The sequence below is a fragment of the Sulfurisphaera sp. genome (assembly GCF_059755235.1).
The window spans coordinates 225,386-281,851 of record NZ_DBPRYF010000046.1 but is presented as its reverse complement, the minus strand read 5'-3'; the positions used below and the strand labels follow the sequence as shown (position 1 = coordinate 281,851).

Here is a 56,466-nt window from a genome sequence, read left to right as displayed (position 1 = left end):
TTGGATCAAATTCAAGAAGAATTTGGAGCTGAATTTGATTGGTTAATTAAAGTATTGAGGAAGCTTCAAACAAAAAGAATTGTTTACCTATATCACGATCCTAAGCTCGGTTTTAGAATAGGATTTACGCAAAAAGTAAAGGACATAATATCTAATTGTTAATATCTACTACTACTTTTCGGTTTGTTTTTAGTATCCTGACGTTATTTTAATTTACTTTATACAAACCGATTATTACTATTTACCTTGTTTAGTGACAGAGAGTAGTAGTAGTAATATATATTAGTATTTTGTATTAAGTTTAAACTAGGTGTAGTGTATTGTCTGAATCTACGAAGTCTTCCAAGATCTCAGAAGATGAGATGAATAAAGTGTTAGCAAAAGCTGAGAAAGAGGCAGAAAAGAAAGATCATAAGAAGCAGTGGATAGAAAAGATGATAAAAAGTGCAAAAACTTATTACAAGTTGTGTCCTTATTTTGATAAGAAGTCTTCTCAGTGTTTCTTAGCATTGGGTGAAAAATGTACAAGAGAAGGCAGATATGAAAATTGCCCTATATTCCTAGGTTATTTGGATCAAAAATATAATGAGATTACACAAAAGAAAAAATTACTTCCGATGGACTTTTTAGATCTAGCTCAAATGGTTTAGTGGGATCAGATAAGTGCCCAGGAAGAAAAAAAGTGAAGAGCAGCAACAAGGAGAAACTAGAACTCAGAAAAAGAAATCTACAAAGAAAGAAAAATATGTGGATCCCAATGAACTAATAGAAGAATATTTAGATGAGGTCATCAATTCATTAGGTTTAGCTTACTTGAACTTGGAAAGAGACGAATATAAGGAGTTAATAAAAGAGCCTTTTGCTGGTGCTGTAGGCCAAGTAAAGACTAAACCAAAAGTTAGGACAATTATAAACAGACTTCAAGCAAATAGAGACTCTCTTATGGAATTTATTGCAATGAAATTACTTAGAATAAAGGAAGTAAGTAAACTTACTGATGACCAATTGGAATTCGTTGTTTATAACGTCAAAACTGCAATTAAGGATCTGGCACCCACACTTTATGAAGAGTTGGTTAAAAGGAACAGAAACGATCTGATAGATTTCCTAAGAGCAACCTGGGCTAGATTTGGAATAAATTCTCCGATAGAGTGTCCTAAGTGTAAATTTAATGCAATTATGCCTGATTTTTCCTGTTATGTTTGCAAATATGTTATATCAATGAAACAACTTAAAGAGCAAATTCATATAATAGAATTACTTACTGAATATGCTAAAACTGATAAAGACGGTTTTAAGGAAATATTGTCTTCTGGTTATTTTTATTATTCATGGGAGGGTATTTCACCCCCCAGTAAAATGCCTAAAAATAATCCATTAGTTTTTGAGATCGTCCTTAATAAGGAGGAGAAAGAGAAGTTAAAATCCTCTTACAGCGTTGACAATAATCCCCCTCGTCAATGAAAGCATTACAATACTTACATTTTTTCTTTTCGAATAGTTTTATTGAGGTGTAAAATGTATGGAAAAGCTCATAATTATCATTCAGATAGGAATTAGCCCACGAATATATTTTGGCGAATGTTTCATCTTTCCAGTTCATTTTAATCTCTGCAAAACCTTTTAATTCTAAAACTGATGTAGAGAAGAAAGGTATAATAAATACTTTATCATTAAATGTAACTAGAGGAGAAGAGAAGCTCAAATAGTTTGAGTCTTTTACAGATATGCTATATATCATATATGATAATAGAAAATCAGAAGTAAATGGTAAAATTTTCTTCTTGGGAATTGTTGTACTTTCAATAATTAATTTCCATAGTATATCATTTATATTATTAGTATCACTAGTATCTATTTCAACTTCATTAACTTCTAATTTGCATTTATAGCATGCTTTTTCTATTATAAATTTCATTAAGTCTGCTATTGGTTTAAACTGATTGTCTGTAATTATAACCGCTTTATCATTAAAGTTTATTTGTTTAGTCTCATAAAGCTCTTTCCTTACCCTTTTTACAATTTCGTCTCTTGCACAATAGTCACAGAGTTTTCTTCCCCCTATTACTGTGATCGCTTCTCTCTTATTGCATCGCTGGCAAAGAGTCATTTGTATTCTACTAATTTTTCTTTTATCCTCTTAAATTGATCACATGAAAATATGACAGAAAAATTTATATATAAGCGATTCTAATGCAAAACCAGAAACGGTGGTTAATTATGGCAAATGCACCAGTTCTCTTACTAAAAGAGGGTACTCAAAGATCATCTGGGAAAGACGCGTTAAAGAACAACATTCTTGCAGCAGTTACTTTATCTGAGATGTTAAAGAGCAGTTTAGGTCCTAGAGGACTAGATAAAATGCTAATTGATAGTTTTGGAGACGTAACAATAACAAATGATGGTGCAACAATTGTAAAAGATATGGAAATTCAACATCCAGCAGCAAAGCTTCTCGTTGAAGCTGCAAAAGCACAGGATGCAGAGGTCGGAGATGGAACTACTTCAGCTGTAGTATTAGCAGGCCTTTTGCTAGATAAAGCTGATGATTTACTTGACCAAAACATTCATCCAACTATTATAATTGAAGGTTATAAGAAAGCTCTAAGCAAGTCACTAGAGCTAATTGACCAAATGGCTACTAAAATAGATGTTTCAAACTTAAACTCTCCTGCAACAAAGGATCAGTTAAAGAAAATTGTCTACACTACAATGTCAAGCAAATTTGTTGCTGGCGGAGAAGAGATGGACAAGATAATGAACATGGTAATTGATGCAGTTTCTATTGTAGCCGAACCCTTACCAGAGGGCGGATACAGTGTTCCTCTTGATCTAATAAAGATTGATAAGAAGAAAGGAGGAAGCATAGAAGATAGCATGTTAGTTCACGGTCTAGTACTCGATAAAGAAGTTGTTCACCCTGGAATGCCAAGAAGAGTTGAAAAAGCAAAGATTGCAGTATTAGATGCTGCACTTGAGGTAGAGAAACCTGAAATTTCAGCAAAAATAAGTATAACTAGTCCAGACCAAATAAAGGCATTCTTAGATGAAGAGTCAAAGTATCTAAAAGAAATGGTAGACAAACTTGCCTCAATTGGTGCAAACGTAGTCATATGCCAGAAAGGCATTGATGATATTGCACAGCACTTCTTAGCAAAGAAAGGAATACTTGCAGTAAGAAGAGTAAAGAGAAGTGACATTGAGAAGCTAGAGAAAGCATTAGGTGCAAGAATAATAAGTAGCATTAAAGATGCAACACCCGAAGATTTGGGTTATGCTGAGCTTGTAGAAGAAAGAAGAGTAGGAAATGATAAGATGGTATTCATTGAAGGGGCAAAGAATCCAAAGGCTGTAAACATCCTCTTGAGAGGCTCAAACGATATGGCATTAGATGAAGCTGAAAGAAGCATTAATGACGCATTACACGCATTAAGGAATGTGTTATTAAAGCCAATGATTGTTGCAGGTGGTGGTGCAGTAGAGACTGAGCTAGCATTAAGACTTAGAGAGTATGCTAGATCAGTAGGCGGAAAAGAGCAATTAGCAATAGAGAAGTTTGCAGAGGCATTAGAAGAGATCCCAATGATATTAGCTGAAACTGCTGGAATGGAGCCAATACAAACATTAATGGACTTGAGAGCTAAGCATGCTAAAGGATTAGTAAATGCTGGAATCAACGTAATGGATGCTAAGATTGCAGATGATATGTTAGCACTTAATGTATTAGAGCCAGTAAGAGTGAAATCTCAAGTATTAAAGAGTGCTGTTGAAGCAGCAACTGCAATATTAAAGATTGATGATTTAATATCTGCTGCTCCATTAAAGAGTGGTGCAGGAGGAAAAGGTGGAGAAAAGAAGGGAGAAGAAGGAGGAGAGTCTAGCACCCCATCATTAGAGTAATAATTTTTTATTTTTATTTAAACATCATTACTTGATTTCTTTCTTCTGACGAATCATATCCGTCAAGTTCATCAAGTATCTTTTTTGCTGCATCTTTTACTTTTTGGCTCGAATAACTATCATAAACTGTTTTAAGTAATTTTTTAGTTAAATCTACTCCAATTATGAAAAATAAGTTTGTAAAGTCTGGACTTAATAAGAAGTCTGCTAATTTCTCCGGGTTTCCACCATAAGAAGAGAACCCGTACTTAGATTCAGCTTTAGCGAGAAGTTTTTGAGCTTCATCTAATCGCCTCATATCTAGGCTTACGGGGGTTAATATCTTACTTACTACATGCCTTAGAAAATCTGGTTCGCTCAATTACTTCGCCTAAAATATAATTATTATGCTGGCATATAAAAGCTGTAATTTTAAGTCCTATGTTTCAAAAATATTTATAAGTATTGAACACTTGTTATAAGTTAGATAGTGAGGGTTTAAATAATGGCGTCCGTTAAGAAGAAGAAAAAAGCTGGAGAGAAAGAGGAGGACTCGAGTAATAAAATTGAGAACAAGCTCAAGGTATTATATTCTGATAAAGAAGTTGTTGTTATGACTGCTCCTAATGAAGAGGAATTAAAACAAATACTCCTAGATTTACTGAAAGAAAAACCTATGAATTTAAAAGAATTACATTCATATCTTTCTGGGATAGCTAGCGAAGATAAAATAAGGAAAGCTCTTTCTGATCTTGCAGAGAAAAATATGGTCACTATGCTAGAAGACGGTAGATACGCGAAGTTAGGTTAAATTTTTGAATGGGCAATCTCTCCATTGTGTTTCACATAGCCTTGCTTGTGACTCTGTTAATATTCTCCTTAAAACTTTACAATATGCTACTAATCCTTTTTCTGTCTTAATTAATTGAAAATAGGTACATTCGCTATCTAGTACTTTTTCCAAAATGTTTATTTTAGGGTAAAAATTGACTTCTTCACCTGTTTCTTCAGACGTCGTAAAGGTCTCTATGCCTTCCTTTTTTTCTTCTGAATCAACAAAGAATCTACAACTTTTAAAATCCTTAAAGCATCTATTTGGACTCGTTACCACATCGGACGGAGTATCAAGCATGGGGGAAGTACAATAACCAGATTTATAGTAAGGGCATACGTTACGTTTCTGCAACTTCTCTCACTATTACGTGTACTCCAAGTAAGTCATCATCCTCATTTTCGGTCGGTAATGTTACCTTATTAATAACTATCTGGTCTGCTTCTTTTATCTTCTCTAGCACTTCAGCCATTTTCTTATCGTCCATTTTTCTTTCTCCTTTTAAATCTTCTACTATTAATACTTCTGCTCTCTTCATAGTTTACCACTTGTCAAGGGAAAAAGATATAAAGATAGTGGCTTATGCTCTGTTGTGAATCCTATAAAAGAGGCTAAAGTTGAGTTTGCAAAGTTACTTTCTGATAGACTAGGTATAACAGAAGATAAAGTATATGAGAATATTGAATATCCTCCAAAGGAACAGATGGGAGATCTTTCATTACCTTTGCCAACTATTACAAAGGATAAGGAGAAGCTTAGCATTTCAGACTTCCCTTCTGGGAAACTTATAAAAGATATTAAGAAAACTGGCATATATGTTAATGCAATTTTAAATGAGAGAGAGTTATTCCTTCTTATTTTTTCAAACTTATCTGAAGATTATGGAATAGAAAAAATAGATTCTCCAAAGAGAATTGTAGTTGAGCACACTAGTGCAAATCCTATTCATCCACTACATGTAGGGCATTTAAGAAATGCAATACTTGGTGATACGATAGCAAGAATGTTAAGGGCTAGAGGACATCAAGTAAATACAAGGTTTTACGTTAATGATGCAGGTAGACAAGTAGCAATACTAACTTTAGGTTATACTTTACTTGGAGAACCAGAACCACCTAAAGATGTAAAAATTGATCAATGGATAGGTGCAATTTACGCAATTACTAACATTCTTATAGAAATAAATCAGTTAAAAAAAGAACTTCATCCAGAAAAGGAAGAAGAATATAGAGAAAAAATACAAAAACTGGACGAGTTAGTTTCTTTAGCTGGAAAACAGAGAGAAAAATACCCTGAAATTTTCGATAAACTTGCAGACGAGATAGTAAAAATCGAAGATGTAGAAGCTAAAATCCAAGATATCATAAGGAACTATGAAGGTAGGAGGGATGAGAGGATTGTTAATACTATCAGAAAATTAGTGAATTGGACACTAGAAGGTTTTAAGGAGAGTCTTAAAGCTCTTGATATAAGTTTTGATAATTTTGATTATGAAAGTGATCTTTTATGGAGTAAAAGAGTCGACAGTATACTTAAGTTAGCACTTTCTTCTGAGTTTGCGAAACAGCATAAAGGTACGTTAGCTTTATCATTAGATGTCAATCCGGAGGTCAGGGAGAAACTAAATATACCATTGGGCTTAGAGCTTCCGCCCTTAGTTCTTGTAAGATCAGATGGCACTTCTTTATACACAACTAGAGATATGGCATATACTTTGTTTAAGTTTGAAACTTTCTCTGCTGATAAAGTTATAAACGTTATAGCCGAACAGCAGTCAGTTCCTCAGATGCAATTAAGGGCTTCTCTCTATCTTTTAGGGTTCAAGAATATTGCAGAAAACTTAGTTCATTACTCTTACGGAATGGTCAACTTGCAAGGTATAAAAATGAGTGGTAGGCTAGGAAGATTTGTTTCATTGGACGAAATAATTGATGAAGTGAAAGAGGTTGCTGAGAATAAAATAAAGGAAAAAGGAGGAAATCTAAACACCTTAATGGATATAGTTAACTCTGCTATTAGATATGTTATCCTTTCTGTATCTGCAAACAAACCGGTTTCATTTAATATAAAGAACGTTGTAGATTTTGAACAAAATAGTGGACCCTATTTACAGTATACATACGCAAGGGCATATAACATATTAAGCAAGAGTACTGAGCCCCTTGACGTAAATAAGGTTGATTTCAATGATATTGTAGATGATAAAAGAAAGTTGTTATTGCTTATTGCAAAATTCCCTGAGATCTCATCAAAAGCCATAGATGAACTAAGGCCAGAAGATTTACTTGGTTTTCTAAGAAACACATCTGATACTTTTAATAGATGGTATAATTTTGAAAGGGTTTTACAAGAGCCAGATGAGGGTAAAAGAATGCTGAGGCTACATATAGTAAAAGGGGTAGAAAGAGTGCTATATAATGGTTTAAGCTTGGTTGGGATAAAACCATTGCAAAGAATGTGAAAATAGCGGACCCGCCGGGATTTGAACCCGGGATCGCTGGCTCCGCAGGCCAGCGCTCTATCCTGGCTGAGCTACGGGTCCACATAATATTCTTTACCTCGATAATTATAAAGTATACTAATCCTTGACAAAATATATTTTGGTATTACCAAGTTCTTTATATGGAGTGTTAATATATTTTTATGTTAAATCTTTAATGATAACAAATGCAAAAAGCTGATATTAGCATTCTCTCTCTATCGAAATTAAAGGTTCTTAAAAGAGGAGGTAAGGTCGAAGACTTTAAGGCTGATAAGATCCTTTCTAAATTAGGTTCTGTTCCAACAGAAGTAATTGATGGTATACTTAATGATGTATCGCAAAATGCTAAAGATAATGCTATTGACACAAGGACAATTGCGGATATAGTAGAAAGGAATCTAATTGAGAACTCTCTTGATCACCCCGAGCTAATGGATTTGGCTAAGAAGTACGTTTTGGCTAGAATATATAATCATGTTTATGGTAAAGGTAAGTGGAATTCCTTTGATGAAAGAGATCTTTTACTATCTTACAATGCGTTAAAAGTTCTTGAAGCAAGGTACTTGCTAAAAGACCCTAATACGCTTAGATACATAGAGACTCCACAGATGATGTTTAAGAGAGTAGCAAAGTTCTTATCATCAGTAGATCTCTCCTATGGCAAGTCTGAAAATGAAGTTAAACAGTTAGAGAATAATTTCTACAAAATAATGAGTGAATTAAAGTTTCTGCCAAATACACCAACACTAATGAATAGTGCAACTAGGCTTGGGATTCTATCAGCTTGTTTTGTGATTCCAGTTAGAGACTCTATGATCACTCCAACTGGAGAAGGAATATATGATGCTTTAAGGGCTATGGCAGTTGTTCATCAGCAGGGTGGTGGTACTGGTTTTGACTTCTCGGAGCTAAGACCTAAAGGTGATATTGTTGCTTCAACAGCTGGAGTAGCTTCCGGTCCCGTTTCCTTTATGAGAATATTCGATGTTTCCACTGATGTTGTTAAGCAGGGGGGGAAAAGAAGAGGAGCAAATATGGGTGTAATGCACGTATGGCATCCAGATATTGAAGATTTCATAAAAGCTAAGACTGGGCAACTAAAGGATACTCAATTACAGAACTTTAACATTTCTGTTGGTGCTTATGACTACTTCATGCAAGCTGTAGAGAGGAGTGACGTTGTACCTCTAGTAAACCCTAGAAAGACTAGAATTCCAGGTAAGGATTGGGAGTATTATATAACAAAAGCAAGAGATTATATTACAGAAGACTGGGTACAAGAAGTTATCCTTTCAGAGTTAGAGGAACATAATGGTGTAGTTTCACTAGATGAGAGTAAGATCATCACGGTAGATGAGGCTTTAGTAATTGCTGAGAAAGAAGGAGCAATTTCACAATGGGTTAATGCTAGAAAACTCTTTGACGAGATAATTAGAGGTGCTTGGGATAGCGGTGACCCTGGTTTACTTTTTATAGACACGATAAATAGAAGACATCCAACATGGTACTTAGGGAAGATTAACTCAACAAACCCATGTGGTGAAGAGCCACTATTGCCTTGGGAGAGCTGTAATTTAGGTTCAATTAACTTAGAAAAGTTTGTAATAGAGAAAGATGGTAAAGTACAGATTGATTGGGATGGTTTAGCAGAAACAATCAAATATGCCATCAGACTACTAGATAACGTAATTGATGCAAACCGCTATCCATTAAAACAAATTGAAGAAGCTACAAAGAGGACTAGAAAGACTGGTCTAGGTGTTATGGGTCTAGCAAGGATGTTGATCAAACTGGGAATAGCATATGACAGTATTGACGCTGCGTATTTATCTTATCAGTTGGCAAAGTTCATTTATTATCATGCATTCAAAGAGTCAATTGAGATTGCTAAAGAGAAAGGTTCATTCCCCGCTTATGACTCCAAACTGTACAAAGACATCTGGGAGAGTGCAAAGAGTTTTGATGAAATTTTGAATATAGTTGGAGCAAGTGAAAAACCATCTGACTATGTGAAAAAAATAACTTCTACTGTTGATAAACTAGATTTCGACAGACTAAAAGAGGATAGGATTAAATACGGATTAAGAAATGCTACTGTCGTTTCGGTGGCTCCAACTGGAACACTTTCAATCATTGCGGGTACTTCATCTTCTATTGAACCACTCTTTGCCCTTGCGTTTATCAGAAGCGTTGCTGTCGGTAAATTCATGGAGATTGACCCACTCTTCCTTGAGTATTTGAGGAAGTATGAGCTAGACAATCCAGAGGTTGTAAAGAAAATTGCTGAAACTGGTATGATAGGAGATAACCCATTCATGCCAAAGAGTATGAGAAAAGTCTTTAGGACTGCTCATGAAGTTGCACCAGAGTATCATTTATTACATCAAGCAGCATGGCAACAGTGGAACGATTCTGGTACATCAAAGACTATAAACTTGAGGAGCGAAGAGCCACCAGAGACTGTTGAAAAGGTGTATTTACTAGCTTGGAAGCTGGGCGTAAAAGGTGTAACTGTGTACAGAGATAAGTCTAAATCACAGCAAGTAATCTACTTTGGCATAAAGAAGGAAAGAGAAGAGGTAAAGAAAGAAGAGGAGAAGAAAGTTCAACAATTAGTCCCTTCATCATTTAGAATGCAACAAAAATTCGTAGAAGTTAGTGAGACATATTCTGGCGGATGTAAAACCTGTGAACTATGAGATTTTTAGCCTTTTTAGAACTAAAGGATAAGCTATAAGATTTTTATTCTTATTTTTTGATATTTCTATTGTAGTGCGTTTATATGCAATTGGTACTTCCTTGTGAATATTCAGTAAAAGAAATTTTACCAGCTATTAGGGCATTAGTGGCAGAAAAATTGGTACAGGAGAAGAATTTATCTATTTATAAAGCTGCTGATTTAATGGGATTAACCCCTGCTGCGGTAGAAAATTATTTAAAGAAAAGAAGAGGAACTGGAGTTAAAGAATTATTGAAAAATGATAAAGAATTCATGGATTTCTTAGATAGTTTCAGTAACAAGGTTGCTAGGAGGGAAGACTCTTCTTTATCTTCCTATTATTGTATTTTATGTACTGAAGGGAAAAAAGTCCTTAATAAAAATGGTTATAAACTATCGCATTGTATAGTAGAGAACAATCTAGCTACTTATAATCTTTCTCTTGAGGAATGATTCTAAAAGTTTTCTAATTTTTAATCTTATGAAAATTATTCCAAATCTTTTTATTGGTATCTTTATTCTATCGAATTCTGTATTTAACTTTTCACTCTCTGTTCCTTGGGGAGATAATATGTATGCCTCTTCTATTCTAGCAGCTAATATAATATTTGCAATAACTGGTACATTATTTAAATTAGCTAAACCTATAATTAAATTATTATTTTCATACTTAAAGAAAAACGGAATTATTTCGCTCGGATATATTTTATAAATAGAAATTGGAAATTGGATTTTACAGTCTAGTCTCTCTATTCTGTTTTTTAAGTTCCATGCCACTTCATATGGTTTTGCTTCCTTCCAAGAAGAAGTTCTTAGTAGTGCAACTTTACCTCTTGTGGACACACTTATTTTACCTAGTTCGTTTTTAATCTCTAATTTATTATCTCCAACCAACGTATAAGTTTCCTTTAGCGTTATACTAAAAAACTCCGACTTCCCTTCGTACTTTTTACTTTGAGAAATAAAAAATGGATTAAGGTATGTATAAATCGGATTAACATAACCAGTATCTAATATTAATTCATTTTCATAAAACTCCATTCCCTTTTCATTTCTAAGCCTTAATTTTTCATTTATTTCTCCGCTCTCCATTATTATCTTTTTATTTTCTTCAATATCCTCTCTAGGCCAAAAAGAAGGATTGAAGTAGCTCTCTCCTTCCTTACATGGAAGTAAGTCATAAATCATGTTTACTATACTTCTAGTGTTGATCTTCAAGTCCCATCCAATCGCAATGGGTTCATAAATAGGTGATAAAAAGTAAAGCAACTTATCGTTTTTTTCGCCTTTTGTTTCTACTTGCGATCCATCAGGACCTATAATAACTGAATTATAATTCCATGCTATTTCTTTAGGGTTGAGTAATGAGAGGAGTTGAGGTGCTTGATCCAAAGATAGTATTTTTTCGTCTTCTTTAAGTTCAATCTTATCTTCTTGCTTTATCGGGAAATCAGAGGCTACCTTTAGTAATAAATCATCAATTTTCATAAGCGGTCAGGCTCATCATCTTAAAATCCGACAAATGCCTTTTCTTCACCTATCTGTCTCGGGGGTAACTCTTCATCTTAAATATTTCTTTATTAACTCAACTACTTTTCTACTATCTACTCTTCCTCTCACTTTACTCATAACTTTACTCATAACTATATTAAATGCTTTATCTTTCTTAGTTTCAATATCTTTTTTATTTTGCTCAATCACTTCTATTATTATTTTTTCTAACTCCTCATCAGCTAGAGGTGAATACTCTTTTATAATTTCATTTAATGGTCTTTTACTGAGCCCTAGCTCAAGTAATATCTCTTGTACAGCATCTTTTGGAATTTTGTCTTCATAAACGTACCTTATTAGATCTTCTAAGACATCATCAGTTATAACAGATACATCTCCTCCTTTGCTCTTTACATATTTTACTGTAACCTCTAATGTTGATGCTATGAAAGTAGGGGAAACTTTAGGAGAATATTTATTTACAAGTTCGTCGAATAGATCTAATCTTAAACTATTCAGAATGAGGTTAGCTAAGTCCTTGCTTAATCCTAGCTGAAGTAGCTTTTTCATTTTTATTTCTGGCTCTTCTGGTTTGAATTTTTCAGCCAACGCTAATATTCTCTCGTCTATTCTTCTTGGAGGTATATCAGTCTCTGGGTACATTCTTGCAGAACCTGGTTGTGGTCTCATAAACTTAGTTGTTCCATCGTCCAATGCGGCTCTGGTTTCCTTTGGAACTCCATCAAATGCGTATAAAACTCTGTCAAGAATTGTTGTAGTAGCTAGGTCTAACTTCTCCTTAGGTCCGACTATCAGCACAAAAGCATCATTATCATTGATTTCTAAGATTTTCTTCACTTTTTCTACTTCTTCTTTTGTGATTCCATAGTTCGGCAATTCATCTGAATGGAACAGTCCTCCCAATCCAGCTAAAGATCTCACATAATCAGCTACTTCTGTCCCAAATCTTCTATTTGGCATTAATTGCCAGCCAAATATGCCTTTGAAACCTAAGATTTTAAGCCCGTATATATTGCCTCCTTTTTCTAGTTCTTTTTTTACTACTTTACTATTAGTATCTTTTAGTTCTTCTGTTAGATCAATGACTTTAAAAGAGTTTTTAACAGCGTCTTTATTAAGTCCTCTTTTTTCTAGTTCTTCTTTAATTTTTAATAACTCGTATTGTCTTTTGGCTTCATTCTTAATTATTTCTGGAATTAACTCTAGTAATTGAACTCCTTTTATTTCAGTTTTTACTCCACCTTGTATAGAGACATTTAAATCTTGTCTTATAGTCCCTATCCCTCTTTTTACTTTTCCAGTCAGTCTTAATAATTGTCCAATTTTGAGTGCTACTCTTTCAGCTTGTTCTGGAGTTCTTATATCTGGTGCAGTTGAGATTTCAACTAGAGGGATTCCTAGTCTGTCGAGTGTGTAAATTGTCTCACTTGGTGTATCAACAATTTTTCTCGACGCATCTTCTTCTAAGGCAAGTGTTTGTATCCCTATTTTTTGTCCATTATCGTCTATATAACCTCCCATACTTATAATAGCTGTTCTCTGGAAACCAGCGGTGTTAGAACCATCTATTACAATTTTTCTCATTACGTATACTTCGTCTACTAAGGTAGAGTGTAATGCTAAAGATATCGCTGTAGCAATTCCTAAGGCTTCATTATCAATTATGTGTGGAGGTTCTTCATCACATTCTACTAGACACGAGTTCTGTGAAACTCTATAGACATATTTTTTACCTTTTTGCCACTCAAAAAGCGCTGCTATATCAACTTCTCCTAGTTCACTAAATGAGGGTCTAAGGTATCTTTCTAGTTGTGTATGATATTCTTCAGTTAGAATTGTTGGACAATTGCAGAATAATTTACGCTGTGTATTTAACTGTTGGTGAATTTCGAGACCAACTTTTAACCCTAATTTACTGTAGTCTAATTCTGTCATGGAACCACCTGGGGAAGTATTCTGGTATGTGTCTATAGTTAATTTCTCCTGCAAAATTAGTCAGCATTAAATCTCTTATTTTATCTAAATCAGTTTCGTGTGCAAGCACCCACATAAGTTTTACAAGCGCAGTTTCCGGAAGTATGTCCTCTAATGGAGTAACCCCAGCGTCTTGTAATAATCTTCCAGTAGTATAAACGTTCATGTTTACTCTACCAAATAAGCATTGTGAAGTCATTCCTATAAATATACCATCTTTAGTAGCTTTTTTGAATGCCTCAAAGAAGTCTGAGGATGTATGACCTAAACCAGTACCTTCAATTATTATACCTTTAATTCCAGCAGAAGTTAAATAATCAATTATATCTGGTTTTAATCCAGGATAATATTTTAACAAAAATACTCTATCGTCAAATTTAGCGTCTAATTCGTTGTGATCTTTCCTACTTTGATAATCATCCCTAATCATTTTAAGTTCTTTTTCTCTCCAGAACACCTTAGCTAGAGGTATATCATTGATTGATTGGAAAGCATCTCTCCTACTAGTATGCATTTTTCTAACTTTTACTCCTCTGTGTACTAGCGTATAAGTATCAGAACTTTCTCCATGCATATTTACGACTACTTCAGCGAAAGGAGCATTTTTTGCAACTAATATTGATGAGTAAAGATTTATTGGTGAGTCGCTACTTGGTCTATCACTGCTTCTTTGAGATCCAACGAAGACTATTGGACCCGTGATTGATTTGAATGAGAAAGCTAATGCAGATGCTGTATATGCCATCGTGTCTGTACCGTGAGCAACAACAACTCCTAAGTTTCCTTCATCTAATGCTTTCTTTGCACTTTCAGCTATCTTAATCCAATATTCTGGTTTCATATTTTCGCTTAGAATAGAAAATAGAATTTCTGCATCTATTTTTGCAATCTCCTTAATTTCTGGCATGAAATTTATTATTTCTTCTGTTGTTAGGGCTGGTCTTACAGCACCAGTATCATATTCTATTTTGCTTACTATTGTTCCGCCAGTACTAATTATCTTAACTTCACTTTTCTCTATACTTTCGCTTTTTGAAACTTCTGAGGATTTAGTAGGAGTTTTCTTCTCTAATACTTTAAAATTAGAGATCCCATTTATGGAAAATCCAACGTTATATCCATTATCAAGCTTTACTAATATAATATCATCTGTTTTAGAATAACTTGGCATTAATACTCCTTTTATAACCAAGTTATTCTTCTGAAATTCTATAACATCTCCAATATCAACATTATAAGTAGATAAAAAGTCTAATGCCTTTCCTTTATAGCCTTCTAGCATAAAATAAAAGAGATAAAAACAGATAAAAACATTTATCTAGCAGCTGCACGCCTTGATTGTTTTGCTTTTACAACTCTTTTTTCATATTCTATTCTATTCCTTACTCTTGGAACTTCTTTATGCTTTTCTTTTTTAGGCATTTTTGGTGTTGCATTTCTTACTTTTCCAGCTTTTGTGAGCGATCCGTGGGATGGCATGTTACTAAATAATATACGAAGAAAAATTTAAACTTAAATGCTAATAGTTGATTTGATTACTGATGAAAGTATATATCGTTGAACATGCAATAGGCTCATTTGCCTATGATGAGCAGGGAAAGTTGGTAGATTATGTGCTAAGTAGCAAAGATCTAGGCAAAGTTGTTGAGGCATTAATTGAAAATGAAGAAGGAGCCCCTTTGCCTACTGCTGTAGAGTTAATACAGAAATTAAAACCAAGTGAAGTTGTAGTAGAAAATGAAGCTGAAATCCCAAGTTTACAACAATTAGGGGTCAAAGCAACTTATGAAATACATAATTTAGGGAGCAAAATATTCAGACAATCGTTACCTAAAGTTGCTTTGGAGACTAAGTTTTCTTCTTCTGAAAGCGAATTGTATTCATTTCTATATGACGTTTCTTTTGAATACACTAGAAGAAAACTAAGAAGCGCAGCAAGTAAAAGGGACTTATTAGCAATTCAAGCTATTAGAGCTATAGATGATATTGATAAGACTATTAATCTCTTCTCAGAAAGATTAAGAGAATGGTACAGTATACATTTCCCAGAACTTGACAAGTTAATTGAAGATCATCAGATGTATTCTTCCATAGTATCAAAATTCGGTTATAGAGATGAGATAAGTGATGAAGGACTTAATGAACTCGGTGTAAGTAAAGACTTTGCTATAAAGATTTTGGATGCTGCAAAGAAAAGTATTGGTGCAGATATATCGGATGTTGATATTAAAGCAATAAGAATGTTAAGCGATACGATTCTAGATCTTTATAAGATTAGAGCAGATTTGACAGATTATATAGAATCAGTTATGAGAGAGGTAGCTCCTAACATTACAGCGCTAGTAGGCCCAACACTTGGAGCAAGACTTCTGAGCATTGCAGGAAGTTTAGAAGACTTAGCTAAAATGCCTGCTAGCACAATTCAAGTTTTAGGTGCAGAGAAAGCGTTATTTAGGGCTTTGAGAAAAGGAGGAAGACCACCAAAACATGGTGTTATATTCCAATACCCTGCAATTCATAGTTCGCCAAGATGGCAAAGAGGTAAAATTGCTAGAGCTTTAGCTGCTAAGTTGGCAATAGCGGCAAGAGTGGATGCATTCAGTGGAAGATTTATAGGAGATAAGCTAAATGAAGAGTTAAAGAAAAGAATTGAAGAGATCAAGACTAAATATGCTCAGCCCCCACCCAGAAAGGCTCCTGAACAAAAACCAAGAGAAGAAAAGAGAGAGGGAGGAAAAGGTAAAAAAGGAGGAAAAGGTAAAAGAAAAGGTAGGAGATGAAAATTATGTCAGAATTAGTTAAGTTATCAAAAACTGAGTTTGAGAACATTTTCCAATGCGAATTTAATGACGGAACTACAAGACTTTGCACTAAGAATTTAGCACCTGGCTATAATGTATATGGGGAGAGACTTATTAAAGTAGAAGGGGTAGAATATAGGGAATGGAATGCCTTTAGAAGTAAGCTTGGTGGTGCAATTCTTAAAGGATTAAAGCAAAATCCTATAACTAAAGGTACTAAAGTACTTTATTTAGGTGCAGCATCTGGTACTACTCCAAGTCATATCTCTGATATTGTCGAACTTGAAGGAAAAGTATATGGAGTTGAATTCTCTCCCAGAGTTGTTAGGGAGCTATTACTTGTTGCCCAACATAGACCTAATCTTTTCCCAATTGTTGCAGATGCAAGATTCCCCCAGCATTATAGAACATTGATAGAAGACGTCGATGTAGTATATGTTGACATAGCACAACCAAATGAAACCGAAATCGCATTATATAACTCAAGGTACTTCTTGAAAGAAGGAGGTTATATGATGATGGCCATAAAAGCTAGAAGCATAGATGTTACGAAAGAACCTACAGAGATATATGAAGCAGAAGTAAATAAGTTGAAAGAAGCTAACTTTGATGTAATTCAAGTAATTCAGCTAGATCCTTATGATAAAGATCATGCTATGGTGTTAGGAAAATATAAGGGAAAATGAATGATAGATAAAATATTTGAAATTGGTTTAAAGAATTTTTTAAGTTTTTATCCTCAAGAATTTGTAACCATTAGAGAAGCATTAGATGGTAAATTGGAAATTAAATTAAATGGAGGTTTTACACAAGAGCTTAATAAAGAAGAGATAAATAAACTCTCTCACACAATTCCAATCTATTTGTGGTCACTGGTTAAAGTTCCTTTTGTTATTGTAAAGACTTTGACTCCAGGCGAATATTTAGTAAATGGTAGTGATTGGGAAAAGAAAGCGTTGTCTATAATACTTAACAAGGATATTAGCTTAGGATTGCGTGTTGGTGATGTTGAAAAATTAATAAAAGAGTATAAATCTTTAATAATTATAACATTAAGCCCTATGAATATGGGAAATGAGGCGAATGAGTATGGATACTATTGATAGAGTTGCTGAGTTATTAGTAAAGAGATCTTTGGAATATTCTATGATTAACTACCCCGATAAAAGGGAAAAGTCTATCGATTTAATAGCTATAAATAATAATAATAGAATAGTAGTAAAAATTCTAAGGAGTAAAAAAGTCGCAAAAATCAAGTCCGATCTTCAGAACGTAGCAAAAATTGGTATTGGTATTCCTATAATGATAGATGATACCACAGAACAAGAAGTAATAAATGATAAAGGTAACGTTTTCGAAATGAATATAAACACTTTTGAGAAAATCCTAGACGGTGAAAAAGTCTTTCTTTACAAGACCAGAGGAGGAATTTTTGTTAAGATTAACTCAAAAGAACTAAAAAAGAGAAGAGAAGAAATGGGCTTAAGTTTGGGTGAAATTGCACAAACTTTGGGTGTCTCTAGAATATCAATTTATGAATATGAAAAAGAAGACTCTTATGTCTCTATAGATATTGCAGAAAAACTAGTTGAAATTTTCGGAGAAGATATTTTAGGAGATATTCTTAATAATTTTAGAATAAATGAGATAAATTCGGAAGCCGAGAATTCATCAAGTTCAACAACTCAAGGTAAAATAATTAGCAAACTTTCAGAAAAAGGTTTTAGAATCGCTAGTATGAATTTTACTGCAGTCGATATAATAGCGTCAAAGGAGGAAAAAAAGATGTTCTTTTCTATAGAAACGGAAAACCCTTCAAAGTCCTTGATCAAATTTAATGAGGCTAAAAAAATTAGTGAAAAAATGAATTCTGAACTAATAATTGTTGTTAAGGATAATAAAAATAAAAAAACATATGAAAAAGAGGACTTTAATACTATAGTTGAAAACGAAATTATGAACTATGAATTTGATTGAAGTCAAAGAGGGCAAAGCATCAATACTTGTTCCGAATCCGAAAGATTATGAAAAAAATGGTAAATTTGATCCTAGTTGGGCTCCTGTATTTTACAATCCTAGAATGAAATTAAATAGAGATTTAAGTGTACTACTTTTGAGTCACATAAAACCCAAAAGTGTTGTTGATGCACTTTCAGCATCTGGAATTAGAGGCATTAGATATTATGTAGAGATTGGTAATATAGATAAGCTTATATTAAATGATAAAAATCCTATAGCTGTAAAACTAATAAATGAAAATATAAAAAGAAATAATGTAGTAGCGGAAGTAACTAATAGGGATGCAAACTCTCTTCTATATGAAGTAAAAACAGAATACGTAGATATAGACCCTTTTGGCTCTCCGGCTCCTTTTATTTTATCATCAATAAATACAGTAATAAGTAAAGGCTACGTAGCTTTTACTGCAACAGATTTATCAGCTTTGGAGTGCTCTTCTAAGTTTTCAGCAAGAAGAAAGTATGATTTAATCTGTGAAAGGTTATCATTTTCGAAGGAGCTTGGAATTAGAGGACTTATAGCTAAAGTTATAAGAGAGGCTTCCATCATTGAAAAAGCTGTTTATCCAATTTTTTCTCTCTATCACGATTATTATTACAGGGTATTATTTAGAGTAGAAAACGGTGCAAAGAAAGCAGACGAGTTATTGAAAAAACAAAAATATTATTATGAATGCCCTAATTGCGGTTTTAGAGAGATAGATGATGAATTAGGAAAAAAGAAATGTCCTAGATGCAAAAGTGATATGAGAGTTTATGGTCCTGCATGGAGTGGAGAGCTATGGGATAAAGATTTTCTGATGAAGATAAGGGATAATATGAAAAATTTTGATTACTTAGAAAATTATGTAATATTGGAAAAACTCTTAGATACTATATATGAAGAATCTAAATATAAAACTCCTTATTACAGATTAGATTTTATAGCGTCAAAAATTAAGAGTAATATACCTAAAAAAGAAAACTTAATAAAGTGCCTTAATGACGCATCTATTACTCATTTCGATTATAGAGCTATAAAAAGTGATAAAGAAATAGATGAGTTAACTTTGTGTATTAAAAAATCAACTAGCTAATTTGGTATTGGAGAGGAGATATTTAGATAATTGAGGACATGTTGACGGAGATATATAACTTCCATTACCACACTTTTTAAGATTCTTGCATGTATAACATGGAATCTCTATAATTGAGGAGAGAGAGACATAGATGTCTATCCCGTCATCATCTATTGCAAATAATTTTATTATGCTCTTACCATTCTCTTTTACAGATCTTTTGATTACTCTCTTCTTTTCAATAAGTTTTTTAATTATAAGGCTAGCCTCTTTTGTAGAGAGGCCAAGTTCTTTGATAAGATCTTTCTGAGGTAATCCATTATCTCCAGTTTCTTTTATCTTTTGAAAAGCTAGTTCCTCGTATGATGATGTAGATGTTTCCATATAATCACCGTGTTGGCTATATTTATATATTGTAAAACTTGCTTATTTACTTTATTGTCTTTTAAAGTTTTACCTCTATGTCGAAATTTGATATAATCTCCTTATATCTGTTCCTTATAGTAACTTCAGTTATATTTAGCGTATTAGCAATATCTTTTTGTGTTTTCTTTACATCCATAAGTGTACTAACTAAATAAACACTTGCTGCGGCTAATGCGGTATAACCTTTTCCGCTAGTTAATCCATGTTTATGCATTATACTTAGAAGTTCTGAAGCTTTGGTAGAAACATAAGGTGGTAAGTTTAATTTTTCTACAATCTTTGGTATATATTCTGTAGGCTTTATATTAGGCTTGAATTCTAGTGAACTTTTAGCTACTTTCTGTACTCTATCTAAGGCTTTCCATAAATCGCTTGATGTGATACCATAATTATTCTTTATTTCTTGTAACGATTTAGGTATTTTGTTTACTTGACAAGAATAATATAGTACTGCGGCTATTAGAACGTACATATCTATTCTTTTTGCTTTCCCCTCTTCGATTATTCTTCTTACTAGTAATGACGCGGTCTCTTTTACATATTCAGGTAGGTTTAACTTTGCTGCTTCATTATTCAGAACGGACAAATATGTAACTAGTTTTCTATCCTTCGCAGACACTCTTAGTTTATTCTGAATTATCCTTAGCCTTTGTATTTTAGCCTTATCTTTCGCTCTAGAGTAACCTATTCTTGTAGTTAGTCCCCAGTCATGAACTTTCGCAGTCATCGGAGATCCTGTTCTTTCTCTTTCTAATCTGTCTTCTTCTGTGTAAGCTCTCCATTCTGGTCCTTGATCAATTACATAATCATCTAATACATAACCACAACTTGTGCAAATATATGAACCTCTTGAAGCATCGAAAGTTATACTATCGTTACCGCAATTAGGGCATTTCATCTTTTTCCACCTCTTTTTTCTCTAAACTGAACGTATAGTTTTCCTTCTGGCTTTTTGTTAGTTAAAGGTAGAACTAGTACATATGGTTCTTCAGTATTTCCTATAATTTCAAGTATTTTACCTACTTTATTACCTTTCCCATCCACCAAGATTTTATTACTATACTCTTGGGATGCATAATCCACTTTGGGATTTCCTTTTAATAACCATTTATCATTTAACGTATCTTTATAATACTCTCCTATTTCAACAAGTTTAATTTTTGTCACAAGAATACTATCGTAGTTATTATATTAGATACTATTTATAATAATACTCTAGTAAAAGAAGATGAGGTATTATTAAGCTTAGGATTAAGATTATTGGATTAAAAGCTTAAATTCGAAAGTAGAAATAACTATAATAACTTTGGATAATAGTGATATTCAGATGAGCGACTCAATTGAATCTGAAGAGGAGATTCAACAAAAATTATCCAAGGCTTCTGAAGAATTAAGAAAGTTAAGGGAACAAAGAGAAAAAGTAATAGAAGATATAAGAAAACTTAAGGATAAAAAAATAGAAAAAATAACCAAGCTTGGAGAGATAAGAACTCAATTACAACAGTTAAGAGAGGAGTTAAAGGCTAAAAGCGAGGAAATTAAACAGCTTTCTACTCAAAGACAGAGCCTGCTCCAAGTAATTAATGAACTTAAAAAAGAATTCGAACAAGTTAAAAACGTTGATAAAGTAAAAGAAAAACTAGACCCATCACAAATTTTAAGAAAAATTGAACAATTAGAATGGAAACTCCAAACATCTAGTTTGCCACTAGATGAGGAAAAGAAAATTATACTTAGAATAGCTAACCTTGAGAAAAAACTAGAAGTAGCAAAGAAATTGGCTCAAATAAAAGAGAAAACTAATGAGAGCAGAGCTGAATTATTGGCAAAAAGGGTTGAATTATCTACCATTAGACAGCGTATAGTTGAATTAAGAAATCAAATAAGTGAAAAAATAAAAATATATCAACAATTAAAGAGTCAAAGAGATGCTATAGTGAAAGAAATAGAAGCACTTAATAATCAACTTAATGAACTTGCGAACAAAAATAATGATCTTAAAAATAAAATTAACGCAAAAAAAGAGGAGTTAAAGAAATATAGAGAAGATCTCAATAAAATAAGAGAAACACTGAAATCTAGGAATGTTAATGAGGTATATGAACAACAGCTGAAGAATATGGATAAAGAAGTAATAGAGAGTAAGCGTAAGAAGGCTGAAGAGAAGCTAAAGAATAACAAGAGGTTAACTTTTGATGAACTTTTAATACTGTACTACAATGATAAAGATAATAATGAGCAAGATTCTGGTAATATACGTTGATATTGACGATGACTTAGGTAGAATAGGACTTACAACTCCTATAATAGGGGAAGAGGGCGTCGAAAAAGCGATAAATGTAGCTTCAGAGTCAATTCCTACAGATTCAGATTTTAACACAATGGTAGTGGCTTACAATATTTTCAAAAAATTAAAAAAAGATAACATGGATGTAGAGATCGCATTTATTTCTGGCTCAGATAAAAATAATGTGGAAAGTCAAATAGATTTTTCAAGAAAATTAGATGAAGCAATAAACGCTACAAAAGCGGAAGAAGCAATAATAGTTTATGATAGCCCAGAAGATGCAAAAGCAATCCCTATAATTCAGTCTAAGTTAAAAGTTATTGGTATAGAGAGAGTATTGGTAGAGCAGTATAGAGGAATAGAGGAGACTTATGTATTATTAGGTAAATACATCAAGAAAGCCGTCTCTGAACCTAGATTTGCTAGGTTTTTTTTAGGTGTTCCGGGATTAATTTTAGTCGTAGTAGGAATATTTTCCTTGCTTAATTTAACGGCCTATGCAACTCCATCGATACTAATAATCATTGGCATAGCATTATTAGGAAGAGGACTTAGAATAGACGAATATATTGAACAGTGGTGGGAAAATTCAACTATTATGGTTATTGCTGCAATAATATCGATAATATCTACTATAATAGGCATAATAGAAGGTTATTATGTAGCTGTATCTATAAAAGACCTTTCCTCATCTTCGTCTTTTATAGAAATTCTGAACACAATACTTCCTTTTGTTACATTTGCTATAGTAGTTTTATTTGGAGCTAAGGCAATAAGCAAAATTACGAATAGAGATATAAGGGTCTGGCATGATGTATTTAGAATAATTTCGGTTATAATGATATATTTAATGATATTATTAATACCTAAAAATTTAGAAAGTCAAACTATACTTCAAACAATAATTCTTCTTTCAATAACGACTATAGGGTTAGTTTCATTATATGTAGCATTCTCTATGATTGAAAAACATTTGAAATAAAATTATCTTGGTAATTTATCTCTTATCTCTATTGGTAGATCTTCTTTTTTAACAATTTTTGCTTTTCTACTTGCTCTAGTTACTATTTTATTCAAGAGCACGTAGGCATTTACATCATTGCTTTTTTCAGCTTTTTCATATGATTTTATATATCTTATTTTAGCAAATTTGTTTTTGTCTAATTGCACGTAAATATATTTATCGTGTTTTAGTGTCATGCGTAACATCTACATTTAGTTGCTTAAAACTCTAACTCTTCTTCTTCAAACGGTTTTACGCACTCTAATTCAACTAATTTATCGAAGATTTTCTTAACGGCTTTATGTACTTCTTCTTCTCTCTTAGCCCCAGTAATAACCATTTTCCCGCTACTAAAGATCAATAAAACGACTCTTGGATCATCCATTCTATATATTAAGCCAGGGAATTGTTCCGGTTCATACATATTATTTTCTAATAGAAAAGCAGCTTTATCTAAGTTAACAATTACGTGTAAATTAGCCGATGCAACTATATTTTGTATCTGTATTTTTGGTTTTCCAGTAAGATTCATACCATATTTCTTTAGAGTTTTTATAATTCTTTTAACTGCTTTAATTAATTCATCAGTGCTCTTAGCCCCAGTAACCACCATTTTTCCGGATTTAAATATAAGTGAAGTTACCTTTGGTGCCTCTAGTCTAAATATTAAGCCAGGGAATTGATCTGGATCATACTCAACGTTTGGCACGCTTCTTTCCATAGCGTATAAATCTAATGATTGATCTAGAGTAACAGTAGCTACGATATTTTCTATGTTTACTACTCCCTTGTACGGTATTTCTGATATATTAGGTCACCTGCAAAATAGTTTATAAATACACATTTATAAATTGCTATTTAAAGCATGATGTCTTTTAAAAGATACAATTCAGGGAATTCCATTATGCCCTCTTTTTCAATTATAACGAATGGTTTTGATTTTTCTAGAACTGAAAATTCCCTCATTAATGGTGACATATAATTAGAATGGTTTAGTGAAATATCGTTACCTGCTTGATATATTCCTATGGCTGGCAATATAAGTACTTTAGAATTATTTTTTAGGGGTGTTATCAGAAAGCACGGCATCTTTCGTAAAAAACCTAGTTTGTCTCTTAATCCTAGCCTAGGATGTTCATGTCCTATTATGTATATTTTGTTTTCTTCTACTTGTATGTTGGTATGACCGTGAAATATAACAAGGTTTTCAATAGACAAGGAATCCACAAGTTTTATATTATCGAACTTTTCCGTTAATAGTGAAATATAGTTGTCATGATTTCCTTTTATAACAATTACTTCTATACCTTTCTCTTTTAATTCTTGGAAAATATCTGTTAATTCTGTCTTCTCTTGCTTAGTTAATTTGCTAAAAGAATGTTTTAGATCCCCATTTATTATTATCTTATTTGTTTTAAAAGTATCAATAGATCTATTAATAATATTAATAAATCTTTTCTTTTGAATTTTAGGAATGAATATTCCTTTTGATGCCATTTCTTCTTCATAACCTATGTGAACGTCTGATAATACTATAGAATTAAGTCTTTTTATATAAACCACTGGAAGGTCTTCATCAATGTAAATGTCATCAATTAAGCTTATCATTACCCTTTTATTTGATTTAATACTAATAAATTTCAGTTCGAATACATGTCGGTACTTAAACTTATAGGTTTAGGTCTCTCAAAAAAGTTAATAACGGAAAAAGCTATAGAAGAGATAAGGTCTTGTGATATAGTATTCTTTGAAACTTATACGTCTCTATCTTGTGATATTACGGAAGAAGTCATTAGAAATTTTAATAGTAATGTTAAAGTTGTGGACAGAGGTTTTATAGAAAATAATACAAGAGAAATTTTAAAAATTCTAGGTGAAAAAAAGAGTGTATGCATATTGACCATTGGGGATCCTATGATAGCCACAACTCATGTTAGTTTAGTTGTCGAAGCTAAAAACAAAGGTTATTCGACTTTCATTCTCCCAGGTGTTTCTGTTCATTGTTATATGATTTCTAAGTCTATGCTTTCCTCCTATAAATTTGGTAAATCGGTCACTATAGTTTATCCAAGTGGTAATAAGATAGATACAACTCCTTACAATGTTATATATGAAAACTTCTCCAGAGGGCTACATACCATGCTATACCTTGATTTGAGAGAAAAAAAAGCAATGTCTGCTAATGAAGCAATAAAAATACTATTAGAAATGGAAAAAATAGAAAATAAAGAACTAATTAGAAATGATAGAATAGTTATTATAGGTCAAAGACTAGGTTGTGAAGACGAAGAGGTAATTGCTTTAACGGTTGACCAAGCACTTAATTATAAATTTAAGGACCCACCCCATATTATTGTATTTCCTACAGATAAACTACACTTTATGGAGGTTGATGCTATAAAATGTCTGATGAAATAAGGCAGAGAGCGGAAAAATATATAAAAGGCATGGAAGAAAGGCTACAAAAAATCCCCGGCACAATCTATGATAAATATAGAAAAGTATTAGATTTAGCTAAGCAATATACAGAGGATGCAAAATATTATTTAAATAAAGGAGATGATGAAACAGCTCTTGTTGATGTTGTGTACGCGGAAGGTCTTTTAGACTCAGTTATATTCAATGAAAATCTAGATATTGAATCTGAAATATCTAAAAAAGTCTTTGTGGGAGGCACTTTTGATATAATTCATCCGGGGCATATTGAATTTCTGAAAGAAGCCTCGATGTATGGAAGAGTTTATGTTTCTGTAGCTAGAGATAAGAATTCAGAAAAAGTCAAGGGGAGAAAACCAATAAACGATGAAATGCAAAGATTAGAAGTCGTCAAAAGTATACGATATGTATATGAAGCGTTTTTAGGAGATGAAAATGATTTTCTAAAAAGTGTTGAAAGAGTTAAACCTGATATCCTATTCTTAGGCCCCGATCAACATGTCGACATAGAAAAATTAAAAGAAGAGTTAAAGAAAAGAGGACTTGATAGCATAGAGATTATAAGGATGAAGGAAAGAATAAACAAATGGGTTCATCCAAGTACATCATCTGTAATTCAAGAAATAGTAAAAAGATATTGTAATCAAAGGTAGACTTCTATTGAAATTTCGTCACCATCTTTGAGGCTTAACCTTTCTCTTAAATAATACGGAGATATTATTTCTATTACACTCTTAGGATGGGTAGTTCTTGCTGGGATTACAATTGCTGCTGGAGATAAAGAATTAATAGATGAAGGAAATGCTTTTACACTTCCTAGAACTCTATTTGGCTCCTTGTGTTCTGGGATTACTATACCTTTAGCTACATCAAGAATTAATCTATTTTCTAATGATATCCTATCATAGATTACAAGGTTTAATGTTCCGGCATAAGGTTCAAACCCTAGATATTTCTTAAAAGATTCCATGTAATATGGTAATGATAAGAATATTCTACCTTCTCCTAGCCCACTTGTAACTTTTCCTTTGATATGCAATGTTCTTGTCCTTAAGATTAACTGTAGCATGTCTTCTATACAACTCTTTAGTTCTTCTTCTCCCTTATCTGTGAGTTTAATATATTCCCCTTCTTTAGTAAGTATTCTTTGAATTATTCCATCTTCCTCTAGTTCTTTTAGTTTTCTTGATATAGTTTGTTGTGATAGTCCAGTCTCTTTTGAAATCTCTGTTTGTGTTATTACTTTATCTGTATTTAATAGTTTAAATAATTTACATGCAAATAAGGTCTCTTTTCAAATTCCACCCTCCTCTGTACATCCTAGTTCCGCTTCCTTATATTCTCCATTTATGTCATCATCAATATCTTTAGTTCTCCAGTCCCATTTATCATTCCATGCTTTTCCAATTTGTATTGGTTTATCTAATTTACTTAGCAATACTATTCTACTTGGCACATGCTCTGAAATAATATTGTAACCGGTATATTCTGATAACTTCTTTGAAAATTCTCTAATTTCGGAATGTCTAGGCATAGCATCCTTACTTAATCTATAAGTTGAAGGACCTACATGCATATACGCTTTAACTTCTATGTAGGTTGGTTGCGCTATTTCCATAAGTTTTGCGAATTCTTTTGCATCATCATCGCTCATATTGAATCCTTTTATCATTGTCATCCTTATTACTGTAGGAGAACTAAAACTTGGTAGCATCTCTAGCGTTTTCATCACTAAATTCCAAGAGTTAGCAACTATAGGTCTGTTAATTATCTTGTGTTTTATCTCATTTGGTGCTTGTAGAGATACAAATAGTTGTGTAGGTTCTTCATCTAAGCTTGCTAAGATATCAGGTCTTACTCCGCTAGTTACTAAAAACGTAGTTAAACCCCTTTTGTGATACTCTTTTATCAACTCGCCAAGTTTATCATATAATGTTGGCTCTCCAGTAAGGCTTATTGCAACGTGTTTTGGAATTGTTGCCTCTTTAGCTTTTTCCTTATCAACTCCTTCTCTTCCAAAGTACCCGGATACCGCTCTTTTGTGTTCTTCTATACTTTTTTCCGCTATAAGATCTGGGTCGTCTTCTACTGGCATCTTAGTTTCATCCCATTCAACGCCTATGTCTTCAGGTTCTAATCTCCAACAATGCACGCATCTAAACCAACACCAAGCCGCTGTTGGTGACATTTGCACACATCTGTGACTCTCTATTCCGTAAAATTTTCCTTTATAACAATATCTACCAGAAGTTAACGCCTCATGAGTCCAATGGCATTTTTTGTATACACTATGACTACCAACTATGTGATATTTTTCTTTTTCTAGCTCTTTCATTATTAAACTTAAAGTATCAATTCTAAGATTACTTACCATCAATAAAACTTTTCGTATCGGATTAAAAATTTTAGCTTATATTAGCTGTTAGGTCATACAAGTTTAATACTTTTTCTATCTTACTAGATAATGCCATTAGATAATAATCCGAAAGATATTTACCCATTATTTGTAAACCTACTGGTAAATTATTATAAAACCCTGCAGGTTGTGAAAGGGCTGGTATACCAGCTAAATTAGCTATAACAGTATTCAAGTCCATCGCATACATCTTTATCGGGTCATCTATTACTTCGCCGATTTTTGGTGGTAGTATAGGCATAGTAGGTGATACTATAGCATCATATTTAGTTAATAGATTATCGAGGTTATCTCTTATTAGTCTTCTGACTTTTAATGCCTTAATATAGAATTCTTCATAATAACCTGCACTTAATATAAAGCTACCAAGTAGTATTCTTCTCTTTACTTCTATACCAAAACCTTCTTCTCTGTTTTTAGCAAAAGTTTCCTTCCAGTTCCCTTCACCATATTTACTGTAACCATATCTAACTCCATCAAATCTAGCTAAGTTAGAACTCGCTTCAGACATAGCAATTATGTAATATGCAGGTAAAGCGTAATCAACATAACCTAATTTTGTCTCTTCGATTTCTACCCCTTCAGAACTGAGCTTATTTAATGCGTTATTGAATACAGAAACTACAGATTTATCTGAAGCGTCAAGTATATCTTTTAGGACACCCATTTTTACTCCTTTTAAATCGACCTTTTCAATTTTTTTTGGAGTTGCTGAAATAGTGGTAGCGTCTCTGGGGTCATCTCCAGATATAATTGAATAAAGAAAGGAAAGGTCTTCTGCATTTTTAGCCATTGGACCGATTTGCTCTAAGCTATTAGCATATGCTACTAAGCCAAATCTACTTACTGTACCATAGGAAGGCTTTAGGCCAAACACTCCATTAAAAGCCGCAGGAGCTCTAATAGAACCTCCAGTATCGCTTCCTAACGCGATATCTACTATTCCAGCAGCTAGTACTGCTCCACTTCCTCCAGAACTTCCACCTGGTGTTCTTTCTAAGTCCCAAGGATTCCTAGTTGGCCCAAAATAGCTTGTCTCTGTCGTTGAGCCCATAGCGAACTCATCCATATTAGTTTTTCCTATAATTACTGCTCCTTCTTTCTTTAGCTTCTCTATGACTGTAGCATCATAAGGAGGAATGTAGTCTTCTAACATTTTTGACGCACATGTTGTCCTAATCCCTTTAGTTGATATATTGTCTTTAATTGCTATCAATATACCGCTTAGTTTACCATTCAAGTTTATTTTCTCTTTTACTTCTCTTTTAACTTCTTCTTTATCTCTTATTGTTATGAAAGCTCTTATTTTATTTTCTATTCTATATAGTTTATCATAGGTTTTTTCCACGTACTCTTCAGCATCTAAATCTCTGTTGCGTAATCTCTCAACTGTTTCTAATATCATCTTTATTCACCGTATGTTGCTGGTCCTACAATGTACCCATTTTCTTTTCTTTTAACGTTTTTAAGTGCGTCGTCCAAACTCAATGGCTGTTGTATTTCATCTTTTCTTAGTTTTCCAGTGGAAATTGGATGAAAAAGCGGTTCTACACTGGACAGATCTATTTCGTTTAATTTATCAAAGAAATCGAGAATATTTTTAATATCTTTTTTTATTCTTTCTTTTTCATGTGGATTTAGTTCAATTAGTGCAAGGTTCTGTAATTTAGAAACCAATTGATCATTAACCTCAATTTTCATCTTTTTTCACACTCTCACTAATCCATTTTAAATAATCTGATAAACCTTCATTAAAGTTTATTATAATAATTTCTGGTAAAGTATAAGGATGAATTTCTTTTATCCTCTCAATAACTCTGTCTTTTTTACTCTCTACCGTCTTTATAATTAATAGACTCTCATCATCTTCTGTTGTTTTCCCTTCCCATACATAAAAAGATTTTATGTATGGCACAATATTTACACAAGCTGCTAATCTCTCGTCCACTAAAGTTTTAGCTATCTTTTTAGCGCTTTCCATACCGTTAGTGGTTGTCAATGCGATAATGTAAGACATATTAATAAATAATTCCGAGCGATTAAAAAATCAATGAAAGTTAAGGACATATTAGAAATGATAAAGTGGGAAGGATTTGAAGAGGCTTTATTTTATGGAATTAGTGAATGCCAAGAGTTAGGTAAAACGTTTATAGGTATAACACTCAGTAATGGAGAAGGGATAATCATCAAGGTTGATCCATATGTTGATGAGATCACGGATATTCTATTATATACCGACAAGAAGTATTCTAATGAAGAATTGCGCCCGTTAGGGGTGTTTAAACAAGGAGAAACTAGTAATACCTATTTTATATACCAAATCCTTAATTTAAGGAATTTTATTAATAGGTATGATAATGATATAAAAGTTGTTTATGTTGAAGTGATTAAAGGTGACCTTGAAGACTTTTTATATACAGCAATGGCTTGATGAAGACACATTTAGAAAGATACTCACTTTCTCACGTTTTATAACTAGAGATCAAAATGGATCGCAATTTGTTATAGATATTGAAAGGGCAAGAAGAAATAAAGTTAAGCTAGAGGATATAATTGACACACTCTCCGAGTTAGGGGTAGAATTAAGTCACAGTGATATAGCCGAGCTTTCGAAATCTCTGCCTCAATATGATGTTGAATTTGAGTTAAAGGACGGTAAATTAATTATAAAACCTTATGTTTTTATCCTTGATTTAATAAGAGACTATAAAGATAATGATATATTAAGATACGATAGGTTTAACAAGATTTATGTGACAGACCCTTATTATTATTATTTTATAAAAAATAGACTAGAGGAAAACGGTCTAAAAATAAAGGAATTACAACTTCAAGTAAAAGACCTCAATATCAATTTTAGAGGCGAACTAAGGGATTATCAAAAAGAGGCTATAAATGTATGGAAAGAAAGAGGTTCTGGTGTTATCTCTCTACCTACTGGCTCTGGCAAAACAGTCATTGGAATAGCTGTCCTTTCTGAAGTTAAGAAATCATCCCTTATAGTTGCTTTTACAAAGGATCAAATGATGCAATGGTATGATTCTATTTTTAAATTTACTGATGCTAGTAAGAATGATATTGGGTTATTTTATTCTGGTGAAAAAAATATAAGACCTATTACTGTAACTACTTACCATACTGCATTTAGGCATATGAAAGACCTAGTAGGGAAATTTGATCTAATAATTATTGATGAAGTTCATCATTTACCTGCAGACAAATTTAAGCGAATAGCTCTCCAGTGCATAGCATCAAAAAAACTGGGCCTTTCTGCTACTCCAGTTAGAGAAGATGGAAAACATGAAGAACTATTTAAATTAATGGGTGGTCTGATATACTATAAGTCTCCACAAGAGCTAATCAAGAGAGGTTTTCTGGCACCATATGAATTAATACAAGTTAGAGTTGAGCTCACCCCTAGGGAGAAAATAAAATATTCTTCACTCCTATCCCAGTTTAGGAAACTATCTGGAGGAAAGAAAGTTTCTGAGATTCTTCAGCTTGTTAAGGAAGGTAATTCTATCGCTATAGAAGCTATGAAAGTCTATAATGAAATGAAAAAAATTGTTAATTTAGCTGAAAACAAGTTAAATGCATTAGATGACATAATAAAAAAAGAAAGTGGAAATAAAATCTTGATCTTTACCCAATATGTCGAACAGGCAGAAGAAATAGCAAGAAAATATAACGCTTATATTATAACAGGTAAAACAAGTAAGTCTGAAAGAGAAAAATTGTTAAAAGTATTTAGATCACTAAAGGCTGGAATATTGGTTTTGACTACGGTTGGAGACGAAGGGTTAGATATACCAGATGCAAGCGTTGGGGTCATAGTAACTGGAACTGGTTCAAGAAGGCAATTTGTGCAAAGACTAGGTAGATTGCTAAGACCAAGTAATGGAAAAGTTGCTAGACTTTATGAGATAGTCACAAAAGGTACTACAGAGGAATATCAAGCATCTAAAAGAAAAGATATTACATTCGGTCTTAACATCTATCCTAGTTCGTCAGATGATGATGTGATATAATAAAAAATAGAATATAAAAACGTTCTTAATATAGGTAGTTTTGACGGTGTATAAACTACTATTGAATCTCTATTTATACTCACTAAAGGTATGTTATCTATTGATACTATAGGGTATCCAGTGACTTTTCCGATATTAACTGGGATTTCAATTTCTCCAAGTATTTTCTTTAGCGTAAATGCAGTCAGAATTTTATTGCATAAGATATCTATTTCTCCTTTGATTAGTTTAGTTTCTTTTGATGAAAATAATATTATTTTTTCGTTCCCAGAAACTTTATAGCCATCGACCCATGCTGGACTTTCGATTTCTTGATTGCATTCTGATGATATTTTGGAAAGTGGTGGAAACATTAGTAGATTTTTGTCAACTTTTAATACTGCTGGATACGTTATTATTATATCATCCCTTTTGGCTTCTAAATTAATTTCTGCCTTACAAACCTTGTCCCCTTTATCAACATAAGGCATTTTAACCCACTAGTATAATATCTTTTGAATGATATAACCTTGTAAGGTCTGAAAAATGATGAATAACTAGGCTGTTGATTATGAGATGGTTAAAAAAACGTGAAATAATAATTTATTACCTGCTTTACAAAAAATTTAAAGATAATAAATTTAATGTAGGTGAAGTGTTTGACTTACTTTTACCTTATTTTTCTAAAAAAGTTATAAAAAATACTTTTAGCTATTTAGTCAAAACTGGACTAATAATAAAAGTTAACAAAATGGAATATAGGGTAATTTCTTTTGACGAGTATTTTAATGAAATTGCCTTAAAGTATTTGAAAAGAAGGTCTACTCTTCGTCGTAAAACTCAATAGTTATTTTAGCCTTTACGTCTTTTTTACTCATTGCTGGTATTTTATCTCCAAAATCAACCCCTATAACTACAGGGTTTCCCATCGAGTCATTAAATTTCACTTCTGCTACATAATGAATTTTAGGTTGTTGCTGCATCATATTTAGGACTTCGTTATATATTCTTGTTAATGCCATTTGAAACGCTAAAGGACTGGAAAGGTCTTCTGGTTTTAATTGAATAGAAACTAAGTTACCCATTACTTCTCCAATTTTGGCTCTTCCTTCAAACTCTACTTTATAAGAAGGTTGAGTGTTTTCTGACATTTTCCCACTAAAAAGATATGGGAAATCCGCGTTAATTAATCTATTGTTTAAAGAAAAGGCTGGATAAAAAGGCTTTATCTTTGCTTTTATGCTTTCTTCCTTATGGCTATTTCGATTGTAGATACCCTAGATTGTCTTCCATCTTGGCTTGTTACTACTTGGCTACCAATTCTTATTTCTCTTACTTCTATTTTGTCTGGTAAGAATCTATTTCTAACTATTTCTACAGTATCTACAGCTTTGCTAATTGCTCTACCTCTTGCTTTTATTATTATTTCACTTACGCCTTGATTTAGCAGAGTTAAGGCTGCTAATACGTAGTTCATTACTGGCTTTTTACCAACTAATACTACATTGCTTGGAGTTGGAGTTGCAGTGCTCATGTTTTCACCCAAGTTGTCGGATATAAGAATACGCATAAGGGTAATAAAGTTATCTAAAAGAACTATTTTAAAATAAGTAACGCAGTAACACTTAGGTTTTTGATTTATAAGATCATACTAGTGTAATCTACTACCTCAGCAATGTTGAAGATAAATTACTTATTTGGCTGTCCTAATTGTGGAGGTCCAATAGATGATGAACATTTATCAGCTGGTATTCCTTGCGAAAAATGCTTACCTGGAAGAGTAGAAAGTCTTGATTATAGAGTAATATATGATTTATTAGTTAAAAACTCAACATTGAAAGGATTCGCAGAGTATTACTATGATAATGAGACTTATGAAGAAATAATAGAGCTCTTCAAAAGAATAATGAGGAATGAGCCATGGAATTTACAAAAATATTGGATTAAAAGATTAGCCAAGAATGAAAGCTTCTCTTTATCAGCGCCTACTGGTTTAGGAAAAACCACGACACTTCTTATTTACAGCCTATACTTTAATGATACTGCTTTATATATTGTTCCTACAAATTCATTAAAAGACCAGATATGTTCAAGATTAAAAGGAATAGGAGCACGTGTAATTTGTGATGATATTAAAGACAAGTATATTAATGTTGCAACATTTAGTAGAATCTTAAGGCATCACGACGAATATGAATCTCTAAAACCTAAGTTAGTTATAGTTGATGATTCAGATATGATTTTAAAGAGCGGTAAAACTACGGAAGTAGTAGCTAAGATTTTAGGAATTTCCGATGATATATTCCAAGACGCAATAAATTTGATCAAACTAAAAAGGATGCTAAAATTTGACGAGAGTAAAGAGTTGAAAGATAAAATTAATGAGTTAGAATATAAAATCTCTTCTTGGAAGCCTTTTGTCCAATTTTTAGTAGCAAGCGCAACGTTAAAACCTAAAGGAGTAAAACAACAAGCATTAAGATTACTAATAGGTTTTGAGCCTTCTACTATACAGACTTATCTAAGAAATATAACAGACTTATACTATCCATCCCTCGATCTAAAAGATGTAATTGAGAAAATATCCGATAATGGAGGACTCGTACTTGTATCAAAGGAATATGGTAAAGAAAAAATGAAAGAGTTAAAAGATGTCATAGAAAGTCTAGGTTATTCAGCCTCTTTAGCAATTGCGGGTAGGAAATTTATGGATAAATTTAGTGAGGGAAAGATTGATTTCCTCATAGGCTCGGCAAGTTATTATGGGGTTGCTGTAAGAGGTTTAGATGAGCCGAAGAGGCTTAAATATGTCATTTTCTATGGTGTTCCAAAAATTAGACTAAATTTAGATGATGCACTAAATAATCCTTCTTTAATACTTAAGATAGGAGAAAAAATAGGACTTGATGTTAAAGATATAAGAAAGAAAATCATATTCTTATCGCCTTCAGAGCTTCAGTTATTAAGAATAAGTTTAAGAAATAAAGAGAAATTAAATGGGAAATTAGAGGATATAAGAATTAAAATTGAAGAATTACGTGACACTATTTATGATGAATTAAAGCATAGTTCAATACAAAGGATTAATGCAGATTATTTCCTTGTTTCAAAATCTGGAAATAAATACTATGTTTATATTCCAGATACAACTACTTACATTCAAGCTTCTGGTAGAAGTAGCAGAATTATAAATAACGGTTTAACATTTGGAGTTAGTATAATTTTAGTTGATGACTTTGATCTATTACATATATTGAAAGAAAAAATGAAAAAAAGTGTAATTAATGTTAATTTTAACAATTTTAGTGAAATAAAAATAGATGAAATTAAAGATAAAGTAAAAAGCAGTAGAGATTCGTCAATTTCACAGAAGCCTATTAACACAAAAACTGTTTTGATAGTTGTAGAATCTCCGACAAAAGCGAGAACAATAGCCAGGCTGTTTGGTAGACCCAGTAGAAGAGACATCTATGGTATTCCAGTTAATGAAACCATTATGATGGTTAATGATGAAATACTAATTACGAATATTATTGCAACTAGGGGTCACCTAACTGACTTAACAACAGAAAACATAGGATATCATGGCGTAGAAGTTAAAAAGGATGAGAATAAATTTACCGCTAACTACTCACCGATTTATAGATGTTATAGTTGTGGAAGAACTTTTACCATGAAAATCGATAAGTGTCCATATTGTGGCTCTTCTTTTATATCTTCTTCCGAAAAGACAATAGCAGCACTTAGAAAATTAAGTATGGAAGTAGATGAAGTCTATGTAGCTTCAGACCCAGATCAAGAAGGAGAAAAAATAGCTTATGATGTAGCTTTACTTATAAGCCCTTATAATAAGAATATTTATAGAATAAAATATCATGAAGTAACTAGAAACGGAATACTTAATGCAGTAATTAATAAAACCGGTATCGATTATAACCTAGTAAAATCACAAGTTGTTAGGAGAATTGAAGATAGATGGATAGGATTTGAATTAAGTTCTTCATTAAAAATCATGTTTTATGACAGAAATCAAGGTATTGGCAGAGTCCAAGGTCCTGTATTAGGCTGGATAGTCGAAAGAACAAAAGAGTACAAGAAAAATATGGGCTGGATACTTTATATAAAGCTCGGAGACTATATAATAAGAAAATTCTTTAAGACTAAAGAAGACGCTGATAAATTCGTTTCTCAATTGAATGTAAAGATAAACAAAATATCAGAGAGAGAAGAATTGCAGAACCCATTACCTCCATTTACTACTGATTCGTTGCTAGTAGAAGCGTACAATAGGTTAGGAATGAATTCTGTTATTGCTATGAAGATTGCCCAAGAATTATTCGAGTCTGGACTTATAACTTATCATAGAACTGATAGTATTCATATATCAGCTGTTGGTGTTAGTATAGCTAAAGAGTACTTAGATTCTAAGACTCTGTCTGAAAATTTCGTGGGGAGGTCATGGGGATCAGAAGGTACTCATGAAGCAATTAGACCTACCTCTGCCATGGACTTAGAAGGGCTAATTAGGGATATAGAGGAAAACCCAAATAAGTACTTTATACTGTTTACTAAATATCATTTTAGGTTATATGATCTGATATTCAGAAGATTTATTGCAAGTCAGATGAAACCAGCAATTGTGAAATATACTAAGTATGAGATATCGCTTAATGACGAAAAGATCGAAGTCGAATTGCCTGTAAGTGTTTCTGGCGGTTTCTCTGTCATTTACCCAATTAAAACATACAATCTGTCTGAAAACTTTACCTCATTCATAAGCAAGGGCTCTACTATATCGTTATATGGATATGCTGACATCATAAAGAAAATGAAAGAAAAAGATATTGGAAGACCTAGTACTTATGCAAAAACAATCTCTACTTTAATCAGACATGGATATGTAGTAGAGAGTAAAAAGAAAGCTATGTTAATAGCTACTAATAGAGGAATAAATGCTTATGAATTCCTTACTACTCATGCCAAAGACTTCATAGATGAAAATAGGACTAAATTATTATTGCAGAAGGTTGATAAGATAGCAAATGGTATTGCCGACGTTAATGAGGTAATGGTAGAGTTATATGACGAAATTACAGGCTTATCTCAGAGATTAGTAAACTCTCTTAAGCTTAAGGCTAATATATGAGATTCTTCTTCTGTCTTTTACTTCACTGCCTATACTAGCTTGTTCTAGTAAGACTCCATCACCCAATCTCTCTTTCAATACATTGTATATATCTACAGTTTTATTTATGCCATTTCCAAAACCTTTTATTTCTACTTCATTTTGTCCTTGATTGAACATTACTATTATATCTAAAACATAATCTTCAACACTTTTTGCCCTACTTATTAAGATCTCATTTGGTTTTTTTGCCTCCATTTTTAGTTCGCAAAAGGATTAGAATGAAGAAAAATAAATCTGTCTATCAGTAACACGGGCCTGTATCACCGTTCATATTTAAGGGCCTCATCATCCGAATTTTAATCCTTGAATAAAACTTACTGCATTCAATACTAAAAATCCAATGCTATTCTTACTAACGTAATAATATTTTGGAGAGATCGAATACACTAATGCATCATTTGGATCCTTGATTCTAAGTTCTAGTACCTCATTATATGGGATTTTCTTTAAGAAGTAATCTGGGTTTTTTACCAAGTCTTTAACTCTAAATACTACTTCTGTACTTCCTTCAGATTCATGAGCTCTAATTACTGCAATATAAGTTTCATCAAGGTTAACTGGGTTAAATGAATTATAATAATCATCAGACTCTACAATATCTTTAATATCTTCTTCAAGGCACCATCTTACTTCATTATTATCAATATCTATAAATGACACTGTTCTATATTTAACGCAGGGTTTCCTCATTTTTTTCAGCTTAATTTCTAACGTCTTTTTAGATATTCCCACTAATTCTGATAGCTCCTCGACTGTATAAGCACCTCCTTTTAAAGCTTGATATATCCTTAACTGTAGGTCAGATATCCAAGGTCTTATGGGCGTATGAGTAAGTACTGCTTTTCCTAAAGGTGTTAATCCTTCTATTGGAATAAGCTTAATTTTGCCGGACTGAAGTCTTTTTATATATTTTATTGTTCTTCCGATGCTGAAATATTTAGCTACAGTTTGCTTTAGAGCTTCTTCTAAAATTATTTTATCTTCCTTAGGATCAAGCTTACCCAATTTTCCGAAACTGTATTGAATTTCTTTTGCTATTGCAAAAAATAGCGGAGATCTAATTATTGCATTTATGATAAGTTTTCTTAGCTCTCTTTCGTTATTTATTGCTAAGATTTCTTTCATTAAATCTTCTTCTACTCCTTTAATAGAGAACCCGTACACTGAAGCCCTTGAGGATACATTGAGATTATATTTCTTTGTTGCGATATAAAGAAGAATATGTGAAATTGTGTTTGCAACTTTTTCCGGTACAATGCCTGAATATATTATCTCATCGCTCTCCTTTTCGACATAAATCACATTTCTTGAAGGCAAAGGTAAATTGTGAATCTTGTAATAATCAATAAATTTCTTTAATGATTCAGTTGCTTCTTTATCTAATATCTCTTTTTCTGTTTCTATTTCACGAATTACATTAGAAAGCTCGGATGTAAGAAGTGAGGATTTAGATATATTTTCTCCTTTCCAAATAGGTATTTCTCCTTCTCCGTTGTTCACTGGAACCACATTTATTAAATGCCTGTTAAAGTCCATGCCTATTATTTTCCAAATCTTTCCTCCAATTCTTATTACATCATTATTTCTCAAGTGCCTATATACGTAAACTGCGTCTATTTCACCTACTGGGGTATTTTCGAATCTTATTGAAAATGTGTCGTCGGCATTTATAAAGGAAAAGAATTCTGAGAATTCTTTAGCCCAACTCAATTTATTATCTTTGTCAAATCTCCATATTTTGAAGAACGCTTTTCCTAGCTTTATCTTATTATCTTCTATTTTTATCATTTCTTTTTTAGCTAAGTAATGTATTAATTCCTCGATTTTTTCATCTTGAAGGTTCCTGTAATAATACGAAGATTTTATTATGTTATATACTTTGTCAATTTCTATATCATCATATTGTAAAGCTAAACCTACTATTTCCCTCGCTACAACATCAAAATAGGGCAAAATAGGTTGCTTTTCTAATTTCCCTTCTTTAGCTAATTTATATAAAGCCAAACCCTCTAGTATGTCGAAATCATATAAACATAGTATCTCCCCCCTCGAGATACTATTCACTGCATGTCCGCTTCTTCCTAGCCTTTGTAAGAAAGACGAAACTGATGGTGGCGGTCTATATAATATTACTTTTTTGATATCCCCTACATGTATTCCTAGCTCTAGGGTTCTTGTGCATATTACCAAGTTAGCTTTTCCACTTCTCAGACTCTCTTCGACTTTTAACTTTTCCTCTTTTGATATAGAAGAATGATGGACGTAAATATCTTTAGCTCTCAGCTTTTCCAATTCTTCATGCAATCTCTCTGTTGTAAACCTAGAGTTAGTAAACAATAATGTAGGTTTTTCTACTTTGGATAATATTGTTTTAGCGGCAGACTCCCATACATCTTTATCATTTGGAATTTTAGATATTTTTACATCAAGTGTTTTTGTAGAATTAACTCTGATTATATCAAAATTCCTACTTGACGACCCGAAGATAAGTTTAGCTACTAATTCTTCATGGTTAATAGTTGCTGAAAGAGCTATTCTCTGAAAATCATACCCTATAAAGTCTTTTAATCTTTCTAAAAGTAATGAAAGCTGAGCCCCTCTTTTAGATCCTATTAATTCATGAACCTCATCAACTACAACCCATTTTAGGTTTTTATAATATTCTCTGAATCTAGTTGCCCAGTCTAAATCTATTTCTAAGCCTTCTGGAGTTGTAACTAAAATGTGAGGTGCCTTTTTCAATCTATAGCTTTTCTCTTTTTGGGGCACTTCTCCATGTTTTCTACTTACAAGAAATCCTAGTTTGTTAGACCACCATTCTATACGTAATGTGATATCATTAATAAGTGCTTTAAGTGGTGTTATATATAGAACAGTAACAGGTTTTATATTCTCATGAAGCATTAAATTAAAAATAGGGAGAAGAGCCGCTTCAGTTTTTCCATAGCCTGTAGGGGCTATGACAAGTGTGTTATGACCTTGTAGAATTGGTGCTAATGTTTGTTTTTGTACTGGAGTTAACTCATCCCAACCTTTTTCTTTTATAAGTGTCAGCAGTTTGGTATGTAATCTATCCACTAATTATCACCGAATGTTTAATGCACAATATACCGCTATTTTTAAAAATTTAAACTCTGTGTTTCAGATCATGGGAGAAAAACACGTTTGTTTAATATGCGGTAGAATGTTTCCTCAAGGTCAAGGAATTAAGATTAATATCAAAGGAACTGATTACTATTTTCATAGTAAAGCTTGTGCTTACAAGTTCCTTCGAGAGCTTGTTCTTTCTGCGGATGCTGATTGTGTTTCTGATTTAGCAAAAGACATTAGAAGAAAATACGAAGATTTATTAGAAAAGAAAAAAGAAGCTTCTAAAAAAGTTATCTAGGTTCAGTGCTCAGCCAGTTGCCATCACTTTTCAGTGTCCGCTATTCTCATCCTTTAAACAAATTTATTACCATTTTAGTATATATTTCCTTTTGGAATGGCTCAGCTTGCTATTAAGAGGATAAATGCTTATGAGTGGCGTATAGATAAGGGTCAGCAAGACTGTATGAAAGTCCCTGTCACTGTATTTGCTGATGATGTTTTAATAGAGAAAATGAAACAAGATCTTACTTTAAAACAAGCCACGAATGTAGCATGTCTTCAAGGTGTTCAAGAGTCCGTCTATGTATTACCAGATGGCCATCAAGGTTATGGATTTCCGATAGGAGGTATTGCAGCTACTGCGATCGATGAAGAAGGAGTTGTAAGCCCTGGTGGAATTGGCTATGACATTAATTGTGGTGTGAGACTTCTTAGAACAAATCTTGATTATAACGATGTTAAAGATAAATTAAAAGATTTGGTTGAGGAGATTTATAGGAATGTTCCTAGTGGTGTAGGCAGTGAAGGAAAAGTAAAGCTTAGTTTCCAACAATTAGACGATGTTCTGGCTGAGGGAGTAAAATGGGCTGTAGATAATGGTTATGGATGGAATAAGGATATGGAACATATTGAGCAACATGGAAGTTGGGATTTAGCAGATCCATCAAAAGTAAGTTCTGTTGCTAAACAGAGAGGCCATACGCAATTAGGTACTTTGGGAGCGGGTAATCACTTCTTAGAAGTTCAAATTGTAGATAAGATTTACGATCCAGAAGTTGCTAAAGCTTTAGGTATTACTCATGAAGGCCAAGTAACTGTTATGGTTCATACTGGATCTAGAGGATTAGGCCATCAAGTAGCTAGTGACTATCTACAAATTATGGAGAGAGCTATGAAAAAATACAATATAGTAGTTCCAGATAGAGAACTTGCTGCAATCCCCTTTACGACTAGAGAAGCGCAAGATTATTTCCATGCTATGGTTGCAGCAGCCAATTTTGCTTGGACAAATAGACAAATGATTACTCATTGGGTTAGGGAAAGTTTTGGTAGAGTGTTTAATGTTGACCCAGAAAAGCTTGATTTAAGCATAATATATGATGTCGCTCATAATATAGCTAAAATAGAGGAGTATGATATAGGAGGAAAAAGGAAAAAAGTTTTGGTGCATAGAAAAGGAGCAACTAGAGCTTTTCCACCTGGAAGCCCAGAGATTCCAGCAGATCATAGAAATATAGGCCAAGTAGTTTTGATACCGGGAAGTATGGGTACGGGTAGTTACGTTATGGTAGGAGTACCAGAAGGAAGGAGAACATGGTATACAGCGCCTCATGGAGCAGGCAGATGGATGTCCAGAGAAGCAGCAGTACGTAGCTATCCAGTAAACTCTGTAGTCCAAAACTTAGAACAAAAGGGAATTGTAATTAGAGCCTCCACGAGAAGAGTAGTTTCTGAAGAGGCCCCCGGAGCGTACAAGGATGTTGATAGAGTAGCTCATGTAGCCCAAGAAGTTAAAATAGCAAAGCTAGTAATGAGACTAAGACCTATAGGAGTGACCAAAGGATGAAGAGAGAAGAAATATTGGTAGAAGAGGTAAAAGATATAACACTAGAAGATCTAAAACCTTATGTAGATTTTTATAAAATTCTTGATCACATATACGGTTTTACAGCAGAATCAGTTGTAAGAGGAGTTAGAATACTGAAAGATATGATAAAGGAAGCTGACTTAAGATTTTTATCGTTTACCGCTAATTTAGTATCAACTGGACTAAGAGGACTTTTCGCTGATTTGATAAAGAAAGGCTATTTTAATATAATCATTACTACTGGTGGAACTATCGATCATGATTTAGCTAGAAGTTTTGGAGGGAAGTATTACAAAGGACTATTCGAATATGATGATAATATGTTAAGAGAAATGGAAATACACAGATTAGGCAATATTTTAGTTCCTTTCGAGAGTTATGGTAAAGTAATTGAAGATGTAGTCAGAAAGTATATTAATGAAATATCAAGCGTAAAGAAGGAATGGCCAGTTTATGAATTACTATGGGAATTTGGCAAGAGAATAACCGATAATAATTCAATTTTGAAGGCTGCGTATGAGAAAAAAGTTCCTATAATTGTCCCTGGTATTATTGATGGTTCTTTTGGTACCAATTTATTTATATACTCCCAATTTACGCAGTTAAAGATTAATCTTTTCGAAGATATGAAATTAATAAAGGACTTAGTGTTTTCATGTAAGAAATCTGGAGCTTTAATAATAGGTGGTGGGATAAGCAAACATCACACTATATGGTGGAACCAATTTAAAGATGGTCTAGATTATGCAATTTATGTAACAACAGCCCAAGAATACGATGGAAGTCTAAGTGGGGCTAAACCAAGAGAAGCTATATCGTGGAATAAAGTGAAACCAAATAGCGAAAATGCTGTAATTTATGGCGATGCGTCAATAATCTTACCTATTTTGTCAGCATCTTTATTAGGATAAGCAAACAAAATATTTTTACTGTGATGTTTTATGTCTAGTGAGAAGTTTACAAGTATTTCTCCCGCGGAGTTCTTTAAGAGGAATCCAGAACTCGCTGGATTCAGTAATCCGGCAAGAGCTTTATATCAAACTATTAGAGAACTAGTGGAGAACGCTTTAGATGCAACTGATATTCATAACATCCTCCCATCAATAAAAGTTATAATTCAATTGGTAGATCCACAAAAACAAATATACAAAGTTACTGTTGAAGATAACGGAATAGGCATTCCACCACATATTGTACCAAATGCTTTTGGTAAGGTCCTTTATAGTTCCAAGTACGTCTTAAGGCAAACTAGAGGTATGTATGGTCTTGGTGTTAAAGCTGCAATACTTTATAGTCAGATGTATCAAGAGAGACCAGTTGAAATCATTACATCTCCTGCTAATTCAAAAAGAACGTATCTTTTTAAATTAAAGATAGATATAGCTAGAAATGAGCCAGTTATACTTCAAAGGACATCAATTATAAATGAGAAAGGCGTTCATGGAACATCTGTCACTATTTATTTATATGCAGATTGGCCAAGATCAAAGCAAAAAGTTTATGAATATATAAAGAAGACTTATATTATAACTCCTTATGCAGAGTTTTTCTTTACAGACCCAGACAATAATGTTATATATTATAAAAGACTTACCGATAAGATACCAGAGCCACCAAAAGAAGTAAAACCTCATCCATATGGTGTTGATATCGAGCTTATAAAATTCATGATACTTAAAAAAGATAAACCCATCCCTATAAGAGACTTTCTCATAAACGAGTTTCAAAGCGTAGGTGACGTCACGGCAGATAAAATCTTAGAATTGGCTAAAATTCCTAAAGATAAAAAGATTACTGAGTTGTCAGACGAAGAGATCTCCAGATTAGTAGAGACCATGAAAAAATTTGAGGATTTCAGGCCACCTTCTGCAGAAGCTTTATCAGTCATAGGCGAAGATTTGATTCAGCTCGGTCTAAAATCCATATTTAACCCAGAATTTGTAGCTGCTATAACTAGAAAGCCCAAGGCATATCAAGGACATCCGTTTATAGTTGAAGCCGGAATTGCATATGGTGGTGCTATACAACCTTCTCCCGAACCCATAGTGTTAAGATATGCAAATAAGATTCCTTTAATTTATGATGAGAAATCTGACGTAATATGGAAAGTTGTAGCAGAGGAAGTAGATTGGAAAAGATATGGCGTGGAAGAGGATCAACCACCGTTAGTAGTTATGGTACATTTATGCAGCACTAAAGTGCCTTATAGAAGCGCGGGAAAGGAAAGTATAGCAGATGTCGAAGAGATAGAAAAAGAAATAAAACTAGCTTTAATGGATGTTGGTAGAGAATTAAAGAAATATATGGTAGAAAAGAAGAAAGAGGAAGAAGCGAAGAAAAGATTAATTACATATCTCAAATATATCCCAGAAGTGAGTAAAGGTCTCGCTTTATTTGTAGCCTCTGGCGATAAGAAAAAAGCTGTAGAAGTAGAATCTGAATTGAGAGAAAAATTACTAAAAATAGCGTTAAATAAGCTGGAAGTCAATGATAAAAAATTAGAGGAAGAAATACGTAGTTATAAGGTAGAAGAGTTATGAGTAGTGAGTTAACTTCTAAAGTGGATAAAGAGACTAGGAGAAAATCTGCTGAAGTTCTAAGACAGACGTTTCTTAAATTAGTCGAACAAATAAACAATTCCGAAGCACCAGTTATGGAAATACCTAAGAGGACATTAGCTAATACAATTTATGATGAGAAAAAGAAGTTACTATTACTCGGAGAAGAAAAATTAAAGAGAAATTTCTTCGATCTTAATGAGTCGAAAAGATTTATGCAGACTATTTTGATGGCTAGTATTATTTATGACGCATTAATCAACGATGAATACCCAACGATACGTGATTTATACTACAGAGGTAAGCACTCAATAGTTTTAAAGAGCCCTCATGGTAAAACATATGAAGAAAATACATGGGACGAACAAAAAGAATCAGATACTGTAATAGTGGATATAGAAGTTTTTACATCATTGCTTAGAGAGGATATGTTAATTCTAAGCAAAGAAAAAGGAAAAGTTGTAGGGGATATGAGGCTTAGAAGCGGTAATGACATTATTGATCTAAGCAAAATGGGCCACGGTGCATATTCAATTGAACCTACACCAGATTTAATTGATTTTATCGATATAAATGCAGAATTCGTATTAGTAGTTGAGAAAGACGCAGTATTTCAGCAACTGCATAGAGCGGGCTTTTGGAGACAGTATAAGTCAATTTTGATAACCAGCTCTGGCCAGCCAGATAGGGCTACGAGAAGATTTGTTAGAAGACTGAATGAAGAGCTAAAGCTACCTGTTTATATTTTGACTGATGCAGATCCTTACGGATGGTACATATATAGTGTGTTTAGAATTGGCTCTATAACACTATCTTATGAAAGCGAAAGATTAGCTACTCCAAATGCTAAGTTTCTTGGCGTCTCAATGACCGATATTTTTGGTGATAAAAATAAGAAGGCATATCTATCGGATCAAGAAAGAAGAAATTATATTATAAAGGCTAAAGATTTTGATATAAAAAGAGCTATGGAAATAAAGAATTATAATTGGTTTAAGACAAAGGCTTGGACGCATGAGATAGAAATATTTCTAGATAAAAAGTCCAAGCTAGAGATAGAAGCTATGGCTAGCAAAGGACTAAAGTTCTTAGCTTTTCAATACATACCAGAAAAAATTAAATCAAAAGACTATATAGAATAAATCCGCCGAGACAGGTGATTTCATCACTCAAAATTCTGGGTCTCTTCATCACTCATAATATCCTAAAATATCGTTAAAAGTGTTTCTTTTACATACTTTACAATATTGATATATCGCTACTTGTTTGCTTATGTCAAAGCTTATATTAATTGTCCATTCTGTCCCACAATTTCTACACTTTAATTTCCATGGCATAACTCTTTTTATATCTTAAAGTAAAATAAGATTTGCTATGAAGACGTTAGACTATCTGATGTTATGATGAAGGGCCAAAGCTCGGAGCAAAGAGTTTAAAGCTTTGCCTTAATTAGGATATTTTGGGAAAATAAATGGGCATTCAGTACACGACTGTAGGTGATCTAAAAGTAGGTAATTATGTAGTTATAGATGGAGAACCTTGTAGAGTAGTAGAAATTAGCAAAGCAAAAACTGGAAAGCATGGTAGTGCAAAAGCTAACATAGTGGCGATGGGTCTTTTCACGAATCAGAAAAGGACATTAATGGCTCCAGTTGATCAACAAGTCGAAGTGCCTATAATAGAGAAACATGTAGGTCAGATTTTAGCTGATAAAGGTGATAATATAACTATAATGGACATGGAAACATATGAAACGTTTGATATAGAAAAGCCTACAGAAGCTGATCTTGCTGATAAAGTGAGACCTGGAGCTGAAGTTGAATATTGGGAAGTTATGGGGAGGAAAAAGATTGTAAGGGTAAAGTAACTTGCTAGACAATTTAAAAGAATCTGTAAGAAAATTTTTAGGTTCGTCTAATTATGATAAAGCTGTAAATGAGTTTATTAAAGAATTACAAATTTTATTAATAAAATCTGATGTTAACGTTAAACTTGTTAATAATCTGACACAAAAAATAAAAGAAAGACTTGAAAACGAAAAACCTCCTACAGCAATAGAAAGAAGAGAGTGGTTTATTTCAATAGTTTATGACGAGCTATCGAAGCTATTCGGAGGAGATCAGAACCCAGAAGTTTTGCCAAAGAAAATACCTTATGTAATAATGTTAGTTGGTGTTCAAGGTAGCGGAAAGACGACAACATCTGGGAAGTTAGCATTATTCTACAAGAAAAAAGGATATAAGGTAGGGATAGTTGCGGCTGATGTTTATAGGCCTGCAGCATACGAACAGCTAGTTCAAATTGGAGAGCAAATTAAAGTTCCAGTTTATGGTGAACCAGGTAATACGGATGCTGTAGCTATAGCTAAAAGAGGGGTAGAGAAATTTCTAAATGAAAAATATGATCTAATAATAGTAGATACAGCAGGAAGACATGGTTATGGAGAAGAAACTAAACTACTCGATGAAATGAGAAACATTTTTAATGAAATTAAGCCGGATGAAGTAATCTTAGTGATAGATGCTTCTATTGGCCAAAAAGCCTACGATTTGGCATACAGATTCCATCAAGCTAGCCCAATAGGATCTATTATAATTACCAAAATGGATGGTACTGCGAAGGGAGGAGGAGCTTTATCAGCTGTTGCGGCTACTGGAGCCACAATAAAATTCATTGGAACCGGAGAAAAATTGGATGAACTGGAGGTTTTCAATCCAAGAAGATTCGTTTCAAGAATTCTCGGAATGGGAGACATAGACACAATTATTGAGAAAATAAAGGGCGTAGAAGAATACGAAGAAATTCAAAAGAAGATGGAAGATGTATTAAGTGGAAAGGCTAAATTAACGCTTAGAGATATTTATAAACAATTAAGCGGTTTAAGGAAAATGGGTCCATTAAACAAAATTCTACAGATGATCCCTGGCTTTGGAATGTTTTCTCAAATTTCTGAAGAGCAAATGAAATTAGGAGAGGAGAAAATAAAGAAATTCCTTGTAATTATGAATTCCATGACATATAAAGAGCTAGATAATCCCTCAATAATTGACAAGTCAAGAATTAGAAGGATTGCGAAAGGATCTGGAACTACACCAGAAGAGGTGAAAGAACTATTAAAGCAATATCAAGTTACTAATAATCTCTTAAAAATGGTAAAGAGGAAGAAAGGTCTTGGAAAACTCTTTGAAAACGCAAATCCTAAATAAAGCATTTGATCTCTTGAATAGATATCCATTATGTGATAGTTGTTTAGGGAGATGTTTTGCTAGGTTAAGCTTAGGTCATACGAACGAAGAAAGAGGTAAAGCAATAAAACTGCTTCTGTTAATGGAGATAGATAGATTAATAAAAGAACATGAAATTGAGGATCTATCTCAACTAAAGGAAGTTCTTTACAATATTGGTTCTCATGCTATTACATTATATCAGAACTATTTTAACGATAATTTTCAAAATAGAACATGCTACATATGTGATAATAGAATAAATGAATATAAGGAAAAATTTGAGAAAAAAGCTCTAGAAAGGCTTGAAAAGGGTAAAACATTTGTACTTGGTGTTAAGCTGACTGACGAGTTAAGAAATAGGGAAGAGAAGTTTATAATAGAAAATCAACTCTTTTACTATGAAAGTATAAAAAATGAAATAAAAAGAGAAGTGGGAAAAAATCTTTTAAAACAAGGCTTTTCACCAGATTTTGACAATCCGCAAGTAGAGATAGTTTACGATATGGAGTATGACGCTGTGATAGAATTTACTAGAACTACTAAATATTTGGCTTTTTATAATAGGTTAGCTCGCGGAATTCCAATATCCAGTTGGGTTTCGAAAACAGGCGACTCGCTAGAAAGTATCTTAAATACTCAGATAATAGCCCCATATTCCGAATCTGTAGAATTTAGAATTATTGATGATTACCCTCTAATAATGGAGAACATGACCGTAAAAGAGCTTCATGTGAGGGATTTTCATATTTTGAATACTTCTAAAGTAGCTGGAAAGGAGTTATCTACGATTTTTACTATTAAACCTACAAAAAGATTATATAGAGTTACAATTTATTCCGAGCAAGAAATAAAGGAGGGAATAAGGATATATGATAATTTATATGATATATTTGTAGAAGCGAGAGATTTTAAAGAGCTAATGGGAAAGTTAAATGGTCTAACAGTTATCTCAGTAGATGTTATATCAACATACGGAAAAAGTGAGCTGTTAGCAGATACATATATTAAAAATAATTCAACATAATTAACGATGTTTATTGATATAAATGGTAAAAGAGTTTTAATTACCGCATCGACTGAAGGGATAGGTAAAGGTATAGCTGAAAGTTTAGCAAAGGAAGGATGTAGAATTGTTATAACTTCTAGAAGTCAAGAAAAAGTTAATAAAGTGGTAGCAGAATTAAGAAAATACAACCCTCAAATTTATGGCATTAAATCAGATTTAACAGATTATAATTCACTGGATTCTTTACTAAATTTTACTCTTGATAAAATAGGAGGGATAGACGTCTTTATATTTAATTCTGGGAATCCTCCTAATGAACCTTCTTATTTTGATGAGACGTCTTTAGAGGACTGGGAATATTCGGTAAAACTCTATTTATTAAGTGCAATAAAACTAACTAAATTAGTATTACCATATATGAAACAGCAAAAATGGGGGAGAATAGTCTATCTATCCTCATGGACAGTTAAACAACCGCAGAGAATTTTTGTTTTAGCAGATGTATCGAGATCACCATTAATTCAGCTAACTAAGATCTTATCTAAAGAGCTAGGAGTTTTCAACATAACAGTAAACACAATATTAATGGGAAGTTTTGAGACTGAGGGTGCAAAAAAGAGTTTGAGAAGATTATCAGAAAAAACAAAGGAGAATTTTGAAGAGTTATGGCAAAAAGAGGTTATCAACAGATCTCCGTTGAAGAGAACTGGCGATATTAAGAAAGAATTAGGCTCTCTGATAACATACTTAATATCTGACTACTCTGGGTATATTACTGGTTCCATAATACCAATAGATGGAGGTACAAGTGATACAATCTAATATTAAAGGAAACCTTTAACTTTAGCTTATGTTACTCATGGTATTATACATTACATGACTTGACAAAACCTTTATAAAATTGTCTAATATAGTAATATAATGATAAGAAATGGCTGACAAAAAGGTAAAAGTAAAAACTCCAAGCGGTAAAGAAGCAGACCTTTCACCAGAAAAAGTATGGGTTTTAGCACCAAAAGGAAGAAAAGGTGTAAAAATAGGATTATTTAAAGACCCAGAAACAGGGAAATATTTTAGACATAAATTACCAGATGACTATCCAGTCTAACTTTTTAATAAAGTTAAAAATATTTTTCAAAGATGAAGTTAGTTCTTAAGATAAGCGGGAAGTTTTTTGATGAGGAGAATATAAATAGTCTAATCGAGCTTAAAAATACTGTAAAACAAATTATTAATGAGAATCACAGGCTTGCTATAGTTAGTGGTGGTGGAGCTACAGCAAGAAAATACATAAAAATGGCTAGAGAATTAGGAGTAAATGAGGCTTATTTAGACTTATTAGGAATATGGGCTTCTAGGTTAAATGCATATTTGTTAACTTTTATCTTAAGTGAACTTAGTTATATGAAAGTGCCAGAGAACGTAGAAGAATTCATAGAAAAGTGGGAAAGTGGGAAAGTAGTAATTACGGGCGGCTTTCAGCCAGGGCAATCAACAGCCACAGTAGCAGCACTAGTTAGTGAGGCTATAAGTGCAGATTACTTAATTCTAGCAACAAATGTAGATGGAGTTTATGACAAAGATCCTAGATACTATAATGATGCCAAATTACTTCCAAAACTAGACACCATAACTTTAAGAAAAGTTTTAGAATCTAGTCAATCAGTTAAAGCAGGTACTTATGAACTGTTAGATCCTTTAGCAATAAAAATAATTGAGAGATCGAAGATAAAGGTAGTGGTTATGAATTATAAAAGACTTGAAAAAGTTTTAGATATTGTTAAAGGTAATGATTTAGGTAGTATAATTGAACCAGTGTGATAAACATGTCAATACTAAACGAAGAAGAATTCAAAATACTTAGGCAGTATAAGGGAAGAATAGATAGCACGCTTCTGGAGAGAATATTAGGTGAAATAGAGGAAGATTTTGAGAAAAGCCATAATTTATCATCATCTATTATATTTGTATATACTAACTATTTAGATCTTATTAGGCAGAACAAAGAATTTTATGACTTAATGAGTAAAATTTTACAAAAGTATTCCCCTAAAATAGGAACTGAAAATGTTATCCAACTGATAATAAATTCTCTGAAATAGTTTTTTATTCGAACTCCTCTTTAACACTCTATTTATAAGGGGATTACTGAATGAAGAACTAATAGTATGAAAGTAGGAATCTTAGACTCAACATTGAGAGAAGGAGAGCAAACACCGGGTGTAATTTTCACAATTGATCAAAGAGTTGAGATAGCAAAAGCATTATCGGACATAGGAGTGCAAATGATAGAGGCAGGACATCCTTCAGTCTCTTCTGATATTTATGAAGGTATAAAAAGGATCATGAAACTAAAAAGAGAAGGAGAAATTACTTCTGAGATTGTCGGTCACAGTAGAGCTGTAAAAAGAGATATTGAAGTTGCAGCAGAACTAGAGGTTGATAGAATAGCGATATTTTATGGTGTTAGTGATACTCATCTAAAAGCAAAACATCATGTAACTAGAGAAGAAGCCCTTAACATTATAGCAGATCATATCAGTTATGCTAAGAGTCATGGAGTAAAAGTTAGGTTTACTGCTGAAGATGGAAGTAGAACTGATTTAAGCTATCTCATTCAAGTTTGTAAAGCAGCTAGAGATGCTGGAGCAGATAGAGTAAGTATAGCAGATACAGTTGGTATTTTATATCCGTCAAAAACTAGAGAATTGTTTAGTACATTAACGAAGGAAGTACCAGGGTTAGAATTTGACATTCATGCACATAATGACTTAGGTTTAGCTGTCGCTAACGCTTTAGCTGCGATAGAGGGTGGTGCAACTATAATTCATACAACAGTAAATGGATTAGGTGAGAGAGTTGGAATAGTTCCTTTGCAAATAGTTGCAGCTGCAATAAAATATCACTTTGGAATTGATGTAGTTAAACTAAACAAACTTCAACAATTGTCTAATTTAGTGGAGAAATACTCCGGTATCCCTATGCCGCCTAATTATCCAATTACTGGAGATTATGCCTATATTCATAAAGCAGGGATTCATGTTGCAGGAATACTAAATGATCCTTCTACATATGAATTTATGCCACCAGAAACTTTTGGTAGAAGTAGAGACTATGTAATAGATAAGTACACAGGTAAGCATGCATTAAAAGATAGGTTTGAGAAACTAGGAGTAAAATTAACTGACGCAGAATTGGATCAAGTTTTGGCTAAAATTAAAGCTAACCCCTCTGCTAGATTTTATAGAGACGTAGATTTATTAGAGATTGCCGAGTCAGTAACTGGAAGAGTGCTGAAGCCTAAACCACCAGAAAATATTCAAGCACTAATATCTGTTAAATGTGATTCTAATGTATATACTACGGCGGTTACAAGAAGACTTGCTGTTATTCCGGGGGTAAAAGAAGTGATGGAAATTTCTGGGGATTATGATATTCTTGTTAAAGTAGAGGCTAAAGATACTAATGAGTTAAATCAAACAATAGAAAATATTAGATCAGTAAAGGGCGTGATGTCGACTTTAACTTCTCTAGTTCTTAAGAAAATGTAAAGTTTTTTCTTTAATATATTTATCTTTAATTATTGAAGCATTTTGATTAAGATTTTAGTAGCATGCGGGGGGTGGGCTTCGAACCCACGCAGGCCTATGCCAGCGGATATCCCCCTGGGCGGTCTTGAGTCCGCCCCCTTTGACCAGCTCGGGCACCCCCGCGTAATATATATCTTAACATTTTTGCTTAAATAGGTTTTGTAGTAGTAAGCTGATAAATTCTTGTACTATTAGTAGGACAAGTTTTTAATTATTTTACTATAAAATTTTTGTAATTAGCTTAAAATTTAATTTTAAATACTAAATGTATACAATATATCTACTTCTGCTTAAGTTGTAAAACTAAATTAATTCACATAGACATTTTCTTCATGCTTAGATTTTTATCTTTCTTCATTAACTTCTCTACATGGACGCAAAAGAAATTGTGTCACGATATGTAATAGATAAACTCAAAGAGCCCCAAATTATTGGCTTAGGTACTGGTAGGACTGTAAAAAAACTAATAGAAGTGATGCACAATGAAAATCTAATAAATGGGAAATTATTCATAACTAGCTCTATAGATACCGAATTAGAACTAAGTAGTAAAGGGGGTATTGTTCTTAGTTTATACTCTGGGATAAAACCTATGATATATGTTGACAGCTTTGACTTTGTAACTTCAGATAAAATAATGATTAAGGGAGGAGGAGCAGCGCTACTTAGAGAAAAAATGCTGTACTATTTTTCATCTTTAAAGATTTTTATTGGGGAAGAACAAAAAATGAAAGATATTAGTTTATATCCAGTTCCAGTAGAAGTTGTGCCTGTTGGTGTTTCATATATAATTTCGTTACTTAAAGAAAGAGGTTATGAAGTTAAAGTTAGGGAGAGCAATGGAAAGATAGGTCCTATAGTTTCTGATAATGGAAACATAATTATTGACGTCATGGTTAGAAGGGAATTTTTGTGTAGTTTTGATAAGGAAGTCAAGGCAATTCCTTCTGTGGTTGAAACTGGAGTTTTCTGCGGAAAAGATTATGAGATTTATTTAGCGAATGAGAATGGAAGAATAACCGTTTTGTAAGAAGTGCCGCCGCGGGGACTTGAACCCCGGACAACCGGATGTCCCCTGGAAACCGTATGAGTCCGGCGCTCTAACCAGGCTGAGCTACGGCGGCACTAAAAAATAATACTTCTAATCTTATAAAGTTTAATTTGTGTGTTATCTTTTAATCACCCCCAAGATTACTTTAGCAAAAATGTTGGCTAGAGCAAAAATTATTATAAGGCAAAAAGAAATTTCATCTTCTATTAATTATAATTTTAGCTTAAATTCCACGTAATAAGTTGCAGTATTTCCACTGAATAGTATGTAGACATTTTCTGTATAATTAGAATTTTGTGAAAGTATTGGTGTTTCTCCTATTGGTATAAGGAGTTCATTGTACTGATAAGGTATTTGGATATTTTCATTATATACCGAAATGTTATTTACAAACACTTTTACGTTATAACTTCCGCTATTCATCTTAAGGTTGTATGGATAAAATATTGCATAAAATGATAATGCATAGGAATTGTTATTGAAGACTGTTATAGTATATGGTTGGACTATATATAAATATGGAGGTTTAGGATTACTTATTAACGTTAGATTTCCACCTAGGAAGTATTGTTGTGGCGGAATTTGTAAAGATGTAGCGCGTTGAGCTAAGGTATTAATTTCTTCTATTAATTGTATATTAGATGTGTTAGTATACTTGAAGTTATAGTACCCAGAAGCTTCAACATAAAAGTATTTAATATTAAAATCTGGCGGCAATGTATAGGATATTGTTATTACCTTTTTAGAGAATGGGCCTATATTAACTGAGGTTGTGTTTATATATTGTTTAGGAGTTTGGGTTAGTAATGAACTAGGGGAAGTACCATTTACTACACCTAATATGCTTGTCATAGTAGTACCCATTGGGAGGAATCCGTTATTTTTAACTACAAGATTTATTTTCACTATAAAGCTACCTGGGAGTTCATTAACAAATGTAACACTCTGTGCATAAGCTTGAATATCTATATGTGTATCTTCATAATAGAATAATACTCCCATAAGTATTAGTATTATGAAAACTGCTCCAAGGACAAAAATTCCTTTCATTGATCGGGTAATTCTTTACTATAGTATTTGAGTTTAATCGCAACGCATAATATAATAGATTACTTTATTAGTCATGTATTATAAATCCATATCCGGAGGGCCTTAGGAAAAGAGATGAGCTCTCAACTCGTTTCTCAAGTAAATACAGATAGGATAATAGGAAAACATGTTTTCGGCAACCTGTACGATATAGATCCTAAGATTTTAAACGATAAAGATTTTTTGCATAGTGTAGTTCTAGAAGCAGTAAAAATAGCAAATATGACATTAGTAGAAAGCAAATCTTGGAGTTTTGGTGGGAAAAAAGGTGGTGTTTCAGTAATAGCACTAGTAGAGGAAAGCCATATAGCACTACATACGTGGAGTGAATATAATTATGCTACTCTAGATGTTTATACTTGCGGTGAAAATAGTAATCCTCAAGCAGCATTTGAATATATAGTGTCTCAGCTGAAACCAAAACGGTATCAGATGTTCTTCGCAGATAGAAGCTCAGAGTAGGATATATGTTTCCTCTTAATGATAAAGTTTTTTTCGACAAATGTCTATGGCCTCATAGACAAATGTAGAAACTCTTTTTATTTAAAAACTATCCACATAACTCCAATGAGTGCTGGAATAGTTGGTTGGGGAGCATATGTTCCTCATTATAGGATCAATGTTATGGAAATAGCTAAGTTATGGGGATATGATGAAGGTATTGTTAAGAGCTTAGGTCTAACAGAAAAAGCGGTTCCTTCGTTCGATGAAGATTCGACAACAATGGCTTGGGAAGCTTCAAGAAATGCACTAATTAGGGCTAGGATTAACCCATCTGAGATAAAGGCTGTGTTGTTCGGCTCTGAATCTAAAGTTTATGCAGTAAAGCCAACATCAACTATAATTATTGATTCTTTAGGTATTTCAAATGAAACTTTAAGTGCTGACCTTGAATTTGCATGCAGGGCAGCTTCAGTAGGATTAAGATTGCTTGCAGGTATGGTTGAATCAAATAAGATAAAATACGGTTTAGTAATCGGCAGCGATGTAGCTCAGTCAAACCCCGGTGATATACTTGAATTATCATCAGCAGCAGCCTCTGTAGCATATGTAGTTGGTCCTGCAAGTGAATCGTCAGCGATAATAGAATATTCAACCTCATACACCACTGACACGCCAGATTTTTGGAGAAGGGATGGGATGCCGTATCCTTTACATGGAGAATCTTTTACTGGTGAGCCAGCGTATTTTGCCCATATAATTTCTGCAGTTCAACTTCTTTTAAGAGAGGGTGGATACAATATTTCTGATTTTGATTACTTTGTGTTTCATCAGCCTAACGGAAAGTTTCCTGTTCAAGTAGCTAAGAAACTTGGTGTTCCATTAGAGAAAGTTAAAGACGGGTTAGTGTCACCGTACGTGGGCAATCCTTATAATGCCTCTGCCTTGTTGGGATTGGCAAAGGTTCTAGATATAGCTAAACCAGGACAAAGAATTTTGGTAGCTCCATTTGGTAGTGGAGCCGGTAGTGACGCGTTTAGTATAACGGTTACTGATAAGATTGAAGAGAGACAGAAACTTGCACCAAAAGTTGATGAGTACATCCTTAATAAGAAAGTTGTTCCCTATTCTTATTACGCTAAAACAACTAACAAATTTAAGGTGTATGAGTAATGGTATCTGTAGCTGAAGTTTCTTCAATTAAAGTTGATAGATATTATGAATATTCTGAAAAAGACTTGGTAATAGAAGCATATAAGCAACTAGAAACAAAAGTAAAAGAGAGAGTCAAACCAGACGTAGTTATAGTTTCTAGCGGATATATAGAGAGTATAGGAAAATCAAATCTTTCCGCGGTTAAGCTCTCCAATTCTCTAGGATTTAGAGGCACAAAAACTTTTAGAGTTGAGAATGGAGATAACGGAGGAGCATCTGTCTATACAGCATATTCTCTAATAAAATCGGGTTTAGCTAAGTCTGTACTTTTAATAGGGATAGATAAGTTCTCTG

At 33.0% G+C, this 56,466-nt stretch carries 63 protein-coding genes, 3 tRNA genes and 1 pseudogene (2 of these 67 only partly in view); 38 read left to right on the top strand and 29 right to left on the bottom strand.

The features are described from left to right. From AC3OCB_RS08525 to AC3OCB_RS08515, 3 genes are all read left to right on the top strand, one after another. Positions 1 to 162: the 3' portion of a replication initiator protein WhiP gene (locus AC3OCB_RS08525; RefSeq protein ID WP_498341950.1), read on the top strand. Its footprint begins 558 nt before the window's first position; only the last 162 of its 720 coding nucleotides appear in the window; its start codon lies off the left edge, out of view; the stop codon is at positions 160 to 162. Positions 163 to 362: 200 nt separating this feature from the next. After that, on the top strand, positions 363 to 650 hold the full coding sequence (locus AC3OCB_RS08520; RefSeq protein WP_498341983.1) for a hypothetical protein: 288 nt from the start codon (positions 363 to 365) through the stop codon (positions 648 to 650). Between the two features lie 13 nt (positions 651 to 663). Beyond that, positions 664 to 1,464, top strand: coding sequence for a hypothetical protein (locus tag AC3OCB_RS08515; protein ID WP_498341949.1), 801 nt, complete (start codon positions 664 to 666; stop codon positions 1,462 to 1,464). Here AC3OCB_RS08515 and AC3OCB_RS08510 read toward each other — a convergent pair. Further along, entirely contained in the window at positions 1,397 to 2,110 is a 714-nt protein-coding gene (locus AC3OCB_RS08510; RefSeq protein ID WP_498341948.1) for a hypothetical protein, read from the bottom strand. The genes AC3OCB_RS08515 and AC3OCB_RS08510 overlap by 68 nt on opposite strands. Before the next feature lie 110 nt (positions 2,111 to 2,220). Between AC3OCB_RS08510 and thsA the strand changes: the two genes are divergently transcribed. Beyond that, positions 2,221 to 3,900, top strand: a complete 1,680-nt coding sequence (gene thsA / locus AC3OCB_RS08505; protein ID WP_498341946.1) for a thermosome subunit alpha — start codon at positions 2,221 to 2,223, stop codon at positions 3,898 to 3,900. Between the two features lie 13 nt (positions 3,901 to 3,913). On the opposite strand, the gene AC3OCB_RS08500 is transcribed toward thsA, so the two are convergent. Beyond that, on the bottom strand, positions 3,914 to 4,261 hold the full coding sequence (locus AC3OCB_RS08500) for a hypothetical protein (RefSeq protein ID WP_498341945.1): 348 nt from the start codon (positions 4,259 to 4,261) through the stop codon (positions 3,914 to 3,916). Positions 4,262 to 4,384: 123 nt separating this feature from the next. Between AC3OCB_RS08500 and AC3OCB_RS08495 the strand changes: the two genes are divergently transcribed. Continuing rightward, entirely contained in the window at positions 4,385 to 4,690 is a 306-nt protein-coding gene (locus AC3OCB_RS08495; protein WP_498341944.1) for a hypothetical protein, read from the top strand. Here AC3OCB_RS08495 and AC3OCB_RS08490 read toward each other — a convergent pair. Both AC3OCB_RS08490 and AC3OCB_RS08485 read right to left on the bottom strand, forming a co-directional pair. Then, positions 4,682 to 5,065: a hypothetical protein gene (locus tag AC3OCB_RS08490; protein ID WP_498341942.1), complete on the bottom strand. Its 384-nt coding sequence runs from the start codon at positions 5,063 to 5,065 to the stop codon at positions 4,682 to 4,684. The genes AC3OCB_RS08495 and AC3OCB_RS08490 overlap by 9 nt on opposite strands. Continuing rightward, positions 5,052 to 5,249, bottom strand: coding sequence for a hypothetical protein (locus tag AC3OCB_RS08485; RefSeq protein WP_498341941.1), 198 nt, complete (start codon positions 5,247 to 5,249; stop codon positions 5,052 to 5,054). The genes AC3OCB_RS08490 and AC3OCB_RS08485 overlap by 14 nt, the downstream gene beginning before the upstream one ends. 54 nt (positions 5,250 to 5,303) lie before the next feature. Here AC3OCB_RS08485 and AC3OCB_RS08480 point away from each other — a divergent pair, with 54 nt between their 5' ends. Then, entirely contained in the window at positions 5,304 to 7,172 is a 1,869-nt protein-coding gene (locus tag AC3OCB_RS08480; protein ID WP_498341939.1) for an arginine--tRNA ligase, read from the top strand. Between the two features lie 6 nt (positions 7,173 to 7,178). On the opposite strand, the gene AC3OCB_RS08475 is transcribed toward AC3OCB_RS08480, so the two are convergent. Further along, a tRNA-Arg gene (locus AC3OCB_RS08475) sits at positions 7,179 to 7,253 on the bottom strand. A gap of 125 nt (positions 7,254 to 7,378) precedes the next feature. Here AC3OCB_RS08475 and AC3OCB_RS08470 point away from each other — a divergent pair. Both AC3OCB_RS08470 and AC3OCB_RS08465 read left to right on the top strand, forming a co-directional pair. After that, entirely contained in the window at positions 7,379 to 9,892 is a 2,514-nt protein-coding gene (locus tag AC3OCB_RS08470) for an adenosylcobalamin-dependent ribonucleoside-diphosphate reductase (protein WP_498341938.1), read from the top strand. 83 nt (positions 9,893 to 9,975) lie between these two features. Further along, entirely contained in the window at positions 9,976 to 10,365 is a 390-nt protein-coding gene (locus tag AC3OCB_RS08465) for a transcriptional regulator (protein ID WP_498341937.1), read from the top strand. Here the strand turns inward: AC3OCB_RS08465 and AC3OCB_RS08460 are convergent. The 4 genes from AC3OCB_RS08460 to AC3OCB_RS08445 all read right to left on the bottom strand — a co-directional run bounded on the left by AC3OCB_RS08460 (position 10,333) and on the right by AC3OCB_RS08445 (position 14,877). Continuing rightward, positions 10,333 to 11,400 (bottom strand): hypothetical protein, encoded by a 1,068-nt coding sequence (locus AC3OCB_RS08460; RefSeq protein ID WP_498341936.1) that lies wholly within the window; start codon positions 11,398 to 11,400, stop codon positions 10,333 to 10,335. The two genes, AC3OCB_RS08465 and AC3OCB_RS08460, sit on opposite strands and share 33 nt — an antisense overlap. Before the next feature lie 72 nt (positions 11,401 to 11,472). Beyond that, a complete protein-coding gene (gene gatE / locus AC3OCB_RS08455) occupies positions 11,473 to 13,359 on the bottom strand; it encodes a Glu-tRNA(Gln) amidotransferase subunit GatE (protein ID WP_498341935.1) in 1,887 nt (628 codons plus the stop codon). Beyond that, positions 13,337 to 14,680 carry a Glu-tRNA(Gln) amidotransferase subunit GatD gene (gatD, locus tag AC3OCB_RS08450; RefSeq protein WP_498341934.1) on the bottom strand — a complete coding sequence of 448 codons (1,344 nt, stop codon included), beginning with the start codon at positions 14,678 to 14,680 and terminating at the stop codon, positions 13,337 to 13,339. Before gatD ends, gatE begins: the two co-directional genes overlap by 23 nt. 32 nt (positions 14,681 to 14,712) lie before the next feature. Then, the gene (locus tag AC3OCB_RS08445) at positions 14,713 to 14,877 is read right to left on the bottom strand and encodes a 30S ribosomal protein S30e (protein WP_498341932.1); all 165 of its coding nucleotides are present in this window, start codon (positions 14,875 to 14,877) and stop codon (positions 14,713 to 14,715) included. A gap of 62 nt (positions 14,878 to 14,939) precedes the next feature. On the opposite strand from AC3OCB_RS08445, the gene AC3OCB_RS08440 reads away from it, so the two are divergent. Genes AC3OCB_RS08440 through AC3OCB_RS08420 form a run of 5 tightly spaced genes read left to right on the top strand, consistent with a single transcriptional unit; the run spans position 14,940 to position 19,293 of the window. Beyond that, a complete protein-coding gene (locus tag AC3OCB_RS08440; RefSeq protein WP_498341931.1) occupies positions 14,940 to 16,178 on the top strand; it encodes a C/D box methylation guide ribonucleoprotein complex aNOP56 subunit in 1,239 nt (412 codons plus the stop codon). Positions 16,179 to 16,183: 5 nt separating this feature from the next. Next, entirely contained in the window at positions 16,184 to 16,885 is a 702-nt protein-coding gene (locus AC3OCB_RS08435; protein ID WP_498341930.1) for a fibrillarin-like rRNA/tRNA 2'-O-methyltransferase, read from the top strand. After that, on the top strand, positions 16,886 to 17,302 hold the full coding sequence (locus tag AC3OCB_RS08430; RefSeq protein WP_498341929.1) for a DUF61 family protein: 417 nt from the start codon (positions 16,886 to 16,888) through the stop codon (positions 17,300 to 17,302). After that, positions 17,289 to 18,176, top strand: coding sequence for a helix-turn-helix domain-containing protein (locus AC3OCB_RS08425; protein ID WP_498341928.1), 888 nt, complete (start codon positions 17,289 to 17,291; stop codon positions 18,174 to 18,176). Before AC3OCB_RS08430 ends, AC3OCB_RS08425 begins: the two co-directional genes overlap by 14 nt. Beyond that, positions 18,163 to 19,293, top strand: coding sequence for a tRNA (guanine(26)-N(2))-dimethyltransferase (locus tag AC3OCB_RS08420; protein WP_498341927.1), 1,131 nt, complete (start codon positions 18,163 to 18,165; stop codon positions 19,291 to 19,293). The genes AC3OCB_RS08425 and AC3OCB_RS08420 overlap by 14 nt, the downstream gene beginning before the upstream one ends. Here the strand turns inward: AC3OCB_RS08420 and AC3OCB_RS08415 are convergent. From AC3OCB_RS08415 to AC3OCB_RS08405, 3 genes are all read right to left on the bottom strand, one after another. Continuing rightward, positions 19,282 to 19,659: a winged helix-turn-helix domain-containing protein gene (locus AC3OCB_RS08415; protein ID WP_498341926.1), complete on the bottom strand. Its 378-nt coding sequence runs from the start codon at positions 19,657 to 19,659 to the stop codon at positions 19,282 to 19,284. The two genes, AC3OCB_RS08420 and AC3OCB_RS08415, sit on opposite strands and share 12 nt — an antisense overlap. Positions 19,660 to 19,720: 61 nt before the next feature. Further along, positions 19,721 to 20,599: a transcription initiation factor IIB gene (locus AC3OCB_RS08410; protein ID WP_498341925.1), complete on the bottom strand. Its 879-nt coding sequence runs from the start codon at positions 20,597 to 20,599 to the stop codon at positions 19,721 to 19,723. Beyond that, positions 20,596 to 20,868, bottom strand: a complete 273-nt coding sequence (locus AC3OCB_RS08405) for a Gar1/Naf1 family protein (RefSeq protein ID WP_498341924.1) — start codon at positions 20,866 to 20,868, stop codon at positions 20,596 to 20,598. The genes AC3OCB_RS08410 and AC3OCB_RS08405 overlap by 4 nt, the downstream gene beginning before the upstream one ends. Before the next feature lie 160 nt (positions 20,869 to 21,028). Between AC3OCB_RS08405 and AC3OCB_RS08400 the strand changes: the two genes are divergently transcribed. Together AC3OCB_RS08400 and AC3OCB_RS08395 are read left to right on the top strand one after the other, a co-directional pair. Next, positions 21,029 to 21,964, top strand: coding sequence for a coiled-coil protein (locus AC3OCB_RS08400; RefSeq protein ID WP_498341923.1), 936 nt, complete (start codon positions 21,029 to 21,031; stop codon positions 21,962 to 21,964). Further along, positions 21,921 to 22,970: a DUF373 family protein gene (locus AC3OCB_RS08395; RefSeq protein ID WP_498341922.1), complete on the top strand. Its 1,050-nt coding sequence runs from the start codon at positions 21,921 to 21,923 to the stop codon at positions 22,968 to 22,970. The genes AC3OCB_RS08400 and AC3OCB_RS08395 overlap by 44 nt, the downstream gene beginning before the upstream one ends. A 2-nt stretch (positions 22,971 to 22,972) precedes the next feature. Here the strand turns inward: AC3OCB_RS08395 and AC3OCB_RS08390 are convergent, their stop codons facing one another. From AC3OCB_RS08390 to AC3OCB_RS08380, 3 genes are read right to left on the bottom strand one after another with little or no spacing between them, the layout of a single operon-like run. Further along, a complete protein-coding gene (locus AC3OCB_RS08390; RefSeq protein ID WP_498341921.1) occupies positions 22,973 to 23,188 on the bottom strand; it encodes a DUF5622 domain-containing protein in 216 nt (71 codons plus the stop codon). A 23-nt stretch (positions 23,189 to 23,211) separates the two neighbouring features. Beyond that, a complete protein-coding gene (locus AC3OCB_RS08385; protein WP_498341981.1) occupies positions 23,212 to 23,790 on the bottom strand; it encodes a TATA-box-binding protein in 579 nt (192 codons plus the stop codon). Positions 23,791 to 23,849: 59 nt separating this feature from the next. Continuing rightward, positions 23,850 to 24,599, bottom strand: coding sequence for a metallophosphoesterase (locus AC3OCB_RS08380; protein WP_498341920.1), 750 nt, complete (start codon positions 24,597 to 24,599; stop codon positions 23,850 to 23,852). Positions 24,600 to 24,644: 45 nt separating this feature from the next. Here AC3OCB_RS08380 and dph5 point away from each other — a divergent pair, with 45 nt between their 5' ends. Further along, on the top strand, positions 24,645 to 25,409 hold the full coding sequence (gene dph5 / locus AC3OCB_RS08375; protein ID WP_498341919.1) for a diphthine synthase: 765 nt from the start codon (positions 24,645 to 24,647) through the stop codon (positions 25,407 to 25,409). Further along, positions 25,394 to 26,080: a DUF357 domain-containing protein gene (locus AC3OCB_RS08370; RefSeq protein ID WP_498341917.1), complete on the top strand. Its 687-nt coding sequence runs from the start codon at positions 25,394 to 25,396 to the stop codon at positions 26,078 to 26,080. The genes dph5 and AC3OCB_RS08370 overlap by 16 nt, the downstream gene beginning before the upstream one ends. On the opposite strand, the pseudogene AC3OCB_RS08365 reads toward AC3OCB_RS08370, so the two are convergent. The 5 genes and pseudogenes from AC3OCB_RS08365 to cutA all read right to left on the bottom strand — a co-directional run. Then, positions 26,071 to 26,700 (bottom strand): annotated as a pseudogene (locus AC3OCB_RS08365) (DUF120 domain-containing protein); the annotation flags it as partial. The gene AC3OCB_RS08370 and the pseudogene AC3OCB_RS08365 sit on opposite strands and share 10 nt — an antisense overlap. A 21-nt stretch (positions 26,701 to 26,721) precedes the next feature. Then, complete coding sequence (twy1, locus tag AC3OCB_RS08360; protein WP_498341916.1) at positions 26,722 to 27,801, bottom strand: 4-demethylwyosine synthase TYW1; 1,080 nt, start codon at positions 27,799 to 27,801, stop codon at positions 26,722 to 26,724. Between the two features lie 31 nt (positions 27,802 to 27,832). Continuing rightward, the gene (gene gatA / locus AC3OCB_RS08355; RefSeq protein WP_498341915.1) at positions 27,833 to 29,248 is read right to left on the bottom strand and encodes an Asp-tRNA(Asn)/Glu-tRNA(Gln) amidotransferase subunit GatA; all 1,416 of its coding nucleotides are present in this window, start codon (positions 29,246 to 29,248) and stop codon (positions 27,833 to 27,835) included. 2 nt (positions 29,249 to 29,250) lie between these two features. Continuing rightward, entirely contained in the window at positions 29,251 to 29,544 is a 294-nt protein-coding gene (gatC, locus tag AC3OCB_RS08350; RefSeq protein WP_498341913.1) for an Asp-tRNA(Asn) amidotransferase subunit GatC, read from the bottom strand. Next, the gene (gene cutA, locus AC3OCB_RS08345; RefSeq protein WP_498341912.1) at positions 29,534 to 29,860 is read right to left on the bottom strand and encodes a divalent-cation tolerance protein CutA; all 327 of its coding nucleotides are present in this window, start codon (positions 29,858 to 29,860) and stop codon (positions 29,534 to 29,536) included. Before cutA ends, gatC begins: the two co-directional genes overlap by 11 nt. 33 nt (positions 29,861 to 29,893) lie before the next feature. On the opposite strand from cutA, the gene AC3OCB_RS08340 reads away from it, so the two are divergent. Together AC3OCB_RS08340 and AC3OCB_RS08335 are read left to right on the top strand one after the other, a co-directional pair. Next, positions 29,894 to 30,274 (top strand): hypothetical protein, encoded by a 381-nt coding sequence (locus AC3OCB_RS08340; protein ID WP_498341911.1) that lies wholly within the window; start codon positions 29,894 to 29,896, stop codon positions 30,272 to 30,274. Then, positions 30,237 to 31,871: a DEAD/DEAH box helicase gene (locus AC3OCB_RS08335; protein WP_498341910.1), complete on the top strand. Its 1,635-nt coding sequence runs from the start codon at positions 30,237 to 30,239 to the stop codon at positions 31,869 to 31,871. Before AC3OCB_RS08340 ends, AC3OCB_RS08335 begins: the two co-directional genes overlap by 38 nt. On the opposite strand, the gene AC3OCB_RS08330 is transcribed toward AC3OCB_RS08335, so the two are convergent. After that, positions 31,838 to 32,341 (bottom strand): hypothetical protein, encoded by a 504-nt coding sequence (locus AC3OCB_RS08330; RefSeq protein ID WP_498341908.1) that lies wholly within the window; start codon positions 32,339 to 32,341, stop codon positions 31,838 to 31,840. The two genes, AC3OCB_RS08335 and AC3OCB_RS08330, sit on opposite strands and share 34 nt — an antisense overlap. A gap of 80 nt (positions 32,342 to 32,421) precedes the next feature. On the opposite strand from AC3OCB_RS08330, the gene AC3OCB_RS08325 reads away from it, so the two are divergent. After that, positions 32,422 to 32,697, top strand: coding sequence for a hypothetical protein (locus AC3OCB_RS08325; RefSeq protein ID WP_498341907.1), 276 nt, complete (start codon positions 32,422 to 32,424; stop codon positions 32,695 to 32,697). On the opposite strand, the gene AC3OCB_RS08320 is transcribed toward AC3OCB_RS08325, so the two are convergent. Then, positions 32,672 to 33,001 carry a hypothetical protein gene (locus AC3OCB_RS08320; RefSeq protein WP_498341906.1) on the bottom strand — a complete coding sequence of 110 codons (330 nt, stop codon included), beginning with the start codon at positions 32,999 to 33,001 and terminating at the stop codon, positions 32,672 to 32,674. The two genes, AC3OCB_RS08325 and AC3OCB_RS08320, sit on opposite strands and share 26 nt — an antisense overlap. An 86-nt stretch (positions 33,002 to 33,087) precedes the next feature. Continuing rightward, on the bottom strand, positions 33,088 to 33,384 hold the full coding sequence (gene albA, locus AC3OCB_RS08315; RefSeq protein ID WP_498341905.1) for a DNA-binding protein Alba: 297 nt from the start codon (positions 33,382 to 33,384) through the stop codon (positions 33,088 to 33,090). A 141-nt stretch (positions 33,385 to 33,525) separates the two neighbouring features. Between albA and rgy the strand changes: the two genes are divergently transcribed. Next, positions 33,526 to 36,996, top strand: coding sequence for a reverse gyrase (gene rgy / locus AC3OCB_RS08310; protein ID WP_498341904.1), 3,471 nt, complete (start codon positions 33,526 to 33,528; stop codon positions 36,994 to 36,996). Here the strand turns inward: rgy and AC3OCB_RS08305 are convergent. Beyond that, positions 36,961 to 37,233 (bottom strand): ribonuclease P subunit p25 family protein, encoded by a 273-nt coding sequence (locus tag AC3OCB_RS08305; protein ID WP_498341903.1) that lies wholly within the window; start codon positions 37,231 to 37,233, stop codon positions 36,961 to 36,963. The genes rgy and AC3OCB_RS08305 overlap by 36 nt on opposite strands. Positions 37,234 to 37,323: 90 nt before the next feature. After that, positions 37,324 to 40,116, bottom strand: a complete 2,793-nt coding sequence (locus tag AC3OCB_RS08300; RefSeq protein ID WP_498341902.1) for a DEAD/DEAH box helicase — start codon at positions 40,114 to 40,116, stop codon at positions 37,324 to 37,326. Between the two features lie 13 nt (positions 40,117 to 40,129). On the opposite strand from AC3OCB_RS08300, the gene AC3OCB_RS08295 reads away from it, so the two are divergent. The 5 genes from AC3OCB_RS08295 to AC3OCB_RS08275 all read left to right on the top strand — a co-directional run bounded on the left by AC3OCB_RS08295 (position 40,130) and on the right by AC3OCB_RS08275 (position 45,695). Beyond that, a complete protein-coding gene (locus AC3OCB_RS08295) occupies positions 40,130 to 40,426 on the top strand; it encodes a hypothetical protein (RefSeq protein WP_498341900.1) in 297 nt (98 codons plus the stop codon). Positions 40,427 to 40,522: 96 nt separating this feature from the next. Next, positions 40,523 to 41,974 (top strand): RtcB family protein, encoded by a 1,452-nt coding sequence (locus tag AC3OCB_RS08290; RefSeq protein ID WP_498341899.1) that lies wholly within the window; start codon positions 40,523 to 40,525, stop codon positions 41,972 to 41,974. Then, positions 41,971 to 42,906, top strand: a complete 936-nt coding sequence (locus AC3OCB_RS08285; protein ID WP_498341898.1) for a deoxyhypusine synthase — start codon at positions 41,971 to 41,973, stop codon at positions 42,904 to 42,906. Before AC3OCB_RS08290 ends, AC3OCB_RS08285 begins: the two co-directional genes overlap by 4 nt. 30 nt (positions 42,907 to 42,936) lie before the next feature. Next, positions 42,937 to 44,535, top strand: coding sequence for a DNA topoisomerase VI subunit B (locus AC3OCB_RS08280; protein ID WP_498341897.1), 1,599 nt, complete (start codon positions 42,937 to 42,939; stop codon positions 44,533 to 44,535). Further along, a complete protein-coding gene (locus AC3OCB_RS08275) occupies positions 44,532 to 45,695 on the top strand; it encodes a DNA topoisomerase IV subunit A (protein ID WP_498341896.1) in 1,164 nt (387 codons plus the stop codon). Before AC3OCB_RS08280 ends, AC3OCB_RS08275 begins: the two co-directional genes overlap by 4 nt. 48 nt (positions 45,696 to 45,743) lie before the next feature. Here the strand turns inward: AC3OCB_RS08275 and AC3OCB_RS08270 are convergent, their stop codons facing one another. After that, positions 45,744 to 45,890, bottom strand: a complete 147-nt coding sequence (locus tag AC3OCB_RS08270) for a hypothetical protein (RefSeq protein WP_498341895.1) — start codon at positions 45,888 to 45,890, stop codon at positions 45,744 to 45,746. 134 nt (positions 45,891 to 46,024) lie between these two features. Between AC3OCB_RS08270 and AC3OCB_RS08265 the strand changes: the two genes are divergently transcribed. From AC3OCB_RS08265 to lysS, 8 genes are all read left to right on the top strand, one after another. Beyond that, positions 46,025 to 46,420 carry a translation initiation factor IF-5A gene (locus tag AC3OCB_RS08265; RefSeq protein WP_498341894.1) on the top strand — a complete coding sequence of 132 codons (396 nt, stop codon included), beginning with the start codon at positions 46,025 to 46,027 and terminating at the stop codon, positions 46,418 to 46,420. Position 46,421: 1 nt separating this feature from the next. After that, complete coding sequence (locus AC3OCB_RS08260) at positions 46,422 to 47,759, top strand: signal recognition particle protein Srp54 (protein ID WP_498341892.1); 1,338 nt, start codon at positions 46,422 to 46,424, stop codon at positions 47,757 to 47,759. Next, positions 47,737 to 48,804, top strand: coding sequence for a pseudouridylate synthase (locus AC3OCB_RS08255; RefSeq protein WP_498341891.1), 1,068 nt, complete (start codon positions 47,737 to 47,739; stop codon positions 48,802 to 48,804). Before AC3OCB_RS08260 ends, AC3OCB_RS08255 begins: the two co-directional genes overlap by 23 nt. 6 nt (positions 48,805 to 48,810) lie before the next feature. Then, entirely contained in the window at positions 48,811 to 49,608 is a 798-nt protein-coding gene (locus AC3OCB_RS08250; protein WP_498341890.1) for an SDR family oxidoreductase, read from the top strand. Positions 49,609 to 49,717: 109 nt separating this feature from the next. After that, complete coding sequence (locus tag AC3OCB_RS08245; protein ID WP_498341889.1) at positions 49,718 to 49,894, top strand: chromatin protein Cren7; 177 nt, start codon at positions 49,718 to 49,720, stop codon at positions 49,892 to 49,894. Positions 49,895 to 49,926: 32 nt separating this feature from the next. Further along, a complete protein-coding gene (gene pyrH / locus AC3OCB_RS08240; RefSeq protein WP_498341887.1) occupies positions 49,927 to 50,607 on the top strand; it encodes a UMP kinase in 681 nt (226 codons plus the stop codon). Between the two features lie 5 nt (positions 50,608 to 50,612). Beyond that, positions 50,613 to 50,888 (top strand): hypothetical protein, encoded by a 276-nt coding sequence (locus AC3OCB_RS08235; protein WP_498341886.1) that lies wholly within the window; start codon positions 50,613 to 50,615, stop codon positions 50,886 to 50,888. A gap of 66 nt (positions 50,889 to 50,954) precedes the next feature. Further along, positions 50,955 to 52,337, top strand: coding sequence for a homocitrate synthase (lysS, locus tag AC3OCB_RS08230; protein WP_498341885.1), 1,383 nt, complete (start codon positions 50,955 to 50,957; stop codon positions 52,335 to 52,337). Positions 52,338 to 52,400: 63 nt separating this feature from the next. Here the strand turns inward: lysS and AC3OCB_RS08225 are convergent. After that, positions 52,401 to 52,499, bottom strand: a tRNA-Leu gene (locus tag AC3OCB_RS08225). 247 nt (positions 52,500 to 52,746) lie between these two features. Here AC3OCB_RS08225 and rpiA point away from each other — a divergent pair. Then, on the top strand, positions 52,747 to 53,406 hold the full coding sequence (gene rpiA / locus AC3OCB_RS08220) for a ribose 5-phosphate isomerase A (protein WP_498341884.1): 660 nt from the start codon (positions 52,747 to 52,749) through the stop codon (positions 53,404 to 53,406). Positions 53,407 to 53,410: 4 nt separating this feature from the next. On the opposite strand, the gene AC3OCB_RS08215 is transcribed toward rpiA, so the two are convergent. Then, a tRNA-Met gene (locus tag AC3OCB_RS08215) sits at positions 53,411 to 53,500 on the bottom strand. A 137-nt stretch (positions 53,501 to 53,637) separates the two neighbouring features. Then, on the bottom strand, positions 53,638 to 54,477 hold the full coding sequence (locus AC3OCB_RS08210) for a hypothetical protein (RefSeq protein WP_498341883.1): 840 nt from the start codon (positions 54,475 to 54,477) through the stop codon (positions 53,638 to 53,640). A 114-nt stretch (positions 54,478 to 54,591) separates the two neighbouring features. On the opposite strand from AC3OCB_RS08210, the gene speD reads away from it, so the two are divergent. The 3 genes from speD to AC3OCB_RS08195 all read left to right on the top strand — a co-directional run. Beyond that, positions 54,592 to 54,978, top strand: a complete 387-nt coding sequence (gene speD, locus AC3OCB_RS08205) for an adenosylmethionine decarboxylase (RefSeq protein ID WP_498341881.1) — start codon at positions 54,592 to 54,594, stop codon at positions 54,976 to 54,978. Between the two features lie 105 nt (positions 54,979 to 55,083). Further along, complete coding sequence (locus AC3OCB_RS08200) at positions 55,084 to 56,130, top strand: hydroxymethylglutaryl-CoA synthase (protein WP_498341880.1); 1,047 nt, start codon at positions 55,084 to 55,086, stop codon at positions 56,128 to 56,130. Continuing rightward, positions 56,130 to 56,466, top strand: the beginning of a protein-coding gene (locus AC3OCB_RS08195; protein ID WP_498341879.1) for a thiolase family protein. 755 nt of this gene lie beyond the right edge of the window; only the first 337 of its 1,092 coding nucleotides appear in the window; the start codon lies at positions 56,130 to 56,132; its stop codon lies off the right edge, out of view. The genes AC3OCB_RS08200 and AC3OCB_RS08195 overlap by 1 nt, the downstream gene beginning before the upstream one ends.

Bases quoted from the DNA above. Each gene is read 5' to 3' on its own strand.
- AC3OCB_RS08520 (WP_498341983.1), top strand. From the start codon at position 363: ATGAATAAAGTGTTAGCAAAAGCTGAGAAAGAGGCAGAAAAGAAAGAT.
- AC3OCB_RS08510 (WP_498341948.1), bottom strand. From the start codon at position 2,110: ATGACTCTTTGCCAGCGATGCAATAAGAGAGAAGCGATCACAGTAATA.
- thsA (WP_498341946.1), top strand. From the start codon at position 2,221: ATGGCAAATGCACCAGTTCTCTTACTAAAAGAGGGTACTCAAAGATCA.
- AC3OCB_RS08495 (WP_498341944.1), top strand. From the start codon at position 4,385: ATGGCGTCCGTTAAGAAGAAGAAAAAAGCTGGAGAGAAAGAGGAGGAC.
- AC3OCB_RS08485 (WP_498341941.1), bottom strand. From the start codon at position 5,249: ATGAAGAGAGCAGAAGTATTAATAGTAGAAGATTTAAAAGGAGAAAGA.
- AC3OCB_RS08470 (WP_498341938.1), top strand. From the start codon at position 7,379: ATGCAAAAAGCTGATATTAGCATTCTCTCTCTATCGAAATTAAAGGTT.
- AC3OCB_RS08465 (WP_498341937.1), top strand. From the start codon at position 9,976: ATGCAATTGGTACTTCCTTGTGAATATTCAGTAAAAGAAATTTTACCA.
- AC3OCB_RS08460 (WP_498341936.1), bottom strand. From the start codon at position 11,400: ATGAAAATTGATGATTTATTACTAAAGGTAGCCTCTGATTTCCCGATA.
- gatE (WP_498341935.1), bottom strand. From the start codon at position 13,359: ATGACAGAATTAGACTACAGTAAATTAGGGTTAAAAGTTGGTCTCGAA.
- gatD (WP_498341934.1), bottom strand. From the start codon at position 14,680: ATGCTAGAAGGCTATAAAGGAAAGGCATTAGACTTTTTATCTACTTAT.
- AC3OCB_RS08445 (WP_498341932.1), bottom strand. From the start codon at position 14,877: ATGCCATCCCACGGATCGCTCACAAAAGCTGGAAAAGTAAGAAATGCA.
- AC3OCB_RS08440 (WP_498341931.1), top strand. From the start codon at position 14,940: ATGAAAGTATATATCGTTGAACATGCAATAGGCTCATTTGCCTATGAT.
- AC3OCB_RS08435 (WP_498341930.1), top strand. From the start codon at position 16,184: ATGTCAGAATTAGTTAAGTTATCAAAAACTGAGTTTGAGAACATTTTC.
- AC3OCB_RS08430 (WP_498341929.1), top strand. From the start codon at position 16,886: ATGATAGATAAAATATTTGAAATTGGTTTAAAGAATTTTTTAAGTTTT.
- AC3OCB_RS08425 (WP_498341928.1), top strand. From the start codon at position 17,289: ATGGATACTATTGATAGAGTTGCTGAGTTATTAGTAAAGAGATCTTTG.
- AC3OCB_RS08420 (WP_498341927.1), top strand. From the start codon at position 18,163: ATGAATTTGATTGAAGTCAAAGAGGGCAAAGCATCAATACTTGTTCCG.
- AC3OCB_RS08415 (WP_498341926.1), bottom strand. From the start codon at position 19,659: ATGGAAACATCTACATCATCATACGAGGAACTAGCTTTTCAAAAGATA.
- AC3OCB_RS08410 (WP_498341925.1), bottom strand. From the start codon at position 20,599: ATGAAATGCCCTAATTGCGGTAACGATAGTATAACTTTCGATGCTTCA.
- AC3OCB_RS08400 (WP_498341923.1), top strand. From the start codon at position 21,029: ATGAGCGACTCAATTGAATCTGAAGAGGAGATTCAACAAAAATTATCC.
- AC3OCB_RS08395 (WP_498341922.1), top strand. From the start codon at position 21,921: ATGATAAAGATAATAATGAGCAAGATTCTGGTAATATACGTTGATATT.
- AC3OCB_RS08390 (WP_498341921.1), bottom strand. From the start codon at position 23,188: ATGACACTAAAACACGATAAATATATTTACGTGCAATTAGACAAAAAC.
- AC3OCB_RS08380 (WP_498341920.1), bottom strand. From the start codon at position 24,599: ATGATAAGCTTAATTGATGACATTTACATTGATGAAGACCTTCCAGTG.
- dph5 (WP_498341919.1), top strand. From the start codon at position 24,645: ATGTCGGTACTTAAACTTATAGGTTTAGGTCTCTCAAAAAAGTTAATA.
- AC3OCB_RS08370 (WP_498341917.1), top strand. From the start codon at position 25,394: ATGTCTGATGAAATAAGGCAGAGAGCGGAAAAATATATAAAAGGCATG.
- twy1 (WP_498341916.1), bottom strand. From the start codon at position 27,801: ATGGTAAGTAATCTTAGAATTGATACTTTAAGTTTAATAATGAAAGAG.
- gatA (WP_498341915.1), bottom strand. From the start codon at position 29,248: ATGATATTAGAAACAGTTGAGAGATTACGCAACAGAGATTTAGATGCT.
- gatC (WP_498341913.1), bottom strand. From the start codon at position 29,544: ATGAAAATTGAGGTTAATGATCAATTGGTTTCTAAATTACAGAACCTT.
- cutA (WP_498341912.1), bottom strand. From the start codon at position 29,860: ATGTCTTACATTATCGCATTGACAACCACTAACGGTATGGAAAGCGCT.
- AC3OCB_RS08340 (WP_498341911.1), top strand. From the start codon at position 29,894: ATGAAAGTTAAGGACATATTAGAAATGATAAAGTGGGAAGGATTTGAA.
- AC3OCB_RS08330 (WP_498341908.1), bottom strand. From the start codon at position 32,341: ATGCCTTATGTTGATAAAGGGGACAAGGTTTGTAAGGCAGAAATTAAT.
- AC3OCB_RS08325 (WP_498341907.1), top strand. From the start codon at position 32,422: ATGAGATGGTTAAAAAAACGTGAAATAATAATTTATTACCTGCTTTAC.
- AC3OCB_RS08320 (WP_498341906.1), bottom strand. From the start codon at position 33,001: ATGTCAGAAAACACTCAACCTTCTTATAAAGTAGAGTTTGAAGGAAGA.
- albA (WP_498341905.1), bottom strand. From the start codon at position 33,384: ATGAGCACTGCAACTCCAACTCCAAGCAATGTAGTATTAGTTGGTAAA.
- rgy (WP_498341904.1), top strand. From the start codon at position 33,526: ATGTTGAAGATAAATTACTTATTTGGCTGTCCTAATTGTGGAGGTCCA.
- AC3OCB_RS08305 (WP_498341903.1), bottom strand. From the start codon at position 37,233: ATGGAGGCAAAAAAACCAAATGAGATCTTAATAAGTAGGGCAAAAAGT.
- AC3OCB_RS08295 (WP_498341900.1), top strand. From the start codon at position 40,130: ATGTTTAATGCACAATATACCGCTATTTTTAAAAATTTAAACTCTGTG.
- AC3OCB_RS08290 (WP_498341899.1), top strand. From the start codon at position 40,523: ATGGCTCAGCTTGCTATTAAGAGGATAAATGCTTATGAGTGGCGTATA.
- AC3OCB_RS08285 (WP_498341898.1), top strand. From the start codon at position 41,971: ATGAAGAGAGAAGAAATATTGGTAGAAGAGGTAAAAGATATAACACTA.
- AC3OCB_RS08280 (WP_498341897.1), top strand. From the start codon at position 42,937: ATGTCTAGTGAGAAGTTTACAAGTATTTCTCCCGCGGAGTTCTTTAAG.
- AC3OCB_RS08275 (WP_498341896.1), top strand. From the start codon at position 44,532: ATGAGTAGTGAGTTAACTTCTAAAGTGGATAAAGAGACTAGGAGAAAA.
- AC3OCB_RS08270 (WP_498341895.1), bottom strand. From the start codon at position 45,890: ATGCCATGGAAATTAAAGTGTAGAAATTGTGGGACAGAATGGACAATT.
- AC3OCB_RS08265 (WP_498341894.1), top strand. From the start codon at position 46,025: ATGGGCATTCAGTACACGACTGTAGGTGATCTAAAAGTAGGTAATTAT.
- AC3OCB_RS08250 (WP_498341890.1), top strand. From the start codon at position 48,811: ATGTTTATTGATATAAATGGTAAAAGAGTTTTAATTACCGCATCGACT.
- AC3OCB_RS08245 (WP_498341889.1), top strand. From the start codon at position 49,718: ATGGCTGACAAAAAGGTAAAAGTAAAAACTCCAAGCGGTAAAGAAGCA.
- pyrH (WP_498341887.1), top strand. From the start codon at position 49,927: ATGAAGTTAGTTCTTAAGATAAGCGGGAAGTTTTTTGATGAGGAGAAT.
- AC3OCB_RS08235 (WP_498341886.1), top strand. From the start codon at position 50,613: ATGTCAATACTAAACGAAGAAGAATTCAAAATACTTAGGCAGTATAAG.
- lysS (WP_498341885.1), top strand. From the start codon at position 50,955: ATGAAAGTAGGAATCTTAGACTCAACATTGAGAGAAGGAGAGCAAACA.
- rpiA (WP_498341884.1), top strand. From the start codon at position 52,747: ATGGACGCAAAAGAAATTGTGTCACGATATGTAATAGATAAACTCAAA.
- AC3OCB_RS08210 (WP_498341883.1), bottom strand. From the start codon at position 54,477: ATGAAAGGAATTTTTGTCCTTGGAGCAGTTTTCATAATACTAATACTT.
- speD (WP_498341881.1), top strand. From the start codon at position 54,592: ATGAGCTCTCAACTCGTTTCTCAAGTAAATACAGATAGGATAATAGGA.
- AC3OCB_RS08200 (WP_498341880.1), top strand. From the start codon at position 55,084: ATGAGTGCTGGAATAGTTGGTTGGGGAGCATATGTTCCTCATTATAGG.